The sequence below is a fragment of the Pantoea sp. EEL5 genome (genome assembly GCF_049892805.1).
GTDB classification, from domain to species: Bacteria; Pseudomonadota; Gammaproteobacteria; order Enterobacterales; family Enterobacteriaceae; genus Pantoea; species Pantoea ananatis.
The window spans coordinates 54,965-112,635 of the sequence record NZ_JBNDNJ010000001.1 but is presented as its reverse complement, the minus strand read 5'-3'; the positions used below and the strand labels follow the sequence as shown (position 1 = coordinate 112,635).

General features: G+C 54.0%; 45 protein-coding genes. 17 read left to right on the top strand and 28 right to left on the bottom strand.

Features of this window, described 5'->3' with window-relative positions; genetic code table 11:
- The first annotated feature begins 290 nt into the window (after window positions 1-290).
- Window positions 291-470: a hypothetical protein gene (locus ACPXSQ_RS00515; protein WP_013024819.1), complete on the top strand. Its 180-nt coding sequence runs from the start codon at window positions 291-293 to the stop codon at window positions 468-470.
- A gap of 98 nt (window positions 471-568) precedes the next feature.
- On the top strand, window positions 569-799 hold the full coding sequence (locus ACPXSQ_RS00510; RefSeq protein ID WP_014606474.1) for a hypothetical protein: 231 nt from the start codon (window positions 569-571) through the stop codon (window positions 797-799).
- A gap of 329 nt (window positions 800-1,128) precedes the next feature.
- Here the strand turns inward: ACPXSQ_RS00510 and ACPXSQ_RS00505 are convergent, their stop codons facing one another.
- From ACPXSQ_RS00505 to ACPXSQ_RS00485, 5 genes are all read right to left on the bottom strand, one after another.
- Complete coding sequence (locus tag ACPXSQ_RS00505) at window positions 1,129-1,557, bottom strand: OsmC family protein (RefSeq protein ID WP_014606475.1); 429 nt, start codon at window positions 1,555-1,557, stop codon at window positions 1,129-1,131.
- A 63-nt stretch (window positions 1,558-1,620) separates the two neighbouring features.
- On the bottom strand, window positions 1,621-2,793 hold the full coding sequence (gene lldD / locus ACPXSQ_RS00500; RefSeq protein WP_015700868.1) for an FMN-dependent L-lactate dehydrogenase LldD: 1,173 nt from the start codon (window positions 2,791-2,793) through the stop codon (window positions 1,621-1,623).
- A complete protein-coding gene (lldR, locus tag ACPXSQ_RS00495) occupies window positions 2,793-3,578 on the bottom strand; it encodes a transcriptional regulator LldR (protein WP_014593039.1) in 786 nt (261 codons plus the stop codon). Before lldR ends, lldD begins: the two co-directional genes overlap by 1 nt.
- Entirely contained in the window at window positions 3,575-5,230 is a 1,656-nt protein-coding gene (lldP, locus tag ACPXSQ_RS00490) for an L-lactate permease (protein WP_013024814.1), read from the bottom strand. The genes lldR and lldP overlap by 4 nt, the downstream gene beginning before the upstream one ends.
- 216 nt (window positions 5,231-5,446) lie before the next feature.
- Window positions 5,447-6,610 carry a cyanate transporter gene (locus tag ACPXSQ_RS00485; RefSeq protein ID WP_014606478.1) on the bottom strand — a complete coding sequence of 388 codons (1,164 nt, stop codon included), beginning with the start codon at window positions 6,608-6,610 and terminating at the stop codon, window positions 5,447-5,449.
- 86 nt (window positions 6,611-6,696) lie between these two features.
- Between ACPXSQ_RS00485 and ACPXSQ_RS00480 the strand changes: the two genes are divergently transcribed.
- Window positions 6,697-7,557, top strand: a complete 861-nt coding sequence (locus tag ACPXSQ_RS00480; protein WP_042677574.1) for a LysR family transcriptional regulator — start codon at window positions 6,697-6,699, stop codon at window positions 7,555-7,557.
- Window positions 7,558-7,648: 91 nt separating this feature from the next.
- On the top strand, window positions 7,649-9,031 hold the full coding sequence (locus tag ACPXSQ_RS00475; RefSeq protein ID WP_105092001.1) for an amidohydrolase: 1,383 nt from the start codon (window positions 7,649-7,651) through the stop codon (window positions 9,029-9,031).
- Window positions 9,032-9,097: 66 nt separating this feature from the next.
- Here the strand turns inward: ACPXSQ_RS00475 and ACPXSQ_RS00470 are convergent, their stop codons facing one another.
- Window positions 9,098-9,316: a hypothetical protein gene (locus tag ACPXSQ_RS00470; protein WP_014606481.1), complete on the bottom strand. Its 219-nt coding sequence runs from the start codon at window positions 9,314-9,316 to the stop codon at window positions 9,098-9,100.
- Between the two features lie 408 nt (window positions 9,317-9,724).
- Between ACPXSQ_RS00470 and dbpA the strand changes: the two genes are divergently transcribed.
- The gene (gene dbpA / locus ACPXSQ_RS00465) at window positions 9,725-11,104 is read left to right on the top strand and encodes an ATP-dependent RNA helicase DbpA (protein ID WP_426142469.1); all 1,380 of its coding nucleotides are present in this window, start codon (window positions 9,725-9,727) and stop codon (window positions 11,102-11,104) included.
- A gap of 32 nt (window positions 11,105-11,136) precedes the next feature.
- Here the strand turns inward: dbpA and ACPXSQ_RS00460 are convergent, their stop codons facing one another.
- Complete coding sequence (locus tag ACPXSQ_RS00460) at window positions 11,137-11,529, bottom strand: YgiW/YdeI family stress tolerance OB fold protein (RefSeq protein ID WP_064373296.1); 393 nt, start codon at window positions 11,527-11,529, stop codon at window positions 11,137-11,139.
- A 160-nt stretch (window positions 11,530-11,689) separates the two neighbouring features.
- On the opposite strand from ACPXSQ_RS00460, the gene ACPXSQ_RS00455 reads away from it, so the two are divergent.
- Together ACPXSQ_RS00455 and ACPXSQ_RS00450 are read left to right on the top strand one after the other, a co-directional pair.
- Window positions 11,690-12,652: a chemotaxis protein gene (locus tag ACPXSQ_RS00455; RefSeq protein ID WP_013024807.1), complete on the top strand. Its 963-nt coding sequence runs from the start codon at window positions 11,690-11,692 to the stop codon at window positions 12,650-12,652.
- 62 nt (window positions 12,653-12,714) lie between these two features.
- Window positions 12,715-12,843 carry a hypothetical protein gene (locus ACPXSQ_RS00450; RefSeq protein WP_015700875.1) on the top strand — a complete coding sequence of 43 codons (129 nt, stop codon included), beginning with the start codon at window positions 12,715-12,717 and terminating at the stop codon, window positions 12,841-12,843.
- A 102-nt stretch (window positions 12,844-12,945) separates the two neighbouring features.
- Here ACPXSQ_RS00450 and ACPXSQ_RS00445 read toward each other — a convergent pair whose 3' ends face one another.
- The 3 genes from ACPXSQ_RS00445 to ACPXSQ_RS00435 all read right to left on the bottom strand — a co-directional run bounded on the left by ACPXSQ_RS00445 (window position 12,946) and on the right by ACPXSQ_RS00435 (window position 14,383).
- Window positions 12,946-13,119 (bottom strand): cold-shock protein, encoded by a 174-nt coding sequence (locus tag ACPXSQ_RS00445; protein ID WP_085980249.1) that lies wholly within the window; start codon window positions 13,117-13,119, stop codon window positions 12,946-12,948.
- Window positions 13,120-13,122: 3 nt separating this feature from the next.
- The gene (gene cspE / locus ACPXSQ_RS00440) at window positions 13,123-13,335 is read right to left on the bottom strand and encodes a transcription antiterminator/RNA stability regulator CspE (protein ID WP_009091867.1); all 213 of its coding nucleotides are present in this window, start codon (window positions 13,333-13,335) and stop codon (window positions 13,123-13,125) included.
- A 265-nt stretch (window positions 13,336-13,600) separates the two neighbouring features.
- Complete coding sequence (locus ACPXSQ_RS00435; protein WP_426142465.1) at window positions 13,601-14,383, bottom strand: NAD(P)H-dependent oxidoreductase; 783 nt, start codon at window positions 14,381-14,383, stop codon at window positions 13,601-13,603.
- 102 nt (window positions 14,384-14,485) lie between these two features.
- Between ACPXSQ_RS00435 and ACPXSQ_RS00430 the strand changes: the two genes are divergently transcribed.
- Window positions 14,486-15,388, top strand: a complete 903-nt coding sequence (locus ACPXSQ_RS00430) for a LysR family transcriptional regulator (protein WP_015700877.1) — start codon at window positions 14,486-14,488, stop codon at window positions 15,386-15,388.
- A gap of 77 nt (window positions 15,389-15,465) precedes the next feature.
- Here ACPXSQ_RS00430 and ACPXSQ_RS00425 read toward each other — a convergent pair whose 3' ends face one another.
- From ACPXSQ_RS00425 to dhaK, 6 genes are all read right to left on the bottom strand, one after another.
- The gene (locus tag ACPXSQ_RS00425) at window positions 15,466-15,879 is read right to left on the bottom strand and encodes a hypothetical protein (RefSeq protein WP_028714867.1); all 414 of its coding nucleotides are present in this window, start codon (window positions 15,877-15,879) and stop codon (window positions 15,466-15,468) included.
- Between the two features lie 5 nt (window positions 15,880-15,884).
- Window positions 15,885-27,800: a hemagglutinin repeat-containing protein gene (locus tag ACPXSQ_RS00420; RefSeq protein WP_426142462.1), complete on the bottom strand. Its 11,916-nt coding sequence runs from the start codon at window positions 27,798-27,800 to the stop codon at window positions 15,885-15,887.
- 15 nt (window positions 27,801-27,815) lie between these two features.
- On the bottom strand, window positions 27,816-29,480 hold the full coding sequence (locus tag ACPXSQ_RS00415; protein ID WP_158150407.1) for a ShlB/FhaC/HecB family hemolysin secretion/activation protein: 1,665 nt from the start codon (window positions 29,478-29,480) through the stop codon (window positions 27,816-27,818).
- A gap of 436 nt (window positions 29,481-29,916) precedes the next feature.
- A complete protein-coding gene (gene dhaM / locus ACPXSQ_RS00410; protein WP_426142460.1) occupies window positions 29,917-31,338 on the bottom strand; it encodes a dihydroxyacetone kinase phosphoryl donor subunit DhaM in 1,422 nt (473 codons plus the stop codon).
- A 10-nt stretch (window positions 31,339-31,348) separates the two neighbouring features.
- Window positions 31,349-31,981, bottom strand: coding sequence for a dihydroxyacetone kinase subunit DhaL (gene dhaL / locus ACPXSQ_RS00405; RefSeq protein WP_013024796.1), 633 nt, complete (start codon window positions 31,979-31,981; stop codon window positions 31,349-31,351).
- 10 nt (window positions 31,982-31,991) lie between these two features.
- Window positions 31,992-33,062 carry a dihydroxyacetone kinase subunit DhaK gene (gene dhaK, locus ACPXSQ_RS00400; protein ID WP_072137834.1) on the bottom strand — a complete coding sequence of 357 codons (1,071 nt, stop codon included), beginning with the start codon at window positions 33,060-33,062 and terminating at the stop codon, window positions 31,992-31,994.
- 587 nt (window positions 33,063-33,649) lie between these two features.
- On the opposite strand from dhaK, the gene ACPXSQ_RS00395 reads away from it, so the two are divergent.
- Window positions 33,650-34,747, top strand: a complete 1,098-nt coding sequence (locus ACPXSQ_RS00395) for a glycerol dehydrogenase (RefSeq protein ID WP_014606491.1) — start codon at window positions 33,650-33,652, stop codon at window positions 34,745-34,747.
- A 99-nt stretch (window positions 34,748-34,846) separates the two neighbouring features.
- Complete coding sequence (gene dhaR, locus ACPXSQ_RS00390) at window positions 34,847-36,763, top strand: dihydroxyacetone kinase operon transcriptional regulator DhaR (protein ID WP_072138597.1); 1,917 nt, start codon at window positions 34,847-34,849, stop codon at window positions 36,761-36,763.
- A gap of 67 nt (window positions 36,764-36,830) precedes the next feature.
- On the opposite strand, the gene lpxO is transcribed toward dhaR, so the two are convergent.
- The 9 genes from lpxO to proB all read right to left on the bottom strand — a co-directional run bounded on the left by lpxO (window position 36,831) and on the right by proB (window position 45,433).
- Entirely contained in the window at window positions 36,831-37,742 is a 912-nt protein-coding gene (lpxO, locus tag ACPXSQ_RS00385) for a lipid A hydroxylase LpxO (RefSeq protein WP_013024792.1), read from the bottom strand.
- 301 nt (window positions 37,743-38,043) lie between these two features.
- On the bottom strand, window positions 38,044-39,792 hold the full coding sequence (locus tag ACPXSQ_RS00380; RefSeq protein ID WP_015700885.1) for a glycosyl hydrolase family 28-related protein: 1,749 nt from the start codon (window positions 39,790-39,792) through the stop codon (window positions 38,044-38,046).
- Window positions 39,793-39,991: 199 nt separating this feature from the next.
- On the bottom strand, window positions 39,992-40,282 hold the full coding sequence (locus ACPXSQ_RS00375) for a hypothetical protein (RefSeq protein ID WP_013024790.1): 291 nt from the start codon (window positions 40,280-40,282) through the stop codon (window positions 39,992-39,994).
- Entirely contained in the window at window positions 40,279-40,626 is a 348-nt protein-coding gene (locus ACPXSQ_RS00370) for a hypothetical protein (protein ID WP_104933194.1), read from the bottom strand. Before ACPXSQ_RS00370 ends, ACPXSQ_RS00375 begins: the two co-directional genes overlap by 4 nt.
- Window positions 40,623-41,090: a hypothetical protein gene (locus ACPXSQ_RS00365; protein ID WP_013024788.1), complete on the bottom strand. Its 468-nt coding sequence runs from the start codon at window positions 41,088-41,090 to the stop codon at window positions 40,623-40,625. Before ACPXSQ_RS00365 ends, ACPXSQ_RS00370 begins: the two co-directional genes overlap by 4 nt.
- Window positions 41,091-41,286: 196 nt before the next feature.
- The gene (locus ACPXSQ_RS00360; RefSeq protein ID WP_013024787.1) at window positions 41,287-41,565 is read right to left on the bottom strand and encodes a hypothetical protein; all 279 of its coding nucleotides are present in this window, start codon (window positions 41,563-41,565) and stop codon (window positions 41,287-41,289) included.
- Between the two features lie 422 nt (window positions 41,566-41,987).
- Complete coding sequence (locus tag ACPXSQ_RS00355) at window positions 41,988-42,707, bottom strand: XRE family transcriptional regulator (RefSeq protein WP_210522810.1); 720 nt, start codon at window positions 42,705-42,707, stop codon at window positions 41,988-41,990.
- 359 nt (window positions 42,708-43,066) lie between these two features.
- Entirely contained in the window at window positions 43,067-44,320 is a 1,254-nt protein-coding gene (gene proA / locus ACPXSQ_RS00350; RefSeq protein WP_426142454.1) for a glutamate-5-semialdehyde dehydrogenase, read from the bottom strand.
- Between the two features lie 9 nt (window positions 44,321-44,329).
- Entirely contained in the window at window positions 44,330-45,433 is a 1,104-nt protein-coding gene (proB, locus tag ACPXSQ_RS00345) for a glutamate 5-kinase (protein ID WP_024471994.1), read from the bottom strand.
- Between the two features lie 351 nt (window positions 45,434-45,784).
- Here proB and ompC point away from each other — a divergent pair, with 351 nt between their 5' ends.
- Entirely contained in the window at window positions 45,785-46,903 is a 1,119-nt protein-coding gene (gene ompC, locus ACPXSQ_RS00340; protein WP_015700888.1) for a porin OmpC, read from the top strand.
- Between the two features lie 218 nt (window positions 46,904-47,121).
- On the opposite strand, the gene crl is transcribed toward ompC, so the two are convergent.
- The 3 genes from crl to gpt all read right to left on the bottom strand — a co-directional run bounded on the left by crl (window position 47,122) and on the right by gpt (window position 49,470).
- Window positions 47,122-47,523 carry a sigma factor-binding protein Crl gene (gene crl / locus ACPXSQ_RS00335; protein WP_015700889.1) on the bottom strand — a complete coding sequence of 134 codons (402 nt, stop codon included), beginning with the start codon at window positions 47,521-47,523 and terminating at the stop codon, window positions 47,122-47,124.
- A 119-nt stretch (window positions 47,524-47,642) separates the two neighbouring features.
- A complete protein-coding gene (gene frsA / locus ACPXSQ_RS00330) occupies window positions 47,643-48,896 on the bottom strand; it encodes an esterase FrsA (protein ID WP_014593013.1) in 1,254 nt (417 codons plus the stop codon).
- 115 nt (window positions 48,897-49,011) lie between these two features.
- Window positions 49,012-49,470: a xanthine phosphoribosyltransferase gene (gpt, locus tag ACPXSQ_RS00325; protein ID WP_014606498.1), complete on the bottom strand. Its 459-nt coding sequence runs from the start codon at window positions 49,468-49,470 to the stop codon at window positions 49,012-49,014.
- 252 nt (window positions 49,471-49,722) lie between these two features.
- Here gpt and pepD point away from each other — a divergent pair, with 252 nt between their 5' ends.
- The 6 genes from pepD to ACPXSQ_RS00295 all read left to right on the top strand — a co-directional run bounded on the left by pepD (window position 49,723) and on the right by ACPXSQ_RS00295 (window position 57,358).
- Window positions 49,723-51,180: a beta-Ala-His dipeptidase gene (gene pepD, locus ACPXSQ_RS00320; protein ID WP_013024779.1), complete on the top strand. Its 1,458-nt coding sequence runs from the start codon at window positions 49,723-49,725 to the stop codon at window positions 51,178-51,180.
- A gap of 273 nt (window positions 51,181-51,453) precedes the next feature.
- A complete protein-coding gene (locus tag ACPXSQ_RS00315) occupies window positions 51,454-52,446 on the top strand; it encodes an ornithine cyclodeaminase family protein (protein WP_014606500.1) in 993 nt (330 codons plus the stop codon).
- A 27-nt stretch (window positions 52,447-52,473) separates the two neighbouring features.
- Window positions 52,474-53,445: a threonine ammonia-lyase gene (locus tag ACPXSQ_RS00310; protein WP_013024776.1), complete on the top strand. Its 972-nt coding sequence runs from the start codon at window positions 52,474-52,476 to the stop codon at window positions 53,443-53,445.
- Window positions 53,446-53,756: 311 nt separating this feature from the next.
- Entirely contained in the window at window positions 53,757-55,262 is a 1,506-nt protein-coding gene (locus tag ACPXSQ_RS00305) for a sugar ABC transporter ATP-binding protein (RefSeq protein ID WP_015700891.1), read from the top strand.
- Window positions 55,259-56,260, top strand: coding sequence for an ABC transporter permease (locus tag ACPXSQ_RS00300; RefSeq protein WP_013024774.1), 1,002 nt, complete (start codon window positions 55,259-55,261; stop codon window positions 56,258-56,260). Before ACPXSQ_RS00305 ends, ACPXSQ_RS00300 begins: the two co-directional genes overlap by 4 nt.
- Window positions 56,261-56,290: 30 nt before the next feature.
- Window positions 56,291-57,358: a sugar ABC transporter substrate-binding protein gene (locus ACPXSQ_RS00295; protein WP_014593006.1), complete on the top strand. Its 1,068-nt coding sequence runs from the start codon at window positions 56,291-56,293 to the stop codon at window positions 57,356-57,358.
- Window positions 57,359-57,671 lie beyond the last annotated feature (313 nt).

Below are 57,671 nucleotides of genomic sequence, written 5' to 3'. Positions count from 1 at the left end.
AGCAATAAAACCTTCAACAGGCGCGATCATTTTCTGATCCTGAACATCGTCACGGCAGAGATAAAAATCGATGGGGTTGCGGCGTCAGAAATTAACGCGACGGCGTGGCGGCGCGTGCTGTTAACAATAAGATTTCACTGCTGTTCAGGCGCGCAAGCCTTATAATGCGTCAGAGCAATCCGATACCGTCCAGCGTGATGAGTGCCCCGACGGCAATTAGCTATACTGGTTTTATAAAAAAGGAACACTCATCCATTTCGTGATGTGCGAACCGGGAGAAGGAGTCGGTTATGTTGATTGGTTTTGTATTGTTGGTGAGCGCCTGTGGACATGATGCCTGTGAAGCGTTGCCGGTGTCGGAGCGCATCTATCCAACGAAAGCCGCCTGTGAAGTCATGGCAAACCGCATTCATAAAGTCCGCCCAAACGTGGTGCTGCTTTGTGGTGAAGTGCATCGTTCAGATAACTGAACAGGTGCAAGGACACAAAAACAGGCAGACAACATTGCAAGGATGCCGTTTAGCGTTCAAAATATAAGCTGTTTTACACCAACACAGTCGTGAATCCCATGAAAAGTAGTCGTCCCCGCCGTCCAACTGGGCGTTGGGTTTATTACATTTTGTATGAAGGCATTCTGTGGCCCTGTCCGGTACGCTGGGAATGGGAAAGCGCCTATGGCGGCTGGCTCCCGTTCTACTATTCGCCAACATTTGAATTTGTGGCGGGCGATCCCGGTAAGGCTTACCGTATTGCGCGCAGCGACGTGCGGACTAAGCGTGGAGAAGAGATGTATGCCTGACGTGTCAGGTGGCGTTCCAGGGAAACCAGGATGCGGTAAGCAGAAAGTAGAGTAACTCCAGCAGCAGTACCACCATTAGCAGCACACCAAGCTTGTGGCGAGAAAGCCACGATTTCATGCGCATATTATCGCTGTCCCCTCATTCGACAACAGTACGTCACGCGTTACTGGCAAGACGAACCGCCTTTCCCCGTGTTTTGCAGAACCGCCTGCCCCTGCGACGATTGGATGCAGCACACGAAGATGCGCCCGTAGGCGCATCTGGATTCGATACTATCACCGATGACATCACGACCGATTGCATCACGAAAAGTGACGCAGGATCGTCGTCAGTTGTTCAGGGTGTAGTCGAGCGTGATTTCTGCATTCAGCACCTGAGAAACCGGACAGCCTGCTTTGGCTTTATTGATGATTTCATCAAAGGTGTCGTTATCAATGCCCGGCAGAGAAACGGTGCTGGTTAAGGCGATTTTGGTGATCGCGAAGCCTTCACCTTTTTTATCCAGCGAGACGTCTGCAGTGGTGTCGATGCTTTCAGGCTTATGGCCTGCGTTACCCAACATCAGCGACAGCGCCATAGAGAAACAGGCCGCATGTGCCGCACCAATCAGCTCTTCTGGGTTAGTGCCTTTTTGTCCTTCAAAGCGGGTGTTAAAGCCGTAGGGCTGTTGGTTCAGTACGCCGCTCTCGGTGCTGACTGTGCCTTTGCCTTTAATATCGCCTTCCCAATGCGCCGAGCCTTTCTTATGAATGGTCATGTCATTCCTCCTGTTGGTAAAGAAGGTAAGTATAGACAACGCATCTGATTTCGCAGCGGGCGACTATGCCGGACGCAGATTGGCTTCCTGCAGGAGCGCATTTGCCTGCACCAGCGAAGCCTGGGTGATATCGGCAATGCGCTTCGCGCCGGTTAAAGTCATCGCGACTTTCATCTCTTTTTCAATCAGCGTCAGTAAATGCTCAACGCCGCGCTGTCCCTGTGTCGCCAGCGCATAGATAAAGGCGCGCCCCAGCAGGACGCTGTCTGCGCCCAACGCAATCATACGCACCACATCCAGCCCATTTCGAATACCGCTGTCGGCAAGAATCGTGATATCGCCTTTGACCGCATCCGCAATCGCAGGTAAGGCACGCGCCGAGGACAGCACGCCGTCCAGCTGGCGTCCGCCATGGTTAGAAACCACGATACCGTCAGCGCCAAAGCGCACCGCGTCACGGGCGTCCTCAGGATCCAGAATGCCTTTGATCACCATCGGGCCATCCCAGAAATCACGAATCCACTCCAGATCCTGCCAGGAAATGGAAGGATCAAAGTTCTTCGCCAGCCAGCCAATATAGTCCTCCAGGCCGGTAGGCTTGCCGAGATAGGTGGAGATATTCCCCAGATCGTGCGGCCTGCCTTGTAATCCTACATCCAGTGCCCACTTTGGATGGGTGATGGCCTGCCAGTATCGCCGCAGTGCGGCATTTTCACCGCTCATGCCCGAATGCGCATCGCGATAACGCGCGCCCGGCGTCGGCATGTCCACGGTAAATACCAGCGTAGAGCAGCCTGCCGCTTTGGCCCGCTCCAGCGCGTTGCGCATGAAGCCTCTGTCCCGCAGCACATAGAGCTGGAACCACATGGGGCGATTGATCTGCGGCGCCACCTCTTCAATAGGACACACAGAAACGGTGGACAGCGTGAAAGGGATGCCTTTGCCTGCGGCGGCGCGAGCAGCCTGCACTTCGCCCCGACGAGCATACATGCCGCACAGCCCGACCGGTGCCAGCGCCACGGGCATTGACAGCGTTTCATTAAACAGGGTGGTTTCGAGACTGAGTTCGGACATGTTGCGCAGGATGCGCTGGCGCAGCGCCACCTCCGAGAGATCGGCGACGTTGCGCCGGAGTGTGTGCTCCGCATAAGCCCCGCCATCCAGATAGTGAAACAGGAAAGGCGGCAAAATACGTTGTGCAGCGGCGCGGTAGTCACTGGCGGCAGAAATGATCATCAGCGTGTCTCCTTGTGGTTGTCCAGGTGATGGCCTGGTAAACGCGTAATACGCGCCTGTCTGGCTTCGTCTTCATCAAGCGTTTTCATCGTGGTATGAACAAAACCAAGATGATCCATCGCCGCTAAGCGGGCGGCCTCGGCATCACCCAGTAAAATGGCGTCAAGCATTGCCCTGTGCTGAACGGTGAGGCGGTCGAAAATCGCCGGGCTGGTGTACATCAACCTGCGGCTGTGCAACATCGAGGACTGCAGCAAATCAAAAAATCCGCGCATGGTTTGTAGCAGCACCACGTTATGCGAGGCTTCCGCGATAGCGAGGTGAAAGCGCAGATCGGCCTGACCGGCCAGATGGGGATCGTCGCTCTCCTTCAACGCCAGCGTGGCGTCAAAAGCGTACTGCAGTCGTTCCTTATCTGACTCTGTTGCCCGAAGTGCCGCATGCCATGCGGTGCTGGCTTCAATCGCGTGGCGCGCTTCCAGAATGTCATAGCGGTAATCCGGATCGTTGGCCAACAGCTGACGAATCGGCTCAACAATGCGCTGTTCAGACCAGGGCTCCTGGGGCTGACGCAGCCAGGTGCCGTCGCCGCGTCGGCTCGTCAATATTCCGCTGCTGATAAGCTGCTGAATAGCTTCGCGCAGCGACGAGCGCGAGACGCCAAGCGCCGCAGCCAACTGGCGCTCGGCAGGCAAACGCATGCCGGGCTCAAGCTGATGGTCGCGAATATACTGTTGGAGCCGAACCCGCAGCGGATCGGCGGACGGCAGTAAGTTTGGTGTCATGGGATCATCCAGGGAAAAACGTAAGCCTGAAGCGTGGTAATGATGCCCACCAGGCAGGTAAATATCAGGCTGTGCTTGACGGTAAAACGGAACAGATCCGACTCCCTGCCTACCAGCCCGACGGCGGCACAGGCAATGGCTATCGACTGCGGCGAGATCATCTTACCGGTCACGCCCCCGGTGGTATTTGCCGCCACCAGCAGGATATCGGAAACGCCGATCTGCTGCGCGGTCGTCGCCTGCAAGGCGGCAAACAGGGCATTCGATGACGTATCCGAGCCGGTCAGAAACACGCCGAGCCAGCCCAGGAAAGGCGAGAAGAAGGTAAACGCATGGCCGGTGTGGGCCAATGCCAGCGCCAGCGTGGCAGAGAGGCCGGAGTAGTTAGAGATAAAAGCAAACGCCAACACCATCCCGATGGAGTAGATGGGCAACATGAGCTCTTTCAGGGTTTCTGCAAAGGTCACTACCGCAGTCCGGGGCTTCATCTTCAGGAAGATGATAGCCACGAGGGCGGCAACCAGAATAGCCGTACCGGTTGCCGAGAGCAGGTCGAGTTTAAAAATGGCCGGCCAGCTACTGGGCTGCGCGACCACCGGCGGCATTCTGGTTACCCAGCCATCAAGGCCGGGCACAGGGAGGCTGAGCACCGATTCCGCTAAGGCCCCGCCTTTTGCGAACAGCGCTTTAAAAGGTGGAATGCTCCATAACGTGACGGTTGCCGTCAGAAACAGGAACGGCATCCAGGCGCGCACCACCTGACCTGTCGTGTATTTTTGCCGGTTCACAGGCTGGCCCGCGTGCGGGCTTTCTGTTTCGCTGAAGCGAAAGATGCGCACCGGCTGCCAGACGCGCAAAAACAGCGTCAGCGAAATGAGTGAGGCGAGCGAGGAAATAATATCGGGCAGCTCCGGCCCCAGAAAGTTGGAGCTGAGGAACTGGGCAATCGCGAACGATCCCCCCGCCACGATCACGGCAGGCCAGGTTTCTTTGACACCGCGCCAGCCATCCATAATCGCCATGATCCAGAACAGCACGACGATCGTCAGTAGCGGAAGCTGACGGCCTGCCATCTGACCGATGGCAAAGCTGTCCAGCCCGGTCACCTGGCCCGCCACAATTATCGGGATCCCCATCGCGCCAAACGCCACGGGCGCAGTATTGACGATCAGGCACAAGCCTGCGGCATAGAGCGGATTAAAACCGAGCCCCACGAGCAGCGCGGCCGTGATGGCGACCGGCGCGCCGAAACCTGCCGCACCTTCTAAAAAGGCGCCAAAAGAGAACCCCACAATCAACATCTGTAAGCGCTGATCGGGCGTGATCGATAAGATGGAAGCGCGGATGATGTCGAACTGACCTGTCTTAACCGAGATCTTATAAACAAAAACCGCCGCCACGATGATCCAGGCGATGGGCCACAGGCCGTACATAAAACCGTAAACTGCTGACGCCAGCGCCTGCTGTAGCGGCATCCGATACAGCAACAGCGCGACCAGCAGCGCAAGGACGACCGTGAGCGTGGCGGCCTGATAGCCTTTCATCTTTAACCTGATTAACGCAAAGAAGAAAAACAGAACAGGAAGCAAAGCAATCAGGCTGGAGAGCCAGATATTGTTGAGCGGATCGTAATTTTGCTGCCAGATCTGCATGCCATGATCTCCATAAGAGGATGAAAGCGATGCGCGATCGGCAAACCAGGTGGCGCATCTGTCACTTCAGCCGCGCCGATTGGTCCTACCAATCTGGCAATCAGCGCTTGCTTGCTACAGATACTTAACCCGCTGTTAACTCTAGGCAACAGTTACTGCACTATTTTTAACGTTATGTGAGCCGCTGAAAACGTTTTGCTGGTTTGGTAGGACCAATTACCGTTCAGGAAAGGCCTGTTTGTAGCTTTCAGGATGAAAACGCAGGTTCAGGCCGATCAGCATGACCGTTACGCTCCCCTGCAACAGCCAGATAGAGGAAAAGTGGCCTGTAAGTTCATGCAATTGCCCGGCAAGAAACGGCATACTGCCCGCGATAATAAAGCCGACGCCCTGCATGAATGCCACCAGACGCGCCCCGGCCTGAGGATGCGCCAGGTGGTCCAGCGCCAGCACCAGGGCAAGGGGAAATGCGCCGCCCAGGCCAACGCCCGCTATCCCTGCCCACAGCCAGGCTGGGTAGAGCGGTGCCACCAGCAGGCCTGTTAATCCGCAGAGCTGAAGTGCCAGCGTCAGCAGAAGCAGCGGTCGCCTGTCCGCCCCCCGCACCAGCAGGGGAAACACCAGGGCACCGGCAACCTGACAGGCAATCATCACGCCCAGCAGGCCGCCGCCCGCCTGCGCGCTCCAGCCCTGTTGATGATAAAAATCCGGCAGCCAGGCCACACAGATGGCGTAGCCGCCGTTTACTAACCCAAAGCTCAGCGCCAGCGTCCATGCGCGCGTATTGCGCCAGACCGAGGGCATAACGGCTGATGTCTGCCGGGACGGGGACGCCGCAGGGATCCTCCACCACAGCATGACGGCCAGCAGCGCAGGCACACTCCAGCTGCTGAGCGCGCCCTGCCAGCCCAGGTGCGCACTGATCCACGGCGTCATCGCCGCGCCCAGCCCACCGCCGCCCATTAGCGCCGCCGCCCATAGCCCGGTGATCATGGCGCTGCGCTGCGTAAAGCGCTGACGGATCAACCCCGGCATGGCCATTTGTACAATCCCGATGCCGATACCGCCAGGAACCGTGCTCCACACCAGCCAGGCGCCTTGCGCGATAAAAAACCGGCTGGCCAGCGCCAGTACTAACAGCGCCAGCCCGCTACACAGCAACCTACGCAGCGGGATACGTTGCAGCAGCGGGGCGCTCACTAAGGCTATTGCCCCCATCATCATCATGGGAATCGCGGGCAGAAGTGAGGCCGCCAGCGAAGATAATCCAATACTTTCCCGCAGCTGCTCCAGCAGTGGACTAACGGATGTCATCAGTGGCCGCATGTTCAGTCCGGCCAGTATCAGGGCGGCAATCATCAAAAAAGGGTCTTTTTTCATAGGGGATCCTGGAATTAAACGTTGTCAGCCTGACAGCAGCGATTACTATTTGGAAATGAAATAACAGGATGACAGGCAGTGGAAAAATGAATCGCCAGCCCATGTTTACGCCCCAACAGCTGTTGAGCTTTGTTGCCGTATGCGAAACCACCAGCTTTACCCGCGCCGCCGAACGGGTGCACCTGTCGCAATCGACGGTCAGCCAACAGGTGCGGCGGCTGGAAGAGATGGTCGGTAAAACGCTGCTGGCACGCTCGTCCCACCAGGTGCAGATCACGGAAGAAGGCGAAAAACTGCTGGGCTATGCCCGCCGGATCATTGCCCTGAACGGTGAAGCCCACGATGTACTGAGCGATAAGTGGCGCGATGGCATCCTGCGCCTTGGCGTTCCGGAAGACTTCGCCGCCCCCACCGCGGGACTGCTGGCGCGGTTTAGCCGCGAACATCCGCACCTGCGGCTGGATGTCATGAGCGGAATGCAGGTGGAACTGCGGCGCGCCTGGCAACGGGAAGAGCTGGATATCATGCTGATCAAGCAGCCTTACGGTGAGCGCCCACTGGCTTCGCGACCGGAGCCGCTGCTGTGGCTGGACAGCGCCGCGCATCCCTGCTTCGAGCAGTCGCCGGTTCCGCTGGTGTTGTTTCCGCAACTGGGGCTGTACCGGGAGGAGATCTGCCAGACGCTGGATTTACTTGGTCGCAGCTGGCGAATTGGGTACAGCAGTGCCAGCCTGGTGGCACTCTCCGCCGCCAGCGCCCAGGGCTTAGGGATAACGCTGCTGCCGGCCAGCTGTCGCTTACCTTCGCATCGGGTTCTGGATAGCCAACAGGGTTTACCGGTGATTGATACGTTTGAGCTGGCACTGTTTTGTCGTCAGCCTGAGGATGTGCTGCAGCGCCAGCTGGCGGATGCGCTGGCCGACTTCGCCGGTCTGAACTGGCAGTGATTTTTTAAATAGCAGGCAGTGGAAAACAACCCAGCAGAGAAAGCCGCAGTTTGTCAGATTAAAGACTCACTCACTTTCGCAGGAGTCGCTGATGCAGACCGCTTTGCCCACCAGCCGCCGCCGCTTTCTCCGCCAGGGGGTTCGCCTGACCGCCGCCAGCAGTATGATCATGGCCGGAATGACCGCCCCGGGTATGGCCGCCAACCGCAGCGCACCGCCCGCATCCTCTGGCAAAGCTTTGCCGCAAACCGATCACTACGTTTTACGTAATGTAGTGCTTGAAGAGGGCTTCGGACGTGACGGTGACGAGATTGTTGAGACGAAAACGGCGCGCTACGACATCACACTTCGCGATGGTCGATTTCATCAGATCAGTCCGGCCGGACAAGGTGACCGTTCACTGCCGTTTTGGGATGCGCAAGGTGCCCTGCTGCTGCCGTCTACGCAGGATATGCACATCCATCTCGACAAAACCTTTTACGGCGGCCCCTGGCAGGCACCGCGGCCGCGTAAAGGCAAAACGATTATGGACATGATTGCCCGCGAACAGGTGCTGATTCCACAGCTGCTGCCCACCTCTCAGGCTCGGGCCGAAGGGCTTATCGCCCTGCTGAACGCCATGGGCACGACCCGGGCGCGCAGCCATTGTAATATCGATCCGGTCAGCGGCCTGCAAAGCCTGGAACATCTGCAGGCCGCGCTGGCAAACCATCCCGATTTCCCCTGTGAGATTGTCGCCTTCCCCCAGCATGGATTGCTGCATTCTCAGGTTGATGGGCTGATGCGCGAGGCCATGCAATCTGGCGTGCAGTATGTTGGCGGACTCGATCCCACCCATGTAGATGGCGCGATGGAAAAATCCCTGGATGCCATGTTCCAGATTGCGCTCGACTACCAGCGCGGTGTCGATATCCACCTGCATGAAACCTCTGCTGCTGGCGTGCAGGCGATTCGCTACATGATTAAGACCGTGCAGAATAATCCCTCGTTACGCGGTAAGGTCACCCTCAGTCATGGTTTTGCGCTGGCAACCCTAAAGGGCGCAGAGCTGGACAAGATGATTGCCGATCTGGCCGAGCAGCAGTTCAGCATTGCCTCCACGCTGCCCATCGGCAAGCTGACCATGCCCGTGCCACAGTTGCAGGCGGCAGGGGTAAACGTCATGACGGGCACCGACAGCGTGATCGATCACTGGTCGCCATTTGGCACCGGCAGCATGCTGGAAAAGGCCAATTTATATGCCCAGCTGTACGGGGGATCGGATGAATTCTCTTTAAGCCGCGCGCTGGCGATTGCGACTGATGGCGTGCTTCCGCTTTCTGCCAGCGGCGAACGCCAGTGGCCGCGCATCGGCGACAGCGCCAACATGATGCTGGTTGAGGCCAGTTGTTCGGCGGAAGCGGTGGCACGGATTTCGCCCGTGATAGCGAGTTTCTCGCGGGGTAAACCGCAGTTTGTGCGACAGCAGGTTTAACGCAGATGCGCCTCACTTTACGCAACGGCGCTAAAGTGAGGCGCGGACATCTCAGGCACAGCGATGTTAAGCCCGGCCAGCCTCCCTCTTTTTCGACATTAACTCCATCGCCAGCGCATAGAGCGGCGCGCCGTCAGGGGCAACAGGATCGTCTTCTGCATAACATCCGATCATAGAGGCAACTTTATCTGCCGATAAGGTTTCGCCATAAAGATGGAGCGTCAGGACAGCACGACCAACGATTTTTAGTACGTCTTCATGCAAGATCTGCGGGATATTATTCAATGAAAAAACCCTCTGCCAGTGGTTATATCGATCTATGTCGCTCAATATAAAGGAGTTACTCAATGATTTTTACAGGGGCTGAAGCCAATACTTTTACATTACTAATGCTATTTACCCTGTAAAAAAAACGGGCTTCACCGGTTAACTCAATATTCGCTCTTATAAACAAAAGATTATGAATTTATTAACGTTGTCAGACGGTTATCGGACCCGCTCCTGGCGAATGTATTCCGCTGTCATTCATTAAAATAATCCACATAACGCACATCATCTTCAGTTTATTCTTAAAAAAACTCGCGTGAAATGGATATTATTTATTCATAAGGTTAACGTTGCCGTTGCGCACGCTTTCTGACAGACTTGCGCACGCAATGATGCCCCCCACTTTTAGCCGCAGAGGCCGCACCCGTGACCGCTTTTTCCTCGCTTAATTCTCTTCCCGACAGCCAGCTCGATAACCTGCGCGAAATGGGCTATACCAGCATGACGCCGGTTCAGGCCGCCACGCTGCCCGCGATTTTAGACGGACGCGACGTGCGTGCGCAGGCCAAAACCGGCAGCGGTAAAACCGCCGCATTTGGTATTGGGTTGCTGCAGCATATCGACAGCGCTCACTTTCAGACGCAGGCGCTGATTTTATGCCCGACCCGGGAACTGGCCGATCAGGTCAGTAACGTCCTGCGGCAGTTAGCCCGCTTCACGCGCAACATTAAGATCTTAACCTTATGTGGCGGCCAGCCTATGAGCGCCCAGCGCGATTCGCTGGTGCATGCGCCTCATATCGTGGTCGGCACACCGGGCCGTATTCTGGATCACATTAAGCGTGAGACGCTGAAGCTGGAGAGCCTGCGTACGCTTGTACTGGACGAAGCCGATCGCATGCTGGAAATGGGCTTCCGCGACGATATGGAAACGATTATCGCTGCCACGCCAGCATCACGTCAGACGCTGCTGTTCTCCGCGACCTGGCCGGAATGCATTGCCGCCCTGAGCCAGCGCTTTCAGCGTGAGGCGCTGAGCGTGGTCACGGAAGAAGTGAGTGAACTCCCTGCTATCGAGCAGCAGTTTATTGAAGCCAGCCACGGTGAAAAGCTGTCTCTGCTGATCAGTCTGCTCAGCGAACGCCAGCCCTCTTCCTGCGTGGTGTTCTGTAATACCAAGCGGGAGTGCGATGATATTGCGGCTGCGCTCAATGCACGCGATATCAGCGCCCTGCCCCTGCATGGCGATCTGGAACAACGCGATCGCGAACGGGTGCTGATCCGTTTTGCCAACGGCAGCGGCCGCGTATTAGTCGCAACCGATGTTGCGGCCCGTGGGCTGGACATCAAGTTACTGTCGCTGGTGGTAAACTATCAGCTGGCCTGGGATCCGGAAGTGCACCTGCATCGCATTGGCCGCACCGCGCGCGCTGGCGAACAGGGCGCAGCGGTGAGCTTTGTCGCTGCAGACGAAATGGCACGCGCTCATGCTCTTGAAGACTTCCTGCAACAGAAGCTGCCCTGGGTTGCGGCCAGTTCGTTAAAGAAAAGCAGTAAAGCGTTACCGGCCGCCATGATGACGCTCTGCATTGATGGCGGGCGTAAAGCCAAAATCCGCCCCGGCGATATCCTGGGGGCACTGACGGGCGAGGCGGGTTACCGGGCTGACCAAATCGGTAAAATCGATCTCACCGCGACTCATGCATATGTGGCGATAGAAGCGGCCCAGGCTAAGCACGCACTGGTCAAGCTCAAGCAGGGCAAAATTAAAGGCAAGACCTGCCGGGCAGTCCTGTTAAAAGATTAAAAAAAGGGCGAGACTCACTCTCGCCCACGCTTCTATGGCTCATCTATCCGCGTCACGTGCAGCGTTGTTTTATCGCCTTTCCCCTGCACCTTGCCACTCACCCGCACTTTGTCATTAGCGGTATAGGTTTTACCACCAAACGTTTTTTCCGGCGCGATAAGGGTCACATGGCCGGTATCGTCACGAAACTGATAATTATCGCCCTTTAATTTTTTAACGATATAGCCTTCCAGCGTGACGTAACCGCCCTGGCGGAAGTCACGGATCTGATCGATGTGGGTTTGCCCGGTATCTTCAGATCCTTTATAGCCCGCATCCTGTTTGCTCTGCGGCGGCGGCGTATCGCCTGTCTTAAAACCACCTTGCTCTGCATATGCACCAGACGTTGCCATGACTAACAAAGCGGCCAGTAATACTTTTTTCATCTCGTACTCCTTTAAGGGAAGGTGTCCATGTTGAATAGTCACTGTTAAGCCTGGCACAAGAATATGCTGCCGTTAGATTTTCCCCTCTCACCTTTTTGCACTTGCTGCCGATAACTTCATCACAACCCTTTTCACCTGCTGCGCTGATGCTGAGGCAACAATGGATAATTTTCAGAAAGAGATCGACGAGAGAGCAAATCTCGCGTTATCGAACAAATTTGAGCTGCTGCTGTTTCGCCTGGGCTCTGACCAGTTAAAAGGTAAATCAGAGCTGTTTGGTATCAACGTATTTAAACTGCGTGAAATTGTACCGATGCCGCCGATTACCAAAGCCGCAGGCATGCGTTCGCCGTTGCTCGGCATGGCCAGTATCCGCGGACAGTTTATTCCGGTGATTGATTTACCAGCTGTAGCAGGCTGTGTTCCAGAAACGGGACTTAACCTGCTGCTGGTGACCGAGTACGCGCGAAACACCCAGGCGTTTGCCGTCGAGTCTGTCGAAAACATCGTGCGCCTTAACTGGAGCCAGGTGCATACCGCTGAAGCCGGGATCGGTGGCCGTAATATCACCAGTATCGCCTGCCTTGATGACGATGAACAAAAAAGCAATCTGGCCATGGTGCTGGACGTTGAGCAAATTTTGTATGACATCATCCCGTCTGTGCGCGGCGTTGAGCCGGAAGCCCCGAAAGAGCGTCAGTTCAAAATGAAGCCGGGTTCAGTGGCGATTGTGGCGGAAGATTCTAAAGTTGCCCGTCAACTGCTGGAGCAAGGCCTGAAGAGCATGGGTATTCCCGCCATCATGTGCAACACCGGCCTGGAAGCATGGGAAAAAATCAAAGAGATGCATCAGCAGGCTCAGGCCCAGGGTGAATCCATTCACGACAAGATTGCGCTGGTGTTAACCGATCTGGAAATGCCAGAAATGGACGGCTTTACGCTGACACGTAACATCAAGCGCGATACGACGCTGCGCCATATTCCTGTGGTGATCCACTCCTCGCTTTCTGGCAGTGCAAACGAAGATCACGTGCGCAAAGTCGGTGCCGATGGCTATGTGGCGAAGTTCGAACTGAACGAACTGTCTGACGTGATTTTTAAAGCAATGGAAGCCGCGAGCTAAGACGTACGGGCAGCTTATCCCTGCCCAGTAAGGCTTGATATCCACCACTCGAGAATATAAGAATGCATAGTGAAACGCTTCCCGTCATCCGTAAGTCACTGTTTCGTGGGCGTGTCCGTCAGCTGAGCTGGATTGCAGCGTTCGCTTTCTGCCTGCTGTTCTGGGGCGGCGTGCTTGCCCTGATGGTTTAGTCAATAGCAGCGGAACGTTGGCTGAAGGGAAACAAAAAAGGCTGCCAGTGGCAGCCTTTTATTACGGTAAATGCAACAACGCTATAGAACTCTTTAGCCTTTTCAGAGCGCCTGAGGCTGGCTCTGAGCTGCAATCCTTGTCGCGTTAATTTGAACAACGACCGTTTTGCAAAAAATGCATTTCGCTCCATGCGGGTTGGCTCTTGTCACATCGAAATGTGATGTACGGTACTGCGAGCCACTACAGTGAGGACATTTAAAACGCGTAATTTTCAGTCCTTAGAGACCAACAACGTTCGCAGCAGCTGGGCCTTTGGCACCATTTTCTACTGTAAACTCAACTTGTTGACCTTCATCTAATGAACGGAAATCTGTGCCCTGAATTGCAGAGAAGTGTACGAATACATCTTTGCTGCCGTCCTGAGGAGAGATGAAACCGAAGCCTTTCTCAGCGTTGAACCATTTAACGGTACCGCGGATTTTGTTAGACATGTTTAATTCCTTAATAATAGAGCCTTCCGGCGTAATGGCCTGAGAACAGATTTTAATCAGAACGTAAGAGAAGACTCAAAAAGAAGGAATGTCTCGCGACAGGCTTAGAGATGAGAACTGCTTTGGTTACTTACTTTGATAGTGTCTGTTAATCAAACCGACGATTCATTAGGTCATATCCTGCTGATGCATGCAAGGGTTATTTTAAAATAGTTGCGAGTGGGCCAGATGAACGTCATGCGCAGAAATCTGGCCCGTTCATCTGTTACGGTTTGCGAATATGCACGTGGTGCCCCTGCTCGCCTGCCGCCAGATCGTCGCGCAAAGTCAGATCCGGTATCCTGTAATCGCCGTCGTTTTGCCGATAATAGGCGACAGGTTCGGTCACAAACAGATTATCCAGACGCTCGCCCAGCTCTGCACACAGTGCTGCAAAGCGCGCGCTGTCGGTGCGGCCGGTGCGATAAAGCGTGAAAGGCGGCAGCACGTCAAAACCGGGATAAAACAAGATGCCATGCTGAATGGGGAACAGAATGTCATCGATATGGCCGTTGATGCCGCGTGGGCTGTAGTGGGATTCCCATCCGCCCATCGTGACAACCAGCATCGCACGCTTCCCTGCCAGCATACCTTCGCCATAGCGGTCGCCCCAGTGCGTATCTGAGTGCTCCCCCACGCCATAGGCAAAGCCGCAGGCGTAAACACGATCGATCCAGCCTTTCATGATTGCCGGCATGGAAAACCACCAGAGCGGAAACTGTAAAATCACCGCATCGGCCCACAACATTTTTTCCTGTTCCTGGACAATATCTTCACTCTGGAAGCCGCCTTCAAAAGCCTGGGTGGATTCAAAAGAGGGATCAAAGCGTTCGGCATTCTGGCGATGCTGCGTATCAGCGGGCGATACGCGCGCCTCCCAGTTCATGGCATAGAGATCGGAAACGCGCACCTGATGACCCAACTGCTCCAGGTGGCTGACGGAGAAACGCGCCAGCGCGCCGTTAAGGGAATGGGGTTCAGGGTGGGCAACAACGATTAACACATTCATAAAATCACCTGCTTTGATGGGAATCTGAGATGTAGCCTGCATCCGAATGTGCTATCAGTAAAAGTAAATGAATGGATATTCACTATAGGCAAGACTGATACCATGAAACCCGATCTCAACCTGTTAATGACTCTGAATGTGCTGTTACAGGAAAACAGCGTGAGCCGGACGGCGCAGCGGCTAAATCTTTCTCAGCCTTCTGTCAGTGCCCGGCTTGAGCGCCTGCGTGAGTGGTTTAACGATCCCCTGCTGATCCCGGTATCTCATGGCATGCGCCCCACCGCGCGCGCCGAGGCGTTACGCCTTTCGCTTGAGCAACTGAGCGGCATGATCGATGAGGTGATTGCTGCGCCAGGCCCGTTTATCCCTGCCGACGCCGTTCAGGAGTGGCGCGTGGCCGCCACGGATTACGGCGCACAGACGGCACTGGTTCCATTAATGGCAGCATTACGTCAGGAAGCACCGGGCACCCGGCTCGCCATTCTGGATATGAAACCCGCGTTGATCGCGCAGCAGCTGGAAAAAGGCACGGTCGATCTGGTGCTTCATTTGCGTGACGGCGTACCAGACGGGCTGCATATCCGCCCGCTATTTCAGGAGCGTTATGTGGTGGCAGGACGTCAGGGTCATCCCGCCCTGCATTCTGATATCACCGCCGAAGCGCTCTGCGCGTTGGAGCATGTAGTGGTATCACCCGACGGCGGCGGCTTTCGCGGGGTGACGGATACCGTGCTGGAAGCCAGAGGGTTGAGCCGGAAAGTGGTGCTCTCTGTGCCCCACTTTTTGCTGATGGGCAGCGTGCTGAGCACCAGCGATTTGGTGGCGTTGATGCCGGGGAGAGTGGCGGCGATGATGCCGGGATTAATGACCGTGAAGCCCCCGATGGCGATTCCGGGCTTTGAACTGGTGATGCTGTGGCATGAGCGATCGCACCGGGATTTGGGGCATCGGTGGTTGAGGGAAAGGGTGGTGGGGAGGTTTCAGGGTGGAGGTCACAAGTCATGACAAAGCCGCAGAAGCGAAGCGCTGGCTGACCTGGTAACAGGCAAAAAATCCCAGCAGCCGGGCTGGGATTGCTTACTTTAACGTAGCCAAAATGGGATATCACCAGACGATAAAGCATCATATTCTTCTACCGCTCGATCTCGATGCCCCATAAAATCTGGCATATCAGTCACAACTATTTTTACTGGTTTATAAACATTCCAGTCTTCATAAAACCCTTTCGCAGATTTTATGCAATACTCAATACCATCAAAATATTTTAAAAACCTTTCCTCAACGTCTTTTGGTAAAAGGACTCGTAATTTTTTTATTAATGATTGAGTTTTATCCAAGTCCTTAAGGTGAACATATCTAAGATAAAGTTGCTCCAGTAAATACCCATCTTCTTTATCAAGAACATTTTTATTTAAAATAGAAATAAATTCAATCATATCTGAAGGATAGCCAAGTTCAACTATAGAACTGCCACCATAAAACCCTATGTGTTTCATAAGAATTACCTTTTGAATTCAATTGCAGCTGGATCAATAGCACCATTAGATTTTTGGACAATTCCTTTAATAATTGCTCTCTCTTGCTCTAATGACACACTTTGTCCACGCACATCGATAATAACCCTCTGCTGCATTCCTGCAGGTAGATTCTCAGCACGTTGGATCGCTTGCTTAGACACATTACTAATCAGACCGCTCTGATTATTCGTAATATTATAGTTTTTCACTTCAACACTACAAACATTTCCCTGACACCAATCAGGGCGAACCCCACCTTTTGTCCCATATGGGACTTCTTTACCATCTTTGAAGCTGACTTGTTCGCGCCATCCATTGCCAAGATCTTTACCTACATCAATTTCTGATTGCCTGTGGCTGGGCCGTGAAGCCGTTGCTATCTCATCGCTGGCTTTGTTAACCAGCTTGGACGCTTCAGCAACATCACCACTGGTAAGCGCTTTCTCTGCCGCTTTCAGCATACCCGCGGCAACACGCTCTCCCGGTATCAGGGAAGCGGCCACGTAGAGATAATCCAGTGCTGACTGTGCTTCCGCTGCACTTTTTATCGTACCCACCACCGGCACAAAATCTGCACCCGTTGACGCCACATCTTTCAACGCTTCACGCCGTTCCGTGTACATCTTCACCGAGCAGGCTTCGGCGCTCATTCCGACGCAGTTTGCCTTCTTATAGCGCTCGTTTTCAGCCTCAACGTAATCAACCGCCTTCTGCTCCACCGTCTTGCCTTCAGACTGCGCCTGCGCAATATCTCCCAGCGCATTATTCTCAACCGCATTTTTCCCCGCCTGAGCGCCCGCTATGGCTCCTGACGCACTGCCATTTGCCAGACCGCCAGCAAGCCCCGCTGCCAGCGTTCCGAGTGCGCTGATAGTTTGCTTCTGCTCTTCGCTCAAATCCGTCCGCGCGATACCCGGATACATCTCCTGAGCGATAAATTCGCCCAGCGCTGCACCACCGACACCGGACAGCGCACTGTTGCCCTGCGCCTGTGCGATTACAGCCCCCACAACCGCATGCGCCATCAGATTGGCTGCGGTATTCACCACCGGCTTGCCGTCAGGGCCTGTTGTGGTGGTATTTTTGTGGATCAGTTCGGCGAGGTAAGGGGCGGATGCGCCAGCCAGTGCCGCTTTAAAATCTCCGCCAGCCAGTCCCTGAACAGCCGCAGTTGCCGCCTGGATTCCCTGCTGTAATGAACTTCCTGTGCCGGAGTCAGAGTCAGCGATTGCTTTTTTGTACTCAGGGGTCGCTTTAAGGCTCTCTATGTAGGCATTGCGTGCTTTTTCAGATGCGCCTTCGGGTGGGGGGCCCTTTACCTCCTGGGCTTTCTTCAGCGCATAAATCTCGCCCTGCGTACGAGCGATATCTGCCACCTGACTGCCAATCTCGCCAATCATCTGCGCGGTCTGCAGTCGCTGCTGTTCTTTCTCTTTGTTAAAGATCGGGCTGATGCTGTCGTTGGCATGCGCCGTGTCACGACTCAGCGTGGCGGTATCCTGCTTCTGATTAGCCTGATCGCGCACCACTATCGTACCGTCAGACACTGCTGACTGGGTAGTCCCTTCAGCATGCCCTTTTCCACCTGCGCCTGCCAGCATGGTGTTAGCCATATTCCCGGCAAACTGACCGCCCAGACTGGCACCCGAGCTCATGCCAATGCCCTGATGCTCGGTTTTGTAGTCGGCCTCGTTATGCAGATTGGTAAAGCCCAGTGTACCGGTATCCAGACGGTTTTTATCCGCATCGGCCTGACTGGCGATGACCGCACCGTTAAGCTGTGTATGGTTGCCCACCGTGACATCAAAGCCGCCATTGCCAGCATAAAGACCGCTTTGCTCCTTCACGCTGTCGAAATTGCTGTGCATCTTGTCCTGGCTGGCGTTGATATACCCGGACCCGGTCATGGAGCCAAAGGTAAAGCTGCCGCCTGCACCAAAACTGGACTGCTTCGAGTCGTATTTGTCGCTGTCCTGCAGGCTGGTAATAGTCAGATCCCGGCCCACATCCGCCTTCACGCTGTTGCCGTTGACCTGAGCGCCACTTAATGTGGTATCGCGACCGCTGCTGATGGCAACCTTGCCGCCGCTGTCCAGGGTCGTTTCGCTCCAGACCGTGCCGTTGCCTTTCTCATTGCCCTTAGCGCCATTGACGCTGGCAAAAACGCTTACTCCCGCACTGCCTGCCCCAACGCCGAAGCTGACACCAATGCCGCCGCCGCTGCTGCTGTTTTTACCTGTGGTTTGCTGGGTGTTTGCCGCACCGGTTAGGGTGATGTCGTTTGCCGCCTGTAACGTCGTATCGCCGCCTGCTTTCAGCTGACTACCAGAAATCACCAGATTGCCGCTGTCTCGCCCCTGGCCTTTGCCCGTGGCATTGATACTCAGATTACGGCCTGCATTGATCGTTGAGCCGTTAACCGTGTCTGACTGCTGATGCTGCTCCGATTTCGACTGCTGGGTAGAAAGTGAAATACTGATGCCAATGCCGTTATTAGGATCACCCTGTACCTGAGCAAGCTGACTGGCCTGATTCGCCTGCACGCCAGACAAGACTGCCTTGGTCGCCTGAAGCGCGGCCAGACGACCATCGCTCTGCTGTTTGGCTGACTGCGCCGCAGCGACTGCACTGTTCACGGCTTCCGCTACCGCACCAGACAGCGCCAGCGTTAAACCACTGGTACGTTGCTCCGTTCTTTCATCCTGGGTACGCAGATCGTGTCCTGGCGTAACAGTAACGCTATCACCCTGGAGCGCCATATTACCGCCCGCCACCAAATCGGCACCGTTAACCTGCAACTGCTTGCCAGCGGTAACTGAAACATTCCCTTTAGTGCTGCCGACGGTACTGATGCTCTGACTCTGCGTTGTCCCTTTATCGCGCATCTCCTGCAGTGATTTACTACTACCGATGCTGATACCAATGCCGCCCGTTCCCATCAGGCCGCTCTTTTTCGTTTCCGAAAAACGCCATGTGGAATCGGTATTAGTTGCGGCAGCAATATCGACATTGTTACCTGCATCCAGTGCCACATTGCCATCACCAACGACCTGAGAACCTTTTACCAGCAGGTCATTACCTGCTTTAACGGAGACATTGTTGCCGCTCAGCAAGGTGCCTTTTTCATTTGTGGCACTGTCTTCCTGAATGGTGTGCGTGGTCTTTTTACTCAGGAAGCCTTTTTTAGTTTTGGTTTCTTCTTTGTAGTAATAATCGCTTTCGGTCGCCGTATTCAGGTTAACGTCGCGCCCGGCCTGCAGGGCGATATCCTGTTTTGCCGTCACATCGGTTGCTTCGGTATTGATATCGCGACCGGCTACCAGAGTGGTACTGCCGCCGCTGGCGATCTCGGTGCCCTGCTGACGCACGGTTTCACTGATAACGGTTTTTTTGTCGCCCCTTTCGCTGTGGCCAGAAACGGTGGCGTCGGCATTCAGGTTGATATCACGGCCTGCTTTCAGCGCGGCATTGCCGGTAGCGGCGATGGCGGCGGCCTGACTGTTGATATCCTGACCGGCAGCAAGGCTGAGATTACCGCCACTGCTGACAGAGGTACGATCCAGAGCGGTTGAATGGGATTCCTGGTTGCCATTTCTGCTGTTCTGGCTGTTAGTAGCACTGTTGAGGTTCAGATCATTGCCCGCTTGTAGCGAAGCATCATTTGCGGCGTTAAGGTTACTGGCGGTGACGTTCAGATCGTGACCAGATTGAACCCACAGATTGTGACCTGCTGAAATCTGGCTGGCGGTATTAGTGACTTTTTGATTACCGCTATTTTGGAACGCAAGTCCTGACGTAACCTGATTATTCGTTATGGCAATGTCATGCCATGCGTTTATTAACAGATCGCCACCCGCGCTAAGGTTGGCACCTTTAATATTAATATCGTTACCGGATTTAAGGCTGAGGCTGCCCAGCGATGTGATAGTCGCGGTAGGGCCAACGAAAGTCTGTTTTGCAGATCCGGTATTTTGTTTGCCTGCTGAACCATTAATTTGCCACAAGGTTGTAACAGTGGTGTTGTTAATATCGCCATTGATACTCTCAAGCGCGACCTTTTTACCACTAATATTTGAACTGACGTTATTGATATTATTTATCGCAGTCAGCTGCAGATTTTCGCCCGCATAAAGCATGCCTGCATTGAGGTTATTCACGCTGTTCTGACTACTAACCGTCAGGTTATTTTTTGCGGTAATGGTGCTGCCATCGTTAGTGATATCACCGCCGGAAAGCGTCACGTTATTCCCTGCAATTACGCTGCCGTCATGCATTTCCACGTCTTTGGATGATAAATAGACTTTCGGCACCATTACCGTCTCGCCATTTATCGTTGTGGCTTCCCACCAGACCATACTTTTATCAAGTGATGCCACCTGCTGCGCAGACAATGACACGCCAAACTGCAACCCTAGCGCACGCTGCGCAGATGCCGCGTTATCCATTAAATAGCGCATCTGATCCAGTTCAGAACCAATGCCATTCAGATAACGGCTACCGGTCTGATTCAACACAACATTACTGACATAGCGCGTATCAAAGGCCGCATCGCCAAGGAAACGGTAATCATAGTTCGGCTTGAGGCTCAGGCGGTCAAGCAGATAAGACGATCCCAGAAACGTGGTTTTATCAGTATAAAGCTGTCTACTTTCCTGCGGAGCCTGTCCCGGCTGCCTGCCAAGCAATGCGTTAAGATCGCCAAACAGGCTGTTATCCAGTTGCCCCAGACCGTTAAGTTTTGGATTGAGAGTGATTAAATAAGGACTTTTACTGTTACCAAAAACAAAATAGCCATTATCGCCAGACGGAATCGGATAGGCACTGGTATCTACACTGGCTGGCTTATAACTGCGTAGATTGGCTGTGCTGACTGCAGGATCGGAAATCAGCCTACCTGACTGACTTAGATCGGCGCGGCTGAAGTTGCCTGATACATGAGTAACGAGCGAGGCCTTATCAGGCGTGCTATTATCCAGTGAACTATCACCATTGACCTGCTGCAGGGCCCCCTGAAGCTGGTCACGCCACTGCGGCGAATTTACCGCGACCTTATCGGTTTCACCGAGCTGCTGACGCTGCTGCGTGCCGACCCCGCTTAATGCAGACAAACCTTGCAGGTGAGGTGCCGATAATGTGTTGCCAGTTCTGCCTGCGTTTGGTGTTAAGGCTGTATTACTAATATTACCGCTAAAGTTTGCGGATATATTACCTCCAGCCTGAATAACTGAACGTAAAGCTTCACCGCTCAAGGTAGTTTCTTGTTCGGGTGCTGAAGAAAGATTATAAACAACTTTACTGATTTCTGATCCACTCATGCACCCACAATATGCAGCGTATTCGGGAAGATCCTCAGTGCCAATAGGTCCGTTATATTTGTAAGTAAGGTATGTTTTTTGTACGCCATTAAACCATGATTGATTATTTAATGTATTTCCACTTAAAGAAATAGCGCCATTTGCCAGCATAATACTTGCTAGATTATTAGCCTGACCTGCAAAAACATCTAAGTTATTTCCAGCAGAAATTCTTGCAATGCCGCCATTTGCACTGGCCGTCAATGTGGTTGTTTCAGTAAGAAAACGTTTTTCCGCTGCCTTGCGATTAGGTGCGGAATAGATATATGTGGTTTCAGAACCATTACCTTTACCTTCGCTTCCACCATGACGTATTGTCTTAGTGTAATAACCAATTTCGTCAGTTGGGAGCTGTCCGAGGTAATAAGAAAAAGATGCTTGCCCAACTTCCTTGGGTAATCCTGATGGTTTTTGTGTACTTTGTTCAATTCTTAAGCCATCACGTTGGTTAAGAAGGTTACCCGTTCGGATCGTAATATCCCCACCCTGCGTCTCAATCGTCCCAGAGGTGTTGATCACTTCCCCGTTGGCATTGCCCGCGCCATCGCGCTGCATCCACAGGCTGTTGCCCGCGAGAATATCGCCACGCTGGTTACGAATGCTGTTAGCAAATAAATAGAGATTCTGCCCGGCGTAAAGCAGCGCCGTGTTGACAAGGCTGCCTGGCGTGCTGATGGTCAGGTTACCGAGCGTGCCGGTAAAACCGTCCAGGGTGACATCGCTACGGCTGTTCAGGGTAACGTTGCCGCCGCCCTGCAGGCTGCCAGCACCGTTCATGGCGATGCGGTTGCCTGTCAGGCTGCTGTCAGCGCCGCCGGTGGTGATCTGGCCGTTGTTGGTCAGGTCGCCGCCCGCATTCAGCGTCACGCCCTGGCCCTGCATTGTGCTCTGGTTTTCCAGCGAGCCGTTGCTGTTGAGCGTCAGCCGGTTGCCCGCTGCCAGCGTGTTATGACTGACGAAGCTGTTCGCCAGATTCACTAGCACATCGCCCAGCGCAACGACCTGGCCGAACTGGTCAAAGCCGTTACTCACCAGCGTCAAACCGCCGCCGCTGAACAGCCGTCCCGATCCGGTCAGGTTGACCTGCGCGGCATTCACGTTCAGTTGTCCGGTGCCGAGCACGGTGCCGCTGTTACCGAGATTCTGATAATTAACGGCCAGGTTGCCGCCCTGCGCCATGCCCTGGTTCTGGAAATTGGTGCCGTTCAGGGTGCCCTGTTGATCGGCAAGCAGCGTACCGTTGTTAGTTAAGCCGGACGCGTTAAGCGTGAGCTGTCCGGCCTGCAGCCAGCCATTATTTACCAGTTGCGGTGTGGTAAAGGTCAACGCGCCGCCAGCCAGTAATCTGCCGTTATTGGTGGCTGAGTTGGTGGCGTTGACTGTGCCACCAGCCCCCTGAATCAGACCATAGTTATAGAGATCTGGTGTGGTCAGCGTTAGCGCGTTCTGAGAAACAAGGGTGCCATTCGCGGCGTTGGTGAGATGCCCGGTGGCGCTGAGCAGCAGGTTATTGTCACCCTGCAGGCGGCCCGCGTTATCTAACGCACCGGTGTTAATCTGAAGATCGCTTCCCTGAATACGGCCCAAATTATTCAGCGATGCCGACTGCAGGCTGATTTTTCCGGCACTGAGCAGGTTCTTATCCTGCTGCTGTGTCAGCGCGCCGTTGAGCTGCACGCTAAGGCTGTCCGCGCCGGTAATTTCCCCGTTATTGTTTAGCGTGTCGCCTTTCAGGGTGAGGTTTTTAGCCACCCATTGCCCCTGATTCGCCAGCGTCAGCGCCTGTAAGGCTGCGGTGCCGTTGGCAGAGATCTTGCTGCCTGCGGCGGCATCCAGCCTGTCGCTCAGGGTAAGTTGCAGGCCATCGGCACTTTGAATCGCTCCACCGTTGGCCAGTTTTGCCGCATTCAGCAGGATCTGTTGCCCCTGCCACGATCCGTTGTTGGTGACGTTATCGGCCGTAATCGTTAACGCGCCCTGCGTGAGAAGCTGTCCTCCCGCGTTATTCACAAGTTCACGCGTCGGAGCGCTCTGCGCCAGCAGCATTCTGAACCGCTGCGGGGCCGGTCCGAGCGTCAGGGATTTCAGACCGATAAGGTTGCCCTGGTTGGTCACGCTGGCGGGAGTAACCGACAGCGTATCGCCCTGAATGGCGCCACTGTTGTTCAGCGAACCGCCGTTAAGCGTCATGGCTTTTTCGGCGAGGACAGAGCCGGTATTCACCAGATTTTGCGCACTGAGTTGCGCCCCGCCCTGACTGAGGAGTGATCCACCATTCGTAAGGTTGCTATCAATCGCGGCGCTGAGCTCGCCGGTGCTCAGCAGCGATCCCTGATTTTGCCAGCTACCAGACGTTATCTCGGCATTCACCCCCTGCAGGGTGCCAGCCGTGTTTAATGTCGCCGCGCCAAGCAGCAGATCGCCACCGCTTAACGCTCTGCCTGTTGAAGACTGGGTGAGATCGCCAGTACTAAGCGCGTCCAGTGAAGTACTGCCCTGCCACAGGCCGCTGTTATTCAGCGATCCGGCACGCAGCGTCAGGCCGCTTGCCATGATTTTGCCACTGTTAGCCAGGCTGTCGGCATTCAGGCTGGCGTTACCGCCCGTAATCAGGTTGCCGCTGTTATCCAACAGCCCCGTGGTTTGCCCGTCCAGTGCACCAGTGCCGTTGAGGGTGCCGGTGTTTTTTAAGCTGCCGAAACGGTAACTGAGCTTGCTGCCCTGCCAGGTTCCTGCGTTACGGGCGTCCGTACTCTGTAACGTCAGTGCGCCCCCAGTAATCAGTTGGCCGCCCGCAAGGTTATCCAGCTGACGGAACCCTGCCGTCAGCGCGTTATCGCCCTGCAGCAGCCCCTGATTTTGTAATGTATCGCCCGTTATCTGCAATTGCTGGCCGGCAACGCTACCGGCGTTAGTCAGTGACTGCGCCTGGACCTGCGCCAACTGACGCGCCAGCAGCTTGCCGTTTACGCCATTATTCAGCGTGCCGGTCAGCGCGGTATTCAACGCGTCCGCATTCACCTGGCCGTTATTGGTAAAATCACCGCCGTTGACGCTGAAGGTGCCCGCCACCTGTAACAGCCCATCATTTACCAACTGGACAGGTGCCAGGCTCAGTCCGCTTCCGCTGACAAGCCGACCGTTCGCCAGGTTAGCAATTTGCGCGCTGGTTATCGCCAGTGCGCTGTTGCCCTGTAGCAGGCCAGCATTACTGAGCTGGGGAGCCTGAATAGTTAGCTGATCCGCAGCAAGCGTGCCTGCATTGGTTACGTTGCCAGCCTGCAGGTTCATTGCCTGCTGGGCCGTCAGGGTGCCACCGTTGTTAAGCTCCCCAGCCACAGAGGCGGTGATATTTTTTGTGGCCTGCGCACTGCCGCTGTTTTGCCAGCGTTGGGCTGTGACAGCCAGATTATCGCCTTGCAGATGTCCTTGGTTATCCAGAGAAGATGCCGTAATGTCAGCGTTGCCCGCCGTCTGCAACTGGCCCGTCGCCTGATTGCTCAGACTGCCGCCCTTCAGAGTCAGCGCCGTATCGCCCTGAATCAGGCCGCTGTTGATTAAATCGCCCTGAAAGGCCAGCACTTTTGCCAGTAACCAGCCGCTGTTGTCTGTGGTATTTCCCTGCAAATCGATGCTTTGCTGACCCAATATCTTGCCGCTGTTGGTCAGGGTTTTCGCCTTCAGCGTGGCATTGCCTGCGCTGAGCGCATTGCCGCTGTTTTGCCAGTTATCCGCCGTCAGAGCCAGTTTATCTGCCTGAATTAATCCTGCGTTAGTCAGGTCACCGCTGTTCAGGGTGAGTTGTCCCGTAGTCAGCAGTTCGCCCCCCTGGCGGTTAGTGAATGTACCGGCCTGAAGAGTAAGGCTGTCGCTGCCCTGAACGCGGCCTGCGTTATCAAGCGTTGCGGCATTGAGCCCCAGCCCTTTTGCGGCAACCAACCCGCTATTGTTAAACTGATCGTTTGCCAGTTGCAGCGCACCTGTAGCTAGCAATTTACCACCGGCCAGGTTAGTCAGCCGGCCATTGTCGGACTGAAGCGAAAGCGCGTTGATTTCGCCGTCGTTGGTCAGACTGCCGCCGCTGAGCTGCAGTGCACCGCCCGTGCTGAGCAGTCCGCTGTTGCTGAAGTCTGGCAGCGTAAGGGTTAAATCGCCCGCCGTCGCAATACTGCCTGAGCGCTGGTTGGTCAGGTCCTGGCTGCGCAGCGCCAGATTCTGCGTTCCCTGTATCAGACCGCTGTTGATAAGGCTGTCGCTGCTCAGTGACAGCTGCGGCGCGGTCAGCGTGCCGCTGTTATTTAATGATGCGGAGCCCACCTGCAACTGATTTTTCGCGACCAGCGCACTGGTGTTTATCAGCGTACCGGTGGCAGTGAAGTTAATATCCTTACCGCTCCCCGTTCCCGTATTACTCAGATTTGCGGCGTTGGCCTGTAACCCATCATTCGCGACCAGGGAACCCTGGTTACTCAGCGAGCCTGACGCGCTGAGTATCACGTCATCACCACTGCTTTTGCCGGCGTGCGTCAGATCCGTTCCCGTAATGTGTAGCCGTTGCTTAGCCGCCTGCGTTCCTTCCAGCGCGATCTGCCCCGCCCGCAGAGTAATGTTTTGCCCCTGCAGATGTGCCGTCGTGCCCGTGTGTAAACTGCCGCTTGTCGACGTCAGCATCCCGTCGGCGTTGACGTCGCCGTTAATATCAACGTGTTTACCTACCTGAAGCGCGATATCACCCTGGCTGGCACTTGAAGCACCGGCTGCGCTGCTCAGGTTGTCACTGTTGATTGCCAGCCCCGAGCGCCCCGACAGGTTCCCGTCCTGAAACAGATCGCCCGTCGACAGAGTTAATGCGCCATCACTCAACAGACTGGCGCCCTGCGTGTTGCTTATGCGATCGCGAAAAGTTAAAACGCCGTCGCCCGTCGCCCCAAGCGTGCCCAGTTGATCCAGCGAATTGCCATTCAGGGTCAGTAAACCGGCACTCTGCAAAGTTCCGCTGTTACGTAAGGCATCACTTTTTATGTCAACACCACTTCCCTGCAATGTGCCCCTGTTATCAAAACTGTTGCTGACAGCATTTAACTGACCTTTAGCAATGAGCGTCCCGTTGTTTTCCAGCGTAAAAGCATCCAGCGTTACAGCATCGGCACTCTGCAAAGTGCCGCCGTTATTCAGGCTGTTACTCTTAATTCTGACGTTATTGCCCTGCAGAATCCCCTGGTTCGTAACATAATTACCGACCATGGCGAGCTGCCCTTTAGCGAGTAACCCGCCGCTGTTGCCTGTCGTAAATGCATTAACAGACAGGTTATTGCCCGCGGTTACCTGTCCGGCATTATCAAACTGACCGGCCGGGTCCAGGCTTAAGCCGCCGGTGAAGTCTGGCTGCGCGTTGAACGAGATGTTATTGGTGGCATTGAGTGCACTGCCGTTGTCGAGCGACAGGCTGGTCGCGGCAAGGTTGATGCTGTCACCGGCCACGATCTTGCCGCTGTTGATTTGCAGACGCTTGCCGCCCTGCAATGCAATAGTGCGATCGCTCCCCAGGCTCCCATCGTGCAAACTGATAGCGTTTTGTGCGGTTATCGTCGCCGGGCCAGAGGCTTTGTGTTCACCGCTCAGCTCTACGCTTTGCGCACTGGCGGTCAGTGCCCCGCTGCTGAGGCTGTTATGCACCACCAGTTTACCGTTCGCATCCAGGGTGATATCGCCCTGTCTGGCCAGTAAGTTACCCAGATTGACGCCGACGCCTTTTTCGCTCGACACCAGATGAATGCGGTTGGCGTACATGCCGCCCAGTGCGCTGGTATCGACCGCCACGCCGGGCGCAGGCCCTTCGCCGTTAATGGGCGTTATCGATCCATCCTGCCCGACGCGGTTTGCTCCCAGCGTAACGGTGAGATCTTTGGCGTGAATCCCGGCATTGATTTCCGTTGCGCGTGCCACAATCGACACCGCATCGGCTTTACTGCCGTCCAGTCCCTGGCCCTCAATGGTAATGGTGCCTTTACTGACCTCCAGCGCGGCCAGGTTGCCGTTGGCATCAAACTGCGGTTTACCGGTGGTCAGCGTCACGTTCGGCGTATTGATAAAGCCACAGCCGTTACAGGTAATGCCGTAGGGGTTAGCCACCATAACGTTGGCGGCTTTACCGGCCACTTCGGTATAGCCCTGCAGCTGTGAACGATTAGCCCCCACCACTTCGTTAATAATGGCGCGCGCTTCCTGGCCGGCTTTAAGGTTGGGGTTGTTCTGGATCAGCCCGCCAAGCTGGGTCTGCGTGAGCTGGCCAGTGGCGTTGTTGAGGATAAGGCCCTGTTGCCCCACGTTATATTGATCGTACTGGTTATGAGAAACACCCGCCTGATTCGGCGTTGCAATATTGACCACGGGCACGCCATTGCCTGCCGCATCCATCTTTGTCCCAGGCGTGACTGGCGTGATTTCTGCGGCCATCACCGGCAGCATCGGTTGCACCGCCACCAGATAGCAGATGAGATAGCTGAGGGCGCGACGGGCAAGGGAAACAGGCTGACGATCGTCCATAATCAGTTCCTCTTTTTAGAATACCAGCCCGACGCGGGCGTAAATGCTGACGTGATCCGGCTGTAAATAGCCGGGATAGCTGAGCGGAATGCCGACGGTGTACTGGGTGTAAAAATGTTGATTGCGGGTGCCAAGCCCCACGGCACCGCCCCAGAGCGTGCCGGTAAACTGTGGGTTTTGCGGATCGCTTCTCAGCCAGCCGCCGTCCACCGCCGCCAGTGCCGTGACTTCACCCAGCCCCGGTAACGTAAACAGGCTGTAATCCAGCTCATTGCGTAAGTAACCGCCTACATCGCCCGACAGGTATTGCTCTTTGAAGCCACGCACAGAGCTGTCGCCGCCCAGCGTGAGTCGTTCGCTACCGTAAAGGTGATCGGGTGACCACTGTCCGTAAAGGCTGCTTAGCCACCACAGCTTGTTGGTGAGCGGTTTTTGATAGCTGGCGCTGATGCTCCATTTACGAAACTCTGCTTTCGGCAGGTTACCGTTTTTGCCTTCATCGCTTTCGGCATCAAACCACGGCATACCACGGCTAAACGATGGGTTAAGCGTGGCGACGCCACCGGCAATTTTCTGAGTGTGGTTCAGGCCAAACTGCAGGCTGGTTAATTTGCGGCTACTGCTTATCAGAGGCGCATCGTTGAGATAGTTGTGGCTGGAATAGTGATTCAGGCCAATCTGCACGCCCGTTTTGATATCGCCGTTGCGAAATAAAACCCAGGAGCCGTTAAGGCGATGTGCAATATTGTTGCCGTTGCTGAACCACGTGAAATCGTTATTGATAAAATGGCTGTGGTAGTTGCTCCAGCTGTAGCTGTAATCCAGCAGGCCATAACCATAAGGCACGCTGACGCCGGCCTGTAAGTTCTGCGCATCGCGCCAGTGGCTGAATGCGCTGCTGCGCCCACCACTGACAAACCAGCGATCCGCCAGCCCCAAAAGATTATTTCCGGTCAGAGAGGCGTTAAGCTGGCCCAGGCCGGTGCTGCGCTGCCCGCTGTTATCAAAACCCAAGGTCGCGCTGAGGGGAAATTCAGGTTTTGCTGTCAGATTAACAATGGAATAACCCGGTTTAGGTGACGGCTGAATTTCGATTTGAACAGGTACCGTGCGTACGCGATTAATCTGCTCCATGCCCTGCTCAATATCGCGCAGGTTCAGGATTTTTCCTTCCAGCCCCGGAAATACCATGCGCAACAGGTGTGGATGTTTACCGTCCAGAATAATGGTGTCCAGTTTGCCTTCCAGCACGGGAATAATTAGCTGGCCAGAAGAGAGATCCTGTTCTGTTAAAAAAGCCCGGCTGGTAATATAACCCCTTTGCATATACCAGTCGGAAATCGCATGTACCAGCGCATTAATTTGCGTTAAGTCCAGACAACGATTGACGTAAGCAGAAGTCAGTGACTGCTGCTGGCTGGCGGAAAGCAGTGTGGCGTTGCGGATTATGATCTGATGAATAGTAAAGCAACGGCCTGACGCATCAGCACGGGGAGCGGGGACTATACGCGGTGACACAGCTTGCCAGAGTGCATCACGCTGCTGCTGATCCTGCTGCAGGCGTTGCTGTTGCTGAGTCTGGATATAATCGCGATCGCCTGGCGTCAACGGCGCAGCCAGTGCGCTTACCGTGATAAGCGCGGCGCTCAACGCCAGCCACTTCCCTGTCTTTGCTCTCATAGGTAAGCCCAATGAAAAGAAATGTAAGTTTTTTGTAAAGCAGTGAAAGCATAATATCACCTAAACTATTGGAAAATTCCTGATAAAAGTAAAAGACGACAGCTTGATATATATTTTATTTAATCACTCACTGTTTCCCGCCTTAACCCAAATATGATTTTAAAAATATCCCCTTAACTAAAATGCACTCTCTTGAGCCTTTCCCGAATAAAAATAAACATGAAATCCCAAGGTAGTCCCTGGCGGAAACCCATTTGTGGGACGCGATTTATTTATGTTTTCTGATTGAAATATCGGCTAATTATTGGATAAAAATGCGTCAAAATGAGAGGAGGTTTGTCGAAAGGTTAAGGGAACAAAAAGAGATTTAACTGAAATTTTGGCCAAATAAATTAAAGCCCCTGAAACAGATACCAGAGGCTAATGAACACTAGCGTTATGCGCAACTCACGCGCTGTGCAGCGGGATCAATCAATAGCCTGTCCTCTGGCTGAATGATATCCAGCACTGCGCCCTGCTGACAGATAAAGGCAATACCGGCCTGCTGAGCAATGATTGTGGCATGTGACAGCGTGCTGCCCTCCCGCAGGCAAATGCCTTTTACCAGTTGCGCATTCAGATTAACGACCGCTGACGGAAAGATATCGTCTGCCACGATAATGGCGGGCACGTCTGGTGTCGGCAGCCTGATGTCGCGCCCTTTCAGGTGGCACAGGCTTCGGTACAGTATGTCTTCGATATCAATAAACCGCGCCTGCAAATACGCATCATCCAGGTGCTGATATTGCTGGCTTAATTCCATTAGCACCTGATACCAGGCTGATTCAGCGCAACACGAGTCATTACGGATGACCTTACAGGCAGCGTCAAACAGGTCGGGATCGTCCAGCAACGTGTAATGGCCTGAGAAAATAGCCGCCACCGAAGCACCATATTTCTTCTCTGCCAGGGCAGCCAGCGCATTCAGGTCATTGAGCGTATCTACTATCGCCTGCTGCAGCCGCCGCTCTTCCTGCCCGACGTCGCTGCAAGGGTGCCTGGCAGGCTGCGCCAGCGGCAGGGGATAAAACACCGCTTTACCCTGAACCTTTTCGACGGTGGACGCCGATGTTTTTAACGCCATCGACTCGGGATGTTCGCCAAAATCTTCCGCCGCAAGGGATTCAAATGCGGCCAGGGCACGCTCAGCATCGGGCCCACTCGCCGACAAGGTAACGGCGTCATGACAGCGAACCTGAAGCAGAGCAATCTGGTTGAGGCTGTCTGGCTTCACGCACTGCCCCTGTTTCTCTAACACCAGATCAGCGTTCATTCCTGCCAGTGCAGCGACCAGCCGCGAAGCAGGACGAACGTGCAGACCGTGGTGGTTCCTGATGGTGACCGTAACCGAACGCGCGTCCGAATCGGGCGCTTGCGCGGGCAGCGAAGCGGCGTGCGCGGGAGGCGTTATCCCTAACTGGGCCTGTTTCGCCGCCAGCGCATTCATGGCAACGTCAATGACTGTGTCGATGTCCGCTCCCGCCGCCGCGCTGACGGTGGCCGCCAGCGTGCCTTCCACCAACGGTGCTGCACACAGGCGCACTTTTTCAGCAATGACCGGATCGAGCAGATCAAGTGCCGTCTCAGCACTGAGCAGGGCACTTCCCATATCCATCATGACCAGCACATGATCGGTATCCGCGACAGCCTCAATCGCCTCCATCACTTTTATCGGATCCGTGCCGATGGGATGATCAGGATCGTCAATGCCGGCGGCGACCGCGATCCTGCAATTATCGCCGGTTAACATTTGCCGGGCCAGCATTTCCACGCCCTCGCCTAACATTGCACTGTGTGACACGATCACCAGGTTTACCATTCCTCTCTCCTTACTCCCTGGCGGCGGCGGCCAGCATTTGCATCATGAACATGACCGAGGTTGCACCGGGATCCTGATGACCGATACTGCGCTCACCCAGATAGCTGGCGCGCCCTTTGCGGGCCTGCATGGTGATGGTTGACTGGGCGGCTGACTCCGCCTGTTGGCAGGCGGCATCAAGAGCGGCGGTGAGTGAGACATTCTGCTCACTGGACTGACGCAGTGACGCCACGACCGCGAGCCAGACGTCGCACATGGTTTTATCGCCAGGCTCGGCTTTACCGCGGTTAATGACCCCTTCCGCCCCTTCACGAATCATCTGATACAGCTCTTCCAGCGTCAGGCTCTGATGCGCCTGGGTAACCTGAGCCGCACGAATAAAGAACGTACCAAACAGCGGCCCGCTGGCTCCGCCTACGTTTGAGAGCAGCGTCATACCGGTATTTTTAAGAATAAAGCCGATATCTTTATCTTCGACAGAAGGCAGCTTCTCGACAACTTTACTGAATCCCCGATGCATATTTAAACCGTGATCGGCATCGCCGATTTCACGATCCAGTCCGGTCAAAAAATCACTTTCACGGGTAAAAACTTCACCACAGCGGTAAAGCCAGCTCACAATTTGGGCGCGGGTCAGTGACATATCGATCTCCTTATTGGCCCCAGTTCAGGGCTGGTGTATGGACCGGCGCATCCCACAGCGCCAGGGAATCATCGTCCACGCTGAGCAACGTGATGGAAAAGCCCACCATATCCAGTGAAGTGCAGTAACTGCCTACCAGACTGCGCTCAAGAGTGATCCCCTGCTCTTCACAAAGCTGCGCCAGGCGGTTGTACACGCCATATAATTCTGATAGCGGCGTCGCGCCCAGGTTATTGACCAGCGCAATGACTCTGTCGCCGCGTGTTAAAGCCTGCTTGGTGTGCTGCACTTCTTGCCAGCTACCGGTCTCGACATCCCAGTGACGCAGCGGGCGGCTGTAGGTGCCATTCTCCAGCAGGGTTTCAAACATCTCATCGACCGTGTTATCCAGTGAAGTAAAGGTGCGGCGATCGATACCCGGCTCGCCATGAATCCCGACACCAAACTCCATTTCATTGTCCTGAAGTTCAAACGAGCGCTTTCCTGCAGCGGGAACGGTACAGGCGCCCAGCGCGATGCCAATAGAGTGACCACAGTTATTCAGCTTACGTCCCAGCGCAGCGCAGGCTTCAAGAGAATCGCCCCGCTCTGCGGCAGCGCCAACCAGTTTTTCAATCAGCACGGTATTCGCCACGCCACGACGTCCAGCCGTGTACAGGCTGTCTTTTACAGCGACATCATCATCCACGACTATCGTCGTGACCTTCACGCCGCTTTCGTGCAGCAGTTCGGTTGCCGTTTCAAAGTTGAGGATATCGCCGGTGTAGTTTTTAATGATCATCAGTACGCCCTCACCGCCGTCAATTTTCATGGCGCACTCAAACATTTTGTCTGGCGTGGGTGAGGTAAAGATTTCGCCGGGGCAGGCGCCAGACAGCATGCCATGACCAATAAAACCGCAGTGCATCGGCTCATGGCCGCTGCCGCCGCCCGAAAGTAGCGCAACCTTTCCCACTACAGGCGCATCGGCTCGCGTCATGCAGACGGGATCCTGATGAAGCGTCAGTTCAGGATGGGCTTTTGCCAATCCTGCCAGTTGTTCACTCAATACATCTTCCACACGGTTAATCAGCTTTTTCATTCTTTATGCTCCGTTGGATGCGGTTAGCTGTCACTCTGCCTGAGGCAAAGACAACCCGATTACGGGGGGAACGGTAACGGCGGCAGACCGCTCGTCGACGCACTGATTCTCATGGAGTCGACGAGAAAAAAAATGTCAGGATGAAGAGTTTCATAACGGAACATCGTGAGGTTTTTTATGTTCCATAATGAAACATATCACGCGTCTGTTGGGTGAAAATGAGAGGCAAAGCAAGTCATGACAGCGGAAGCGATAAATAAAGACCGTTGAGTAGGCAAGTTTTTTAGCGGCAGACAGCATCGCGCGTCATGTAGTCAGGAAAATCGTCGCCACATTTTGCCGTTTTACACTGCTGGAGACGATCGCGATCGCAACATAGCTTTCAAACCTGGTTTATTGTTCCAGTATGAAACGTGCGGAGCGGTAAGGTGTTCCATATCAGAACGTTGGCCGCAAAACTTTTTCACCTCCATGTCGCGCGTAAAGTGAAACGCGACGTCGGCCATCATTCGGCTTTCACTGCAAGTCGAGCCAGAGAGATGCCAGCGTTCACTATGCGAACATGTTCTTACTTGAGGGTGAAAGGAATGCCAAAAATTATCCAGTCTCCAGCGAAATATATTCAGGGCCCCAATGCCGCCATGTCCTTCGGCCAGTACGCAAAGAACCTGGCCGATCGTTTTTTTGTGATTGCCGATGACTTTGTAATGAACATGGCGGGCGATAAGGTGTTGAGCGGCCTTGCTGAACATGACGTCACCTGTCATGCAGAACGTTTCAGCGGGGAATGTTGCCGGACTGAAATCAACCGGCTGATGACGTTAGCAGAACAAAACGGCTGCCGCGGCGTCATCGGATTAGGGGGCGGTAAAACGCTGGATACGGCCAAGGCGATTGCGTGGTATCTCAAACTGCCAGTGGTGGTTATCCCCACCATCGCCTCCACCGACGCGCCCACCAGCGCATTGTCTGTGATTTATACCGAAACCGGTGAGTTTGCAGAGTACCTGATCTATCCCAAAAACCCCGACATGGTCGTGATGGATACTACGATCATTGCCAAAGCACCGGTACGTTTACTGGTCGCGGGAATGGGCGATGCCCTGTCCACCTGGTTTGAAGCCAAAGCCTGTTACGATTCTGGCGCAACCAGCATGGCAGGCGGCAAGTCGACGGCCGCAGCGTTAAGCCTGGCGCGGCTGTGCTATGAAACGCTCCTGGCGGAAGGCGAAAAGGCTCGCTTTGCGGCTCAGGCAGGCGTGGTAACAGATGCGCTGGAACGTATCGTTGAGGCCAACACTTACCTCAGCGGGATTGGCTTTGAAAGCAGTGGTCTTGCCGCCGCGCATGCCATTCATAATGCGTTTACCGTACTGGAAGAGTGCCATCACCTTTATCACGGTGAAAAGGTCGCGTTTGGTACGTTATCCCAGTTAATTTTGCAGAACAGCCCGACAGAAGAGATCGAAACCGTGCTGGCGTTCTGCCAGAAAGTAGGATTGCCTGTCACCCTGGGGCAAATGGGCGTGAAACAGGATATCGAGAAAAAAATTCAGGCGGTTGCCGAGGCGGCCTGTGTAGAAGGCGAAACCATCCACAATATGCCGTTCCCGGTCACACCAGACAGCGTTTATGCGGCGATTATCACTGCCGATCTGCTAGGACAGCAGTGGCTGTCGCGTTAATCTGTCACAGGTAAACCGCTGGCCCGAGTCTCCGGGCAACGACTTCCCCCTGGCTGCGCGGCTGGGGGGATTCTTTATGGTCTTTCAGCGGAAATGGATATGACAGTGTTCGCGCCCGAGAGCGATAAACACGTTTCAGCGGTGATAGCTCAGTCATGGCACCGCTGCAGTAAATACATGCAGCGGGATAACTGGCAAGCACCGCATCAGGCACAGGGATTAACTTACGCGTCGATTTGCCGCCGCAAAACCGCCCTGCTCACCATTGGCCAGGCCACGCTTGAGGATGCGTGGGAATATATGGCGAACCGCCCTTGTGCGCTGTTTATTCTTGATGAATCCGCCTGTATCTTAAACCGTTGTGGCGATGCACAGACGCTGCTGGATCTTGAGAAATTAGGCCTGCAGGAGGGAAGTTACTGTGCGGAAAGTATCATCGGTACCTGCGCCCTGTCGCTGGCCGCGCTTGAAGGCCAGCCATTAAAAACCAGCCGGGAACAGCATTTCAAACGGGCTCTTCATACCTGGTCTTTCTGCTCTACACCCATATTCGATAATCACGGTCGTTTATTTGGCTCTATCGCGTTGGCCTGTCTTTATCAGGATCAGGCGCCCTCCGATCTCTCGCTTACGCTTTCTGTTGCCCGGGAAATAGGCAATTCACTGTTAACAGACAATTTGTTAGCCGATTCCAACCGCCATCTGAACCAGCTTTATGGCCTGCTGGAGAGCATGGACGACGGCGTCATGGCGTGGAATGAGCAAGGCGTCCTGCAGTTCCTGAATGCTCAGGCAGCCCGGCAGTTGCACCTTGATGCCTTAACCAGTCAGGGAAAGAATATCGCTGACCTGATCACGCTGCCGGCTCTGCTGCGCCGGGCGATTAAGCAGGTACAGGGATTAAAACATGTGGAAGTCACCTTTGAGAGTCAGCATCAGTTTGTTGATGCGGTGATTACCCTGAAACCCATTGTTGAAGTTCAGGGCAACAGCTTTATTTTACTGCTCCATCCGGTTGAGCAGGTCCGTCAACTCATGACCAGCCAACTGGGTAAAGTCAGTCACACCTTTGAACAAATGCCAGAAGAGGATGCCGACACGCGTCGTTTAATACATTTTGGTCGTCAGGCAGCCAAAGGCAGCTTTCCTGTCTTACTGTGCGGGGAAGAAGGGGTAGGTAAAGAGTTGCTGAGCCAGGCGATTCATAATGAAAGTGACCGGGCAAGCGGCCCTTATATTGCGGTTAACTGTCAGCTTTATGCCGACAATACACAGGGAGAGGATTTTACAGGCAGTGCACCCGGCGAGGATAGAGATGGCCGTTTAAGCCGTCTGGAACTGGCCAGCGGCGGCACGTTGTTTCTAGAAAAGATTGAATATCTGACACCCGGACAGCAATCTGTTCTGCTTCAGGTCATCAAGCAAGGCGTGCTGACTCGCCTTGATGCGCGGCGGCTGATCCCCGTTGATATTAAAGTGATTGCCACGACTACCGTTAATCTGGCCCATCTTGTGGAACAGAATCGTTTTAGCCGTCAGCTTTATTACGCATTACATTCCTTTGAGATTGCCATTCCGCCCTTGCGCGCGCGGCGTAACAGCATTCCCTGTTTAATTAATCACCGCCTACGCAGGCTGGAAAAACGTTTTTCCTCGCGCTTTAAAGTTGATGACGAGGTGATGACGCAATTAATGGGTTATGGCTGGCCCGGTAATGACTTTGAATTAAACAGCGTAATTGAAAATATTGCTATCAGTAGTGAACATGGCCATATCCGATGGAATAACCTACCAGAATCGCTTTTATCTGAGCAACCTGACAATGCCGCAAACGCCTCTCTGCTGCCGGATAATCTGTCATTTAGCGCGATTGAAAAAGAAGCGATCCTCCAGGCTGCCCGCATGACTCAGGGCAAAGTGCAGGCGATGTCTGATCTGTTACACATCGGCCGCACCACGTTATGGCGAAAAATAAAACGATACGCGATTGATGTAAGGCAGTTTAAACCCAAATAACGGTGTTCACTGCCTGTATTATGGATTCAGCCAGACGCTGAGTGCTGTTCTGGCTGTCATTCCCTTTCTACATCACGATACTCGGCACGATGATCGCAAGGAATATCAGTACAATCGAGGAGTGCTTAACCCAGTAATAGACTGTCCTGTTCCGTTTTTTTAAATTTTGTCCGGCATCGCGAATCGCATTAACGTATTTAAAAATGCGGTTGATGAAACCCGTTTTGTCATTTTCGTCATTGGGTGAGGCTGCTGCCGACATCAGGGTACTGCCTACCCAGTGATTAATGGCCTGTGCCCAGCGCCACTTCATAGGACGCTCAATATCGCAGAATAAAATGATACGCGTTTGCTCACTTTCATTCTGTGCCCAGTGCACGTAGGTTTCGTCAAAAATAACCGCCTGCCCGTCGCGCCAGCTGTGACGTTGTCGATCCACCTCAATAAAGCAGCGGTCATCGTTGGGCGTCACAAGGCCGAGGTGATAGCGAACCGATCCCGCATAGGGATCGCGATGTTTACCTAAATGACTGCCCGCCGGCAGCTCTGCAAACATCGCCGCTTTCACTGAGGGGATTTTACTGACCAGAGCCGTGGTGACCGGGCAGAGCTGCTGGGCAGACGGATGTGCGTCGCTATACCATTTAAGGTAAAACCGTTTCCAGCCACGCTTAAAAAAGGTATTAAACCCTGCATCATTATGGCTTTTGGCCGCTTTGATATGATCCTGAAGACGTATCGCCTCTTCGCGAATGACCTGCCAGTTATCGGTCAACTCGCGAAGCTCTGGAAATTCCTCTGTCGGAAAATAGGGCTGTTTCGCTGGCAATCTTGAAAAGCCTGTCATGAACATATTAACAGGTGCCATAAAGGTCGAGTGATCAAACAACTGACGCGAGAACTTTTGTTTTTCTACACCGCGCGAGTGTGCATAGATTACGCTAATAATAAAAATACCAATAATGATGGCAGCCACCATACAACGTGTTCCTTATGTTGCAAGAATGGATGGTTTCTTGCGGAGATTTAATGGAAGAATAATTTTTAGTATTAAATTGCAAAATTTTTTGTCAAGTAGTGCGCTTTCAGGTGTTACTCCCGCAACCTGAGTTGACGTCGTTTAACAATCGTTTAAATAACAAAGACTGGCATCAATGCGTTCCACGAATATATCCGGCAGGCATTCAGATCCCCATCAAACCAAAGAGCGGCGGAAGAGACAGGTACTGCGCTTAAAGCAAAAAAAAGCGAGGCCGAAGCCTCGCGTAGGATTGCCAGCGTTAATCGTAATAAGGGACTTTACGATCGGTACCGTTAATATTGATGAGCACAAAACCCGTCGGCGTTGTTTTATTGGTCGGCGACCCCGCCGCCGTGGCGAGGGTTACCACGCCTTTTTCATTGGCGCCCACGCCCGCGACGCCATTATGTAACCCAAAGCGTGCGGCAGGCTTGAGCGTGCCCACTTTCGATACGTCATCCACCAGCGACAGGTCACTCTGAAACAGGGAACAGGAACCCGTATCAAAGCGCGTCGGACCGGTGGTTTTCAGGTTAAACATGGTTTCACCACTGTTGGCTCGCAGCTTAACCCAGATACCGGCATAGGTGGTTCCCACACGGTTATAGCGAATGTCCATCACCGCAGGCTGCCCCATATGGCAGGCATCTGCCCAGACCGTATCCAGCCGCTGCAGGTTGATCCAGGTCTTGCCCGTGCCGGGCATATTGACGGGCGAGCCTGCCGTACCTGAAGGCGTGGTGTTATCCGCTTTACCGATCAACTCAATGACCCACTGTTGATTAGGCGCCGGGAAAAATACCTGCCCAAGACGATACCAGTTATCCGTCTCCGTATTGTTCACTACCTTATAGCCACTAAAGTACCCGGCCCGTAGCGAACCGCTCATGAAAGTGCCGTAGTTCTCGTCACGTCGATAGCCGTACTCGAAGGTAGAAAGCCACTTGCCTGCCACAAGGTCCTGGCTGAGCTTTGAACCTGACTGCAGGTTAATATGACGCATTACCACGCGGGCGTTGTTCAGTATTAATGGGGTACTGCAGTTCTCGACGTTGAGCGTATCGATGGTCCAGCCGCCATCAGACAGATCGCCGGGATTGCGCGTATGTTCAATCCAGACGTTACGCATAATCGCCTGCGTCATACGCGGCATATACAGCGTGGCATCACCATAGCCCGTCTGGAAATTCGCATTGCATAACTCAACGGCCGTAGAGTGATCCCAGACGCCTTTGGGGGAACCTGACCAGCCGATATCGAAAACGCGCGAGTAGGTGGTATTGGTATAGATTTGCTCAAACTTACTGTCGAGCGTGTCCTGCAGCTTAAAGATGGTTCCACCGCTGCGCTGCCCCCGAAAGCAGCTGATATTAACGATTTGCCCTGCCATACAACTGTTTTCAAAAAACGGCTGAACATTGCTGCACATTTCAGGGGTAATGGTGGCCGTGTTGGTGACGGTATCCGCCGTGGCCTGTCCGTCCCAGGTAATCCCACGAATGGTGGTGCGCCGTGCCTGAACTTTGAAGAGGGTATTGGCACTTTTATCTGATACGATGGTGGTGCCGGGCAGAGAACCCAGCGCCAGATCGTCCCCGGCCAGGCCAAAGAACGGGATTTCTGCATTGCTCAGATCCATGGGCATAATCAGAAAACGCCCGCCCGGGAAACGTACCGGCAATCCCTTCATATTCTGGCTGTAAGTTTGTGACCAGCCGAGAATACGTTTAAACGCATCGGTGTCATCCGTGACGCCATCGCCCTTGGCCCCAAAATGCAGGATGTTCACTTCTCGCGGATCGTTGATTGAACGCTTCCAGTAGAAGCCGTTTCCTATGGCTACCGTACCGCCATCATCTTTTAAAATCGTGGTGCCGGTAAACCCCACAAAATCGCCGCCGCCACGAAAGCTGGAATCTTTATCGTAGTAGCGTTTCAGTACGGCAATTTCACCTGGTTTTGACGGCATGGTCGTACGAAGCTCAGCAAATGAGTTAACTTCAATCATGATATCCTCCTCAGGATAATAGGCTGTAAATCAGAAGGTTAAAGAATCTTCGGCAGCGGAATGACCACACAGGACATCCCATAAATCGTTATGGCTGTTAATGGCGCGCACGGTGCGAATGTCGGCCTTATTGGCGTCATCGCCATGGGTATAAATCGGGGAAAAGAGGATGCAGGCTGAATCGCGATAAATGATGGGCTCAGGGTTGGTGATATTTGGACTGCTGCAGCTTGTCGCGAGCAGCAGCGTCATCAAGATTAAGGTTATCAGTCGCCACACGCTTCGCCTCCTCACTATTGCGTTGCTGTTGATGAGTAACATTCGCCATGCGATTTGCCTCTTGCCTGGCGCTGTCGGCTTCCGACCGGGCTTGCTGTTGCACCTTGCCGATTTTCTTACCTCCGACGTAGCTGGCAACGACGGCGATGATCAGTGCACCCATCGCCGCCAGCCCGTGCCAGCCGCTGGTAAACAGAGAAAAAAACGTCATGATGCCTCCTCTTTGCTCTGGCGCTTTTCATTCAGCAGGTTTTTCTGGCGAACAAATTGCGCAATGACGCCCATCGCCACCATAAAGGCGCCAATGAGACCAAGGTAATTGTGGGGAAGGATGTTCTTCACATCGTCAGGCAGCGTTTGCCACGCACTGAGGGCAGACGACGGAAATGACTGAACCCAGGCGCTGAGCATTGACCCCAGCGAAGCCAGCCATACAGACCAGGTTTTAAATAACAATTTGGCATGGGAAACGAACTGCAACGTGGTGAAACGCTGCATCAGCAGCAAAATAATGATGACGGTCAGCACGGCAATGATGAAAAATAACCATCTCATAGCAGCCCCCGGTAGATGTCATAGTTACCGCTACGCATGACTTCAGCATGACGCCTGACGCGCCCGGGGGTTTGCCGGGCCCAGAGACTGTTGAGCATGGCATCGCCCGCCTCCGTAAAATGCTCGCGCGTGATGGCACTGAGCATATTTTTAAACTGCAAAACTCCGTCAACGCCCAGTTGATATGCCATGCTCATCAACACATCGGTTCGTGCGTCATTGCACTTTGCCAGCGCCTGCTTCAGGGGAGCGCGACTTTGCATATCCGTGATTTTGTTTTCCAGAATGCACTGTTTCCACACATCGCCCACCCGACGCGGCACCCGCAGCACATAGTTACTTAATGACGCCCCTTTTGGTCCGATACGAATCCCTCCGGCAACCGTAGGAAACCCCAGTGAATCGAGATAGGGCATTTCGGCGTAACCTTCTTCGAAATTCAGTATTGCAATAATCTGGCTCATAGAAACTCCTCAGTGATGATGCAGGCAGCCCATCCACCATGAAAAAACATAAAGCAAACTGATTAGTGCCAGCGATAAACGCAGCGGCAGAACGGTTAAAAATGCAGCAGCACTAACGTTTTGCCTAAAAATCAGGCACAGGAAGGGAGGATGGCGCGGCCTGCTACAGGCAGTGGATCGGTGACGGTCGTCGCGTTCAGCGAACCGCGTAAAGGTGAACATGGGGCAGACAGCAGTTATCAAAACCTGAAATCTCTTTGCTTCTCCGCTGTGGCGCGCTTACCGCGCGGTCAACCACAGAAGTAACCTGCCGCTGACAAATTTGTTCAGCGCGTCGCAAAGGTCGGGGTTCGGGTGGGTAGTTAAGCGCATCGTCGATGCTTTGTTTGAGACGGTTGAGAGGTTGACGCCGCTGATGACGGCGGGTACGTGCGTTGCCGATGAAAACGCTTTTGCCATAGTGAATTATCGCCATAACTCCTCCTGTGAATGAGTCTTTGGCGATAGGGTGGCTGGCGAGTGTTTTGGGTCTGAAGAACAGGCTCGAATGTCGCTGAAAGCTGTTCGCAGGCGCACCTCCCGGCTGAATAATCAGTCAGGTGGAAGGGTCAGCAAAAGGGAACAGGCGGCATCTGACGACGCTGCATTAGGCGCATCCACCCCATCCCAAAGCTCATTAGCTTTTGGGGGGGTTGATTCGCGCTTGTGCAGCGCCTCAATTGTTTAAGAGCGTTTCATCCATGAGGTAACACGTTGTTTCATCCATGTTCAAATTATTAACAGGTTCTTATGCTTTATCAAATACCACCAGTTAATTTATTTTTAACTGAAAGTTAACTTTTTGAATTTAGGCCGATTATTTTTTTACAGAATATGCGGGCAGGCCTGCTGGATGGCCTATCCCAGAATATGATACTGCCGGGCCTGACTCATAATGACTTTAGCCAGTACGTTTAAACTCCCGACATCGTCTCTGTCGAGATACCAGGTTTCGTAACGTTTGTTGTCCGATATGACGGCAATTCTTTTGTGTTGCAGCTGCAGACGCTTGAGATACAGCTGCTCATCCAACGTAAAAATGTAGATACCGTCTCCGTCAAAATTCTGAACGCTTATGTCAACAAACAGCTGATCGCGCGGGCCAAAGGTATCGGACATGGCATCGCTGTTTATGGCAATGAGCCGGATATGGTCGGCAGGACGGCCGCTGAACAGAACCCGGGCCTCATCCTGATCGTATTCAATGGCCTGAATGATTTCGACAAAATCATCGCCTACCGCTGACTTTTGCCCAAAATCAAAACTGTTCACGCGAAAGGTGTTTTTTGGGCCGGGAAATGCGTGAAGGGGATAGGATTCCGGAGGCTGATCCATACCGTGTTGCAGCCACTCAACCCTGACGCCCAGTAACTGGCTGAGCGCGAGTAAATTGCCATTATCGGGTACGGACTGCGCGTTGAACCATTTCCACACGCCCGGTGCTGAAATCTTGCAACCCTGGCGTTGTAACGCACAGGCGACCTGTTTATTGCGTCCGTGTCCAGTAATGCCCGCACTTTCGCAGGCTGCAATCAGCCTGGCGGTGAAAGCTTGTCTGGTACTTTCTTTTTTAACCATTAGTTAATAATTGACCGTGAAAGAGGCGCTGAATGTTCTTTTCATTTTTGCTACCAGTTCATTTTATATTACCGTCAGTTTACTACCTAACAGCATGACTTAGCATTTCTGATTATTTGTCACCCTATCACCGCACAGCGAACCACAGAATGCGTCGGCAAGCCGCGTGCAGTCTCACTTTTCAGTCATTCTTTGTAAAAAAAGGCCAGGCTACTGAATCGTCCTGGTCGATCAATATCATTCTGACGGCTTAAAAACGCATCAAAAAACGTAAGACTCTACCATTGAGTGGCGCGGAAAAAGCAGCATAAAAAAAACGGGAGCCTGAACAGGCCCCCGTTTTATTTTAAAAAATGCAGTTATGCACGCAGGGTGTCATCACCCCAGGCAATCCATTTGTAGGTGGTCAGCGCTTCAAGCCCCATAGGGCCGCGGGCGTGCAGTTTTTGCGTACTGACGGCAACTTCTGCGCCCAGACCGAACTGTGCGCCGTCGGTAAAACGTGTACTGGCGTTCACGTACACCGCAGAAGAGTCCACCTGCTTCACAAAGCGGGCCGCATTCTTGGTGCTACGCGTCAGGATAGCGTCGGAATGTTGGGTGCCATGCATACGGATATGCGCAATCGCCTCATCCATATCAGCGACCAGTTTGACGTTCAGATCGAGCGACAGCCACTCATCGTCATAGTCGCCCGCTTTCACGGCCGTTACGCTGGCAGGCCCCTGTTGCAGCCGCGTCAGAACATTGGCATCAGCATGTAAGGGGATATTTTCTTCGGCCATGCGCGCAGTAAAAGCCGGTAGAAAACGATCGGCAATCGCGGCGTCAATCAACAGCGTTTCCAGCGAATTACAGGCGCTCGGACGCTGTTTTTTGGCATTGACGATGATGTCCAGTGCAGGGGCAATGTCCATGGTGTCATCGATATAAATATGGCAAACCCCGATTCCACCGGTGATCACCGGGATAGTAGAATTTTCCCGGCAGAGCTTATGCAGGCCGGCCCCCCCGCGCGGGATCAGCATATCCACATACCGATCCAGTTTGAGTAGCTGATTGACTAACTCACGATCCGGATTTTCGATAGCCTGAATCGCCCCCGCGGGTAAACCGTGCTGCTGAAGGGCAGTCTGAATCACCCGCACCGTCGCTGCATTGGTGCGCCACGTTTCTTTCCCGCCGCGCAGAATCGCGGCGTTGCCGGTTTTCAGGCACAGGCTGGCGACGTCCACGGTAACGTTTGGACGCGCTTCATAAATCACTCCGATCACGCCCAGCGGCACCCGACGGCGCTCAATGCGCAGCCCACTGTCCAGCTGGCCGCCATCGATCACCTGCCCGACCGGATCGGCTAACTGGCAGACCTGGCGGACATCGTTGGCAATCGCGCTGAGACGCGCCGGCGTTAAGGTCAGACGATCGAGCAACGCGGCGCTCATACCGTTCTGTCGCGCCTCGGACAGATCCTGCTCATTCGCCGTTAAAATAATCTCACTTTCTGCTTCAAGTCGGTCAGCAATCGTGAGCAAAACCTGATTTTTTTCGGCTGCGGACAGGTCCGCCATCGCCCAGGCTGCGGCACGCGCCGCCTTTCCCATTTCTTCAAGCATATCTGTTCCTTAGCTGACGATCATATCGTCACGATGTACCGCAACCGGCCCGTACTCATAGCCCAGAATTTCGCTTATCTGTTGACTATGATGCCCTGCGATCATGCGCATCGCGTCGCTGTTATAGCGCGAAACGCCGTGGGCGATATCGCGCCCCTGCAGGCTGCGGATACGGATGACTTCTCCACGGGAGAAATTGCCCTGAATCTCGCGGATACCTTTTGGCAGCAGTGAGCTGCCGCGCTCGATAATGGCGGCAAGCGCGCCGTCGTCCACGGTAATTTCGCCTGCTGGCGGGGCACCAAAAATCCAGCGTTTGCGGTTTTCAAGCGGCGTTTGCTGCGCATGAAACAGGGTGCCCACCGGCTTGCCCGCAATGACATCGCTAATGACGCCGCTGCGGCTGCCTGCAGCAATAATCACATCGATACCGGCGCGGCAGGCAACGTCTGCGGCCTGCAGTTTGGTCGACATTCCGCCCGTTCCCAGTCCGGACACGCTGTCGCCCGCTAAGGCGCGCAACGCATCATCGATAATATGCACATCGCTGATTAATTCCGCCTCTGGGTTATGACGCGGATCGGCAGTAAACAGCCCCGGCTGGTCGGTCAGTAAGAGCAGCTTGTCTGCCCCACCCAGCATGGCTGCCAGCGCAGACAGGTTGTCATTGTCACCCACTTTGATTTCAGCGGTGGCAACCGCGTCATTTTCATTGATGACGGGCACGATGTGATTATCCAGCAAGGCACGCAAAGTATCGCGCGCATTAAGAAAGCGTTCACGATCCTCCATATCGGCGCGAGTCAGTAACATCTGACCGATATGAATGCCGTAGATGGAAAACAGCTGTTCCCACAGTTGAATAAGACGACTTTGCCCCACGGCAGCTAACAGCTGCTTTGAGGCGATGGTAGGCGGCAGTTCGGGGTACCCCAGATGCTCACGACCGGCCGCCATCGCGCCGGAGGTCACAATCACAATACGATGGCCGGCGGCGTGCTGTTGCGCGCACTGACGCACTAATTCCACCATGTGCGCTCTGTTTAACCGACGCGATCCGCCGGTAAGAACGCTGGTACCCAATTTGACCACAAGGGTCTGACTGCCACTCATGTTGTCCTGCCGTAAAAAATTTCTGTGAACCGACTTTTTAACAGGTGCAGTGAGGGAAGCCAACAGCCAGTAAGGGAAAAACTGCAAATTTCGCAGAGCGTCAATTAGACCAAAAGTTCCCTGTTAACAACAAAACATCAAAATTGTCATAAAAAGTTCATCGTTGATCGGTAAAAAGTCCGTGTTTTACAAACTTTTTCATTGATGCCTCAAAAGTTTTCTTGTTGTAACAAGGCGGCAACTGAATGCCCCCCGGCCTGTTCACTGAGCATCCGGAGAATAAAGGCAGCCATGCCTGTAACAGGAAGACGTTGAGGACAAAAAAATTTTACTCATTGGGATTGATAGCAAATGAAGAAAAGTACACTGGCAATCGTGGTATCTGCTCTGGCCCTGACCTCTGCTGCGCAGGCCGCTGAAGTTTATAACAAAGATGGTAACAAGCTGGATTTCTACGGCAAGGTTAAAGCCGAGCATTACTTCAGCGACAATGCCGGTGCTAACGGCGATAAATCTTACGTGCGTATTGGTTTTAAAGGCCAGACGCAGATTAACGATATGATGACCGGCTACGGCCAGTGGGAATATGAGTACAAGGCAAATAACTCTGAAGGCAGTGATGCTAACCAGAACAACAAAACTCGTCTGGGCTTTGCCGGTCTGAAATTCTCTCAGTACGGTTCATTTGACTACGGCCGCAACTACGGCGTGCTGTATGACGTTGAGTCTCTGACTGACGTCTTCCCGGAATTTGGTGGTGACGGCACGGCACGTACCGACAACTTTATGGCACAGCGCGCTACTGGCGTAGCGACCTACCGTAACACCAACTTCTTTGGTCTGGTGGACGGTCTGAAGTTTGCTCTTCAGTATCAGGGTAAAAATGACTCGACTTCTGCAAACAGCCGTACAGATACCTCCCGCCAGAACGGCGATGGTTTTGGTGCATCACTGGGCTATACCATTCCTGATTCTGGTGTAAGCGTATTAGGTGCGATCACTTCATCTGATCGTACCAATGCCCAGGTCGCGGGAACCTATGGTCGCGGCGATAAAGCCACATCATGGGGTACTGGTTTAAAATATGATGCCAACAGCGTTTATCTTGCGGCGATCTATACAGAAACCCGTAACATGACGCCAATTTCAGTTCCAGGCAGCTTCAGCAATACTACAGGTACAGTAGGTGGTTTCGCCAACAAAGCTGACAACCTGGAACTGGTTGCGCAGTATCAGTTTGACTTCGGCCTGCGCCCATCCATTGGCTACGTGCAGACCAAAGGCAAAGATATCGAAAACGGTATCGGCAATGCTGACCTGGTTAAATATATCGACGTGGGCGCGACCTACTACTTCAACAAAAACATGTCGACCTTTGTTGATTACAAAATCAACCAACTGGATAAAGACAACAAGCTGGCGCTTAACAACGATGACGTTGTTGCTGTCGGCCTGACCTACCAGTTCTGATGAATCTGAGTCTTACCTGGCGAGAGGGACTGTCGAGGGAATGACGGCCCGCGCTATGGAGAGGCTTAGTGCTTTACCCTCAATGTGAATGTGTCTATTAAAAGGGCGAGTTGCAAAACTCGCCCTTTCCTTTTCCTGTCGCCCCATGACCCTGTCTGCCTGCAGATACTCTGGCTGCCTGAGGCGGGTACAAAAAAGGCCCTCGCAGGGGCCTGATGTCAGGCGCTGAGTTTTACCGGTTTTTCATCAAAATCACTGGCAGGCACCAGATCCAGTTCAAACTCTTTCAGCATCTCTTTTAGACGGCCGTGGAAATTACGTAACGTTTCTTCCACGCGGGCGTTGTTATCTTTGCCCTTGATCGTAGCGACAGACCAGTCGCCTTCTTTGTCAAACAGACCAATGTGATAAACGTAGGTAAAGTGATCGGCGTGCGCTTCCAACTCCATCCACCAGCCCCAGAACTCACGCAGTTCGGGCGCAGGTTTTACATTCACGCAGGCAGCCAGGCAGTCGAAGAAAAAACGGTTTTCACTACACTTTCCATCACGGATGTAAGGTCCTAGTTCCGTGAAGCGTTTAAGCAGGCGACTGCGGGGATGGCCACTCGGTAACGTCATGCTAATTCTCCATAAGGACAGGCTTTATATTCCGAACCGTAGCAGCCATGCTGCTCTGTCTTTCGACGATCCGAATGATTCCAGCTAGTAGTTGTAGCAAACACGGCAAATTTTGCCAGCTATCTTTGCAAACGTTGTGCCAGCCAGTCGCTGATTTCATTAAGTGCCTTATCAAAACTGGCGATCACCGGTTTTACCGGAATTAACAAGGCCTTACCCTGCGACGAGGAGTTAGCGATTAATTTGCTTTCCTCTTCCGGGCTGAAGAGATCGTTTGTCCAGTAGGCGGACAACATTGGTGTTGCGGTTCTGCGCCCCAGCAAGCCCTGATTTTTCAGGGAATAGCTAAGCAGTTCCGCCCGCAATGCGCTGTCCGTGGTGCCCGTCATGCCGAGTCGGCTGGCAAGCATATCCATATACATATCCGGCACTTTGTTCTGCAGAGGAGCCTGCGTCAGCATACTGTGTACGATCGGTCCCAGACAGGCCACGGCTTTAAGCCGCTGTGATTCGAGATAGGCCAGACGGACCGCCACATTGGCACCAAAGCGAAAGCCCAACGCGGCAACGCGTGTGTGATCGATCCAGGGGACAGAGGTCAGGTCACGCAGGACCTGCTGATGCAGAAAGCTGGTATCCTGGCTGAGCTTCCACTTCATCGAATTGCCCACGGAAGGCATATCCAGCGTGAGCATGGCAATGCCACGCGGTGCCAGATAGTCATGGAACAGACGATAATGATCGGTTTGTAGCGAATCCAGCGCGCCGCAAAACATGACGGTGGGATAAGGCGCGTCCACGCCGGACGGCATATGCAAAAAGCCGCTTACCGGGCTGCCGCCCTGAATCGGAAAGGTGAGCGTTTTAAGCTCTCCGGGTAGCCGTTGGGTTGCCTCTTCATAAGCGCGGCTGGCCAGCGTCTGCGCCTGATCGGCCAGCTCATCGCCTTTTATATAAGGATACGCCGCCACGCTGTAGAGATGCGACGCATGTAACCAGTCGTGACCAGCCCGATCGTGTTCGTCTGTGTTCGCGTCAAGTGCCCGCTGCTGCCAGATGCCCGCCTGCCTGCTCCACTCGTAGTTCCAGTTACCGTTACGGTAACCGATGACCGTATCCAGCAGCGCCGAATTGGTGTGCTCAACATCGCTGATGGCGATTCGCGCCAGCACCTCGCTAATCTCCTGGGAGGGCAAACCACGCCAGGCCCACATCAGCTTATTAAGCATCCGGTACCAGCCACGCTGGCTGTCCCCATCCAGCGCAGAATGCACCTCATGTGTGGCGTGACGACGCAGTCGCACCAGGGTCGAGGTTTCAGGGTGTTTAAAACGAGGCTTGAACAGCTCAACGCTCAGGTTTTTGCCAGGCATATTACCTCTCTGACAGCATTAACAGCGGTAAGTAAGTGTACTGTACCGCAAAACAACTCGCGAGGCGCAGAAAGCACAACGCCCGGAAAACCGGGCGTTGTTTGTGTTACATCAATCAGCTTTTAACAATCGGCGGAATATAGACCACGCCCATGTCCCATGGCTGCTCAATCCAGGTGTTCTGAGGGATATCAACGATATAATCGTCTACCAGCTCACGACCCGCAGGCTTAGCAAAAATGGTGCAGAAACGGGCTTTTGGGTACATTTCGCGAATGGCCTGTGCGGTGCCGCCGGTATCAACCAGGTCGTCAATCACGATAAAGCCTTCGCCATCGCCTTCTGCGCGCTTTAACACTTTCATTTCGCGCTGGTGATCGTGATCGTAGCTGGAAATACAAACGGTATCGACATAGCGAATACCCAGTTCACGTGCCAGCAGCGAAGCCGGTACCAGACCGCCGCGGCTGACTGCAATGATGCCTTTCCACTGTTCAACAGGAAGCAGGCGTTGAGCCAGTTTACGGGCATGAATCTGCAGCATGTCCCAGGTAACGACGTATTTTTCGCTCATAAATAGGTATCCCAGCCAGTCAGTGTGGCTTAAAAAATGTGCAACGGGGAAAAGGTTGCGCGAGATTATAAGGACATGACGCGCTAAAAACCAGCACCTGGCTTCTGGTTGCGGCTTTTTAACGCGTTGAATATCACACCGGGTGAGAAACAGTGATATTCTCGCCCTATCTCGTCGGTATACTGACGGCGATCTTTCACTGGAACTTCGCAATGTCCGGCCTGGCCGGCGCACTGACACAGGAGACTTGTCGTGTCTGAATTGTCTCAACTCTCTCCACAGCCACTGTGGGATTTTTTCGCTAAGATCTGCTCTATTCCGCATCCTTCTTTTCATGAAGAAGCACTGGCAAGCTATATCGTTGGCTGGGCTAAAGAACAAGGTTTCTGGTGTGAGCGCGATCAGGTAGGCAATATTCTGATCCGTAAACCAGCCACCCCGGGGATGGAAAAGCGCACCCCGGTGGTGCTGCAGGCTCACCTTGATATGGTGCCGCAGAAAAACAACGATACCGTTCACGACTTCACCAAAGATCCTATCCAGCCTTATGTTGATGGCGAATGGGTGAAAGCGCGCGGCACGACGCTGGGTGCCGATAACGGCATTGGCATGGCGTCTGCGCTGGCCGTCCTGGCGGACAGCAGCCTGACTCACGGCCCGCTGGAAGTCTTGTTGACCATGACCGAAGAAACCGGCATGGATGGCGCGTTTGGCTTACAGCCAGGCTGGTTGCAGGCCGATATTCTGATCAACACCGATTCGGAAGAAGAAGGTGAGATCTACATGGGTTGCGCAGGCGGTATCGACTTTATCACCACGCTCCCCCTGACTCGTGAAGCCGTTCCGGCTGGTAGCGAAACCCTGAAGCTTACGCTGAAAGGTTTGCGTGGCGGCCACTCCGGCGCAGATATTCATATGGGCCTGGGGAATGCCAACAAGTTACTGGCTCGTTTCCTTGCCGCCCATGCCGCAGAGCTGGATTTACGTCTGGTGACGTTCACCGGGGGAACGCTGCGTAACGCGATTCCACGTGAAGCCTTTGCGACCGTGTCTGTTGACAGCAGCAAAGTGGACAACCTGAAATCGGCAGCCGCCAGCTTCCTGGCTGCGTTGCAAAATGAACACGGCGTGAAAGAGAAAAACATCGCCTTTGTCAGCGAGCCGGTTGCCCATCAGGGTGATGCGCTGACGACAGAGAGCCGCGATCGCTTTCTGAATTTGCTGAACAGCACGCCAAACGGCGTGATCCGTAACTCTGACGTTGCCAAAGGCGTGGTTGAAACCTCACTGAACGTCGGCGTGGTCACGATGGAGGCAGATAAAGCAGAAATTAACTGCCTGATTCGTTCGCTGATCGATACCGGCCGCGATTACGTTGTGCAGATGTTAACCTCACTGGGTCAGCTGGCAGGCGCGCAAACGAAGCCGAAAGGCGGCTACCCTGGCTGGCAGCCAGATGCAGATTCGCCCATTATGGCACTGACCCGTGAAACCTACATGGCACTGTTCAACAAGACGCCTAACATTCAGGTTATTCACGCAGGCCTGGAATGTGGTCTGTTCAAAAAGCCTTATCCTGACATGGATATGGTTTCAATTGGCCCAACGATCACCGGTCCCCACTCACCCGATGAGCAGGTGCACATCGAGAGCGTCGGTCTTTACTGGAAACTGCTGACGACGCTGCTGAACGTGGTGCCCGAAAAGTAATTCCAGCGCGATAACGTCTCTGAGGGTTTATGTTCATCATAAACCCTTTTTTATTGCCCCTTTTGGCCCCCTCCCTCGCTACCCGGCACTGACTTAGCATGCGCTTTCGCTATCGCTCGCTAAAACAGCTAAATGCGTTTATTCCACCCGCAAATTGACATTTTCTGTTGCACCGCCGATGCAATAATGCGCATTAGCCAAACTGCCTCCGGCCACGGCATCATGCCTTTTGTGTGACGGAGAGGCCTTCTTCACTGCGCAATGAGAGGGTGCATGAATACGTTATTGCTTACCAAACAGGAAGTCCGTCAGCTCATCAGCACCGACGACGTCATTGAGGCCGTAGAAGAAGCCTACAAAGCGTTCAACAGCAACCTGGTGGAACAGCCGGATTATATTGGCCTGCATCTCCCCGAAGCGGGAGGGGAAATCGACTTCAAAACCAGTTATTACAAAACCAGTGAACTGATTTCGATGAAGGCTTCCTCCGGTCCTTTTCCCCAGAATCCGGTGGAATATGGCCTGCCGGGCGGCATGGGAACGGTAATTTTATTTGATGCCCGTAGCTGTGCGCTGTGCTGCGTCATGGACGGCAGCCTGATTACCGGCCTGCGAACCGGCGCCTCGGGTGCCGTTTCTGTGAAGGCGCTGGCGCGCGCCGGGGCAAAAAAAATTGCGATGATAGGCACCGGCAATCAGGCCAGGATGCAGATCAGCGCCATTGTCAGGGTAATGCAAATTGAGGAGATTCATGCGTGGAGCCGAACGCCAGCAACCCGTATTGCCTTTAAAAAGGATATTGAAAGCGCGTTTGGCATTCCGGTGATTGTGGCTGAGAGCTGTCAGGCGGCGGTGGAGCAAGCCGATATTGTCATTACCACCACCCGAGGCAAAGGGCCGCTGGTCGAAGCCAGTTGGATCAAGCCCGGCACCCATATCATCGCCATCGGCACCGACCAGCGCGGCAAGCAGGAGTTCGATCCGCAGATTTTCAGCCGGGCAAAAATCGTTGTCGATTCCCTGACCCAGTGCACGCAGAAAGGGGAAACCTGGCACGCGCTGGACAGAAACATCATCAGTGAAAACGCGATTCATGCTGAGATAGGTGAAATCTTGCTGGGCAATAAACCGGGCAGAGAGAACGAGGCGGAAATTACCTTTTTTGACTCCACCGGACTGTCCATCCAGGACAACACGACCGCCGGTAAAATTTACCGCAAAGCGATTGAAAAAGGCGTCGGAACCCGTTTTGCGTTTTTTGAATAATTTTTCGTCCAGACGAAGGTAACCGCTATGACGCGTCAGTATCCTACCCTGCAAGATATTCACGAAGCGCAACAGCGCATTGCCGCCCATATTCGTCACACACCCTTGCTGCGCGCTGAGAAAATTGAAAAACAGGTGGGCTGCCAGCTCTATCTCAAACCGGAAACGCTGCAAATTACCGGCGCGTTTAAAATTCGCGGTGCGTTAAATAAAGTGCTTTCCCTGCCCGTTGAAGCCTTTGCCCACGGCATTATTTCAAGTTCATCAGGCAATCATGCGCAGGGCCTGTCGTATGCGGCCAGCATGCTGGGCGTGAAAGTGGTTCTGGTGTTGCCGGTAACGACGCCGAAAATCAAAATCGAGAACACCCGGGCCCTGGGTGCGGAGATTATTCTCTTCGATGGCGACAACGCCTCGCGCTGGAAAAAAGTCTATGAGATTGCCGAGCTCAACAACTATGCGGTGGTGCATGGCTTTGAAGATCCGATGGTTATGGCCGGTCAGGGCACGATCGGCTGCGAAATACTGAATGATTTACCGGATGTGGATACCGTGATCGTTCCGCTGGGCGGTGGCGGGCTTCTTTCCGGTGTCGCCACGGCCATCAAAGAATCTCGCCCCGCTGTCAGGGTCATTGGGGCTGAGCCAGCCCTGACGCCGAAATATTATCAAAGCCGGATCAACCAGCAGCCCACCTCCCTTCCGCTGCTCAACACCATCGCTGACGGCTTAAGAATTAGCGTACCGGGACGTAATCCCTACCCCATTATCGAGAGGTACGTCGACGAGATTATTGTGGTAGATGAAGAACATATTATTCAGGGCATGCGCGTGCTTGCGAGGGATGCAAAATTGATTGCGGAACCGGCCGCCGCAATCGGTCTCGGTGCGCTACTGGCGGGATCGGTTAGCCTGCAACCCGACGAGAAAGTGTGTGTGCTGCTCACTGGGGGAAACTGGGATCTGGCCGACTTAGCCGAGGTCTACGCATTCAAATAACCTGCCCTGCCCCCGTTTTAGAGATTAACCGGGTCACGTTGGCCTTCAGCATCCCAGCGCGCGCATTCTTTCCTGATGAGTGAAAGCGCGTCACAGCGTTCCTGGTGCCTGCGCAGCATAATCCGCTGGAGTAAGCCCACTTCCTGCCGCTAAATCACCAACTTACTGCGCTTCCCCAGCTTTAGCCGCCATTATGTCCAGATGTCTGGATGGCTAATAAGTTTCTGTGCTAACTTATGCGCTTTCGGCTGTTGCCGTGCCTGATGCTTCAGGAAAAAATGTGGTCAGTGACTTTAATGGAGATCCCTGCAATGCGTGCTTTAAATCGCCTTGAGATGCGTAACATCTCCATCGATTTTGGCGGATTTGCCGCGTTAACGTCGGTGGATTTTCAGAGTGAAGGCCACTCGGTTCATGCTCTGACCGGGGCCAATGGTGCTGGTAAGTCTACGCTGATGGCGGTGCTCTCGGGCGCCCACAGTCACTACAGCGGCGAGATTCTGCTGGACGGTAAACCGGTGTCGATTCGCAGCCCGCGAGACGCAAAGCAGTTGGGCATTCACCTTGTACAGCAGGAGGTGGATGTGGCGCTGGTGCCGCAATTAAGCGTCGCCGAAAATATTCTGCTGGATCAGTTGGCCGAGCCCGGCCACGGCTTTCGCTGGGGCGATATTCGTCGCCAGGCGCGCCAACTGCTGGCCCAACTGGATGCCAGCATAGATGTTAAACGCCCGGTAGAGCGCTGCTCGCTGGCGGAGAAGCAGCAAATTCTGCTGGCGAGAGCCCTGTCGCATCACTGCCGCTTTCTGATCCTCGATGAACCTACTGCGCCGCTAGACCAGCACGAGAGCGAACGCCTGTTCGCCGTGGTCCGTCGCCTGCAGACCAGCGGTATTGGCGTGGTGTTTATTTCTCACCGCATCCACGAGCTGAAAGCCATTTGCGATCGCCTGACGGTGCTGCGCGATGGACGGCTGATCGAAAGCGCCCCGATGGCTTCGCTGAGCGGTGAGCAGATTGTTGAAAAAATGCTGGGGCATCCGTTAACCGATATTTATCCCCCGCGTCGCCCCTTTCAGCCGCAGTCCGTGCTCATGGCGGTGGAGGGCTTGCATGATGAACACCTGCTACAGGATATCTCGCTGCGCCTGCACAAAGGCGAGATTCTGGGCATTGCCGGTCTGGCCGGTGCAGGGAAAACCGAACTCTGCAAGGCGCTGTTCGGTGCCAGTAAGAGCCGTGTTTCAGGCGGTGAACTGCACGGTAAACGCTGGAAACCGCGATCGCCACACGACTCAGTGCAACAGCGCATGGCCCTGGTGCCAGAAGAGCGTCGCAAAGAAGGCATTTTCATTGATGAATCGGTGGCGATGAACCTGAGTATCAGCGCAGACGACAGTTTTTCCCGCTGGAGCCTGTTTGGTCATCGTCAGGCCTGGCGCTGGGCAGAGGAGGTCATCCGTCGTCTCAGCGTACGTACGACAGGCCCGGCGCAGCAGTTGCGTCGTCTCTCAGGTGGTAATCAGCAAAAAGTGGCGATAGGCAAGTGGTTACGCAACAACGCCGACGTACTGATTTTTGATGAACCCACGAAAGGCGTGGACGTTAAAGCCAAAACCGAGCTGTTCACGCTGATCAGCAACCTTGCCCAAGAAGGCAAAGGCATAATTTACGCCTCTGGCGAATTTTCTGAACTGGTCGGCTTATGCGACCGTATTTGTGTGCTCTGGGATGGACGTATTGTGGCGGAGTTAGAGGGACGGCAAGCCACAGAAGAGACACTTTTGCTCTATTCCACCGGAGGAACCCCTGCGTGAGCAGTAAAGACTTATCCCTGAATGCAGCGTCTTCCTCGCTGCGCCATCAACTGTTCGATTTCCTGTACAAGTGGGGCATGCTGCTGACGGTAGTGATATTGATCGCAGCCTTTGGTCTGGCATCCGACAGTTTTCTGGAGCCGAACAATATCATTAATATCCTGCGATCCATCGCCATCGTGACCGTTATCGCGGTGGGCGTTTCCGTGTCGCTGACCGTGGGCGGCTTCGATCTTTCCGTTGGTTCGACCGCCTCACTGGCAAACGCCTTGGTGATTTCGTTATTCGTCTGGTACGGCTTTGATACGACGGCGGCTATCGCAATTACGCTGGCCCTTTGTACGCTGGTCGGCCTGTTCAACGCCTTCCTGATCGTGGTGCTGCGTATTCCCGACATGCTGGCAACACTCGCCACCCTCTTTGTGATTCAGGGCGTGGCAATGACCTACAGCTTTGGTGGCTCGATTACGGAAAATATGGTGTTGCCCAGCGGCGACATGGCTGAGGGCACAATTCCGGCAACCTTTAACCTGCTGGGCCAGGTGCCCACCATCGTCATTATCATGTTGGTTGTCACGGTCGTTGCACAGCTGGCGTTATCCCTGACAAAGCACGGTCGCCGCATGTACGCGTTGGGCGGTAATCCTGAAGCCGCCAGACTTTCGGGTATTCGTACCACGCGTTATCGCGTACTGGCCTATGTTATCGCCTCATTGTTAGCGGGGCTGGGCGGTATTCTGCTGGCCTCACGCATTGGATCGTCGCAGGTGAATGCGGGCGGCGGTTATCTGATGGATGCCGTCGCTGCGGCCTGGATCGGCTTATCCCTTGCCGGTTCAGGTAAACCGAATGCGCTGGGTACGCTACTTGGTGCCGTTATTCTTGGCGTGCTGCAAAACGGTCTGGTGATGTTATCCGTGCCCTATTACGCCATGGACATTATTAAAGGGCTGGTGCTGGCTTTAGCACTGGCTATCACGTACGTTCAGCGCCGCTGAGGCGCGTTCCCCTTACTGGAGTTAAGAATAATGAAAAAGATAACACTCTCGCTGCTGGCATTAAGCCTGCTAAACGCCAGCGCAGCGTTTGCCGACACCGTTACGCCCGTTCCTGCCGCTATCGCTAACCATGAAGGGCCGATCCGTATTGCGGTTATCCGTAACCTTGGCTCAGACGACAACACCACGCAGTTTGTTGCGGGGGCGATTCAACAAGGCCGCCAGTTGGGCTTTAAAGTCAGTACGTTTCTCAGCAACGGCGACGATGCGCGCTTTCAGGATTTCGTGAATCAGGCCATCAGCCAGAAATACGACGGTATTGTTCTGTCACATGGCAAAGCGCCATACGCCAGCGCGCTGGTAAAACGCATTGCGGACGCTGGTATTAAAGTCTCGGTATTTGATACACCGGTGGATACCCCGATTCCGGGCGTTACGGTGACAGCTCAGGATGATGCTTCTCTGGCTCAACTGTCTCTGGGACAGTTAATCAAAGATTTCAACGGTAAAGCCAACATCGTTAAATTATGGGTAGCGGGTTTCCCACCGATGGAACGTCGTCAGGTGGTTTATGAAAAATTGCTGAAAGAGAACCCGGGCATTCATCAACTTGAGTCGATTGGCGCGGTATCAACGGATGTTCAGGGCGACACCGCCAATAAAGTGGGCGCTATTCTGGCGAAATACCCCAAAGGCAAGATCGATGCCATCTGGGGCGCGTGGGATGCGTTCAGCCAGGGCGCTTATAAAGCGCTGCAGGAGAATGGCCGTACAGAGATCAAACTGTACAGCATTGATGTCTCCAATCAGGATTTGCAGCTGATGCGTCAGAAAGGCAGCCCGTGGGTACAGACCGTCGCCGTCGACCCTAAAACCATCGGGGCCGTAAATATGCGCCTGGTAGCGAACAAGATTGCCGGTGAAACCACCCCAGCGACGTATGAATTCAAAGCCGCATCGATTTCTCAGCAGGCGCTCAACAGCCATCCTGGTGCGGTGAACGTGGCATCGCTGAACAAGATTATTCCAGGCTGGGGCAGTAATGAGGATTTCGTCCAGCCGTGGTTTGCGACGCTGGAAGCGAAATATAAGAAGTAGGTGTTCGTCGCCGAACAGGGGTGGTTAAGGCGGGCTGCCTGAGCGGCATCCAGTCACAAAGCTCCGAGAAGGTTTCGCTCGCCAGGCGGCAGGCAGTTTCAGCTCGCCCCGTGCGGGCGACCGACAAGGGGCCGCCAGTCGCCGCGGCCCCTTGACCCCGGGCTCCCGTCCTGCCCACCCGCCGCTGCGCGGTCCCTTCGCTGCTTCAGGATTTCTGCCGGACCGCCAGGACGCGCCATCCCTGGCGCGGCCTGACTTTCGCCGACGTCCTGTCGGCTCATCCGGAAATCCTGCATCCGCTCAGCGAGTGGGA

Excerpts from the sequence above, each read along its gene's own strand:
- dhaM (WP_426142460.1), bottom strand. The coding sequence starts at position 31,338 with ATGGTAAACCTGGTGATCGTGTCACACAGTGCAATGTTAGGCGAGGGC.
- dhaR (WP_072138597.1), top strand. The coding sequence starts at position 34,847 with ATGACAGTGTTCGCGCCCGAGAGCGATAAACACGTTTCAGCGGTGATA.
- ACPXSQ_RS00475 (WP_105092001.1), top strand. The coding sequence starts at position 7,649 with ATGCAGACCGCTTTGCCCACCAGCCGCCGCCGCTTTCTCCGCCAGGGG.
- ACPXSQ_RS00370 (WP_104933194.1), bottom strand. The coding sequence starts at position 40,626 with ATGAGATGGTTATTTTTCATCATTGCCGTGCTGACCGTCATCATTATT.
- ACPXSQ_RS00435 (WP_426142465.1), bottom strand. The coding sequence starts at position 14,383 with ATGAATGTGTTAATCGTTGTTGCCCACCCTGAACCCCATTCCCTTAAC.
- ACPXSQ_RS00380 (WP_015700885.1), bottom strand. The coding sequence starts at position 39,792 with ATGATTGAAGTTAACTCATTTGCTGAGCTTCGTACGACCATGCCGTCA.
- ACPXSQ_RS00365 (WP_013024788.1), bottom strand. The coding sequence starts at position 41,090 with ATGAGCCAGATTATTGCAATACTGAATTTCGAAGAAGGTTACGCCGAA.
- ACPXSQ_RS00305 (WP_015700891.1), top strand. The coding sequence starts at position 53,757 with ATGCGTGCTTTAAATCGCCTTGAGATGCGTAACATCTCCATCGATTTT.
- ACPXSQ_RS00415 (WP_158150407.1), bottom strand. The coding sequence starts at position 29,480 with ATGAGAGCAAAGACAGGGAAGTGGCTGGCGTTGAGCGCCGCGCTTATC.
- ACPXSQ_RS00375 (WP_013024790.1), bottom strand. The coding sequence starts at position 40,282 with ATGACGTTTTTTTCTCTGTTTACCAGCGGCTGGCACGGGCTGGCGGCG.
- ACPXSQ_RS00360 (WP_013024787.1), bottom strand. The coding sequence starts at position 41,565 with ATGGCGATAATTCACTATGGCAAAAGCGTTTTCATCGGCAACGCACGT.
- dhaK (WP_072137834.1), bottom strand. The coding sequence starts at position 33,062 with ATGAAAAAGCTGATTAACCGTGTGGAAGATGTATTGAGTGAACAACTG.
- crl (WP_015700889.1), bottom strand. The coding sequence starts at position 47,523 with ATGACGTTACCGAGTGGCCATCCCCGCAGTCGCCTGCTTAAACGCTTC.
- lldD (WP_015700868.1), bottom strand. The coding sequence starts at position 2,793 with ATGATCATTTCTGCCGCCAGTGACTACCGCGCCGCTGCACAACGTATT.
- ACPXSQ_RS00515 (WP_013024819.1), top strand. The coding sequence starts at position 291 with ATGTTGATTGGTTTTGTATTGTTGGTGAGCGCCTGTGGACATGATGCC.
- ACPXSQ_RS00420 (WP_426142462.1), bottom strand. The coding sequence starts at position 27,800 with ATGGACGATCGTCAGCCTGTTTCCCTTGCCCGTCGCGCCCTCAGCTAT.
- ACPXSQ_RS00355 (WP_210522810.1), bottom strand. The coding sequence starts at position 42,707 with ATGGTTAAAAAAGAAAGTACCAGACAAGCTTTCACCGCCAGGCTGATT.
- lldP (WP_013024814.1), bottom strand. The coding sequence starts at position 5,230 with ATGCAGATCTGGCAGCAAAATTACGATCCGCTCAACAATATCTGGCTC.
- ACPXSQ_RS00505 (WP_014606475.1), bottom strand. The coding sequence starts at position 1,557 with ATGACCATTCATAAGAAAGGCTCGGCGCATTGGGAAGGCGATATTAAA.
- ACPXSQ_RS00425 (WP_028714867.1), bottom strand. The coding sequence starts at position 15,879 with ATGAAACACATAGGGTTTTATGGTGGCAGTTCTATAGTTGAACTTGGC.
- dhaL (WP_013024796.1), bottom strand. The coding sequence starts at position 31,981 with ATGTCACTGACCCGCGCCCAAATTGTGAGCTGGCTTTACCGCTGTGGT.
- lldR (WP_014593039.1), bottom strand. The coding sequence starts at position 3,578 with ATGACACCAAACTTACTGCCGTCCGCCGATCCGCTGCGGGTTCGGCTC.
- frsA (WP_014593013.1), bottom strand. The coding sequence starts at position 48,896 with ATGCCTGGCAAAAACCTGAGCGTTGAGCTGTTCAAGCCTCGTTTTAAA.
- ACPXSQ_RS00310 (WP_013024776.1), top strand. The coding sequence starts at position 52,474 with ATGACGCGTCAGTATCCTACCCTGCAAGATATTCACGAAGCGCAACAG.
- proB (WP_024471994.1), bottom strand. The coding sequence starts at position 45,433 with ATGAGTGGCAGTCAGACCCTTGTGGTCAAATTGGGTACCAGCGTTCTT.
- gpt (WP_014606498.1), bottom strand. The coding sequence starts at position 49,470 with ATGAGCGAAAAATACGTCGTTACCTGGGACATGCTGCAGATTCATGCC.
- ACPXSQ_RS00295 (WP_014593006.1), top strand. The coding sequence starts at position 56,291 with ATGAAAAAGATAACACTCTCGCTGCTGGCATTAAGCCTGCTAAACGCC.
- ACPXSQ_RS00460 (WP_064373296.1), bottom strand. The coding sequence starts at position 11,529 with ATGAAAAAAGTATTACTGGCCGCTTTGTTAGTCATGGCAACGTCTGGT.
- ACPXSQ_RS00315 (WP_014606500.1), top strand. The coding sequence starts at position 51,454 with ATGAATACGTTATTGCTTACCAAACAGGAAGTCCGTCAGCTCATCAGC.
- ACPXSQ_RS00395 (WP_014606491.1), top strand. The coding sequence starts at position 33,650 with ATGCCAAAAATTATCCAGTCTCCAGCGAAATATATTCAGGGCCCCAAT.
- ACPXSQ_RS00450 (WP_015700875.1), top strand. The coding sequence starts at position 12,715 with ATGCATAGTGAAACGCTTCCCGTCATCCGTAAGTCACTGTTTCGTGGG.
- ACPXSQ_RS00480 (WP_042677574.1), top strand. The coding sequence starts at position 6,697 with ATGAATCGCCAGCCCATGTTTACGCCCCAACAGCTGTTGAGCTTTGTT.
- lpxO (WP_013024792.1), bottom strand. The coding sequence starts at position 37,742 with ATGGTGGCTGCCATCATTATTGGTATTTTTATTATTAGCGTAATCTAT.
- ACPXSQ_RS00455 (WP_013024807.1), top strand. The coding sequence starts at position 11,690 with ATGGATAATTTTCAGAAAGAGATCGACGAGAGAGCAAATCTCGCGTTA.
- ACPXSQ_RS00430 (WP_015700877.1), top strand. The coding sequence starts at position 14,486 with ATGAAACCCGATCTCAACCTGTTAATGACTCTGAATGTGCTGTTACAG.
- ACPXSQ_RS00510 (WP_014606474.1), top strand. The coding sequence starts at position 569 with ATGAAAAGTAGTCGTCCCCGCCGTCCAACTGGGCGTTGGGTTTATTAC.
- ompC (WP_015700888.1), top strand. The coding sequence starts at position 45,785 with ATGAAGAAAAGTACACTGGCAATCGTGGTATCTGCTCTGGCCCTGACC.
- proA (WP_426142454.1), bottom strand. The coding sequence starts at position 44,320 with ATGCTTGAAGAAATGGGAAAGGCGGCGCGTGCCGCAGCCTGGGCGATG.
- cspE (WP_009091867.1), bottom strand. The coding sequence starts at position 13,335 with ATGTCTAACAAAATCCGCGGTACCGTTAAATGGTTCAACGCTGAGAAA.
- ACPXSQ_RS00485 (WP_014606478.1), bottom strand. The coding sequence starts at position 6,610 with ATGAAAAAAGACCCTTTTTTGATGATTGCCGCCCTGATACTGGCCGGA.